The 57,671-nt window shown below is 39.3% G+C and carries 52 protein-coding genes (1 of these 52 cut by a window edge); 28 read left to right on the top strand and 24 right to left on the bottom strand.

From position 1 onward, the window contains the following. Both ODZ84_RS20875 and ODZ84_RS20870 read left to right on the top strand, forming a co-directional pair. Positions 1 to 246, top strand: partial view of a hypothetical protein gene (locus ODZ84_RS20875; RefSeq protein ID WP_266174348.1) — the 3' end only. 396 nt of this gene lie to the left of the window's left edge; only the last 246 of its 642 coding nucleotides appear in the window; its start codon lies off the left edge, out of view; the stop codon is at positions 244 to 246. Beyond that, positions 243 to 899: a hypothetical protein gene (locus tag ODZ84_RS20870; protein WP_266174347.1), complete on the top strand. Its 657-nt coding sequence runs from the start codon at positions 243 to 245 to the stop codon at positions 897 to 899. Before ODZ84_RS20875 ends, ODZ84_RS20870 begins: the two co-directional genes overlap by 4 nt. Before the next feature lie 54 nt (positions 900 to 953). On the opposite strand, the gene msrB is transcribed toward ODZ84_RS20870, so the two are convergent. From msrB to ODZ84_RS20850, 4 genes are all read right to left on the bottom strand, one after another. Continuing rightward, positions 954 to 2,060 carry a peptide-methionine (R)-S-oxide reductase MsrB gene (gene msrB, locus ODZ84_RS20865; protein WP_408612447.1) on the bottom strand — a complete coding sequence of 369 codons (1,107 nt, stop codon included), beginning with the start codon at positions 2,058 to 2,060 and terminating at the stop codon, positions 954 to 956. 10 nt (positions 2,061 to 2,070) lie between these two features. After that, positions 2,071 to 2,526 carry a DUF417 family protein gene (locus tag ODZ84_RS20860; protein WP_266174346.1) on the bottom strand — a complete coding sequence of 152 codons (456 nt, stop codon included), beginning with the start codon at positions 2,524 to 2,526 and terminating at the stop codon, positions 2,071 to 2,073. A gap of 80 nt (positions 2,527 to 2,606) precedes the next feature. Next, positions 2,607 to 2,879: a hypothetical protein gene (locus ODZ84_RS20855; protein ID WP_266174345.1), complete on the bottom strand. Its 273-nt coding sequence runs from the start codon at positions 2,877 to 2,879 to the stop codon at positions 2,607 to 2,609. 11 nt (positions 2,880 to 2,890) lie between these two features. Continuing rightward, positions 2,891 to 3,445, bottom strand: a complete 555-nt coding sequence (locus tag ODZ84_RS20850; RefSeq protein WP_266174344.1) for an RNA polymerase sigma factor — start codon at positions 3,443 to 3,445, stop codon at positions 2,891 to 2,893. Positions 3,446 to 3,809: 364 nt separating this feature from the next. Between ODZ84_RS20850 and alaS the strand changes: the two genes are divergently transcribed. From alaS to ODZ84_RS20830, 4 genes are all read left to right on the top strand, one after another. Further along, a complete protein-coding gene (gene alaS, locus ODZ84_RS20845) occupies positions 3,810 to 6,413 on the top strand; it encodes an alanine--tRNA ligase (protein ID WP_266177420.1) in 2,604 nt (867 codons plus the stop codon). Between the two features lie 177 nt (positions 6,414 to 6,590). Next, the gene (locus tag ODZ84_RS20840; protein WP_266174343.1) at positions 6,591 to 9,005 is read left to right on the top strand and encodes a hypothetical protein; all 2,415 of its coding nucleotides are present in this window, start codon (positions 6,591 to 6,593) and stop codon (positions 9,003 to 9,005) included. 22 nt (positions 9,006 to 9,027) lie between these two features. Further along, the gene (locus tag ODZ84_RS20835) at positions 9,028 to 9,264 is read left to right on the top strand and encodes a hypothetical protein (protein ID WP_266174342.1); all 237 of its coding nucleotides are present in this window, start codon (positions 9,028 to 9,030) and stop codon (positions 9,262 to 9,264) included. Positions 9,265 to 9,270: 6 nt separating this feature from the next. Further along, positions 9,271 to 10,740, top strand: coding sequence for a M20/M25/M40 family metallo-hydrolase (locus ODZ84_RS20830; protein ID WP_266174341.1), 1,470 nt, complete (start codon positions 9,271 to 9,273; stop codon positions 10,738 to 10,740). A 104-nt stretch (positions 10,741 to 10,844) separates the two neighbouring features. Here the strand turns inward: ODZ84_RS20830 and folP are convergent, their stop codons facing one another. Beyond that, positions 10,845 to 11,711, bottom strand: coding sequence for a dihydropteroate synthase (gene folP, locus ODZ84_RS20825; RefSeq protein ID WP_323136798.1), 867 nt, complete (start codon positions 11,709 to 11,711; stop codon positions 10,845 to 10,847). Positions 11,712 to 11,921: 210 nt separating this feature from the next. Here folP and ODZ84_RS20820 point away from each other — a divergent pair, with 210 nt between their 5' ends. The 6 genes from ODZ84_RS20820 (at position 11,922) to tpiA (ending at position 17,341) form a co-directional block, all read left to right on the top strand. After that, positions 11,922 to 12,473: a DUF1599 domain-containing protein gene (locus ODZ84_RS20820; RefSeq protein ID WP_266174340.1), complete on the top strand. Its 552-nt coding sequence runs from the start codon at positions 11,922 to 11,924 to the stop codon at positions 12,471 to 12,473. A gap of 5 nt (positions 12,474 to 12,478) precedes the next feature. Beyond that, complete coding sequence (locus ODZ84_RS20815; protein WP_266174339.1) at positions 12,479 to 13,591, top strand: BT_3928 family protein; 1,113 nt, start codon at positions 12,479 to 12,481, stop codon at positions 13,589 to 13,591. Positions 13,592 to 13,654: 63 nt separating this feature from the next. After that, a complete protein-coding gene (locus tag ODZ84_RS20810) occupies positions 13,655 to 14,005 on the top strand; it encodes a tellurite resistance TerB family protein (RefSeq protein WP_266174338.1) in 351 nt (116 codons plus the stop codon). Between the two features lie 23 nt (positions 14,006 to 14,028). Continuing rightward, on the top strand, positions 14,029 to 16,155 hold the full coding sequence (locus ODZ84_RS20805; RefSeq protein WP_266174337.1) for a S9 family peptidase: 2,127 nt from the start codon (positions 14,029 to 14,031) through the stop codon (positions 16,153 to 16,155). Positions 16,156 to 16,158: 3 nt separating this feature from the next. Continuing rightward, entirely contained in the window at positions 16,159 to 16,563 is a 405-nt protein-coding gene (locus ODZ84_RS20800; protein WP_266174336.1) for a hypothetical protein, read from the top strand. Positions 16,564 to 16,579: 16 nt separating this feature from the next. After that, the gene (gene tpiA, locus ODZ84_RS20795) at positions 16,580 to 17,341 is read left to right on the top strand and encodes a triose-phosphate isomerase (protein WP_266174335.1); all 762 of its coding nucleotides are present in this window, start codon (positions 16,580 to 16,582) and stop codon (positions 17,339 to 17,341) included. Positions 17,342 to 17,655: 314 nt separating this feature from the next. Here the strand turns inward: tpiA and ODZ84_RS20790 are convergent, their stop codons facing one another. The 6 genes from ODZ84_RS20790 to ODZ84_RS20765 all read right to left on the bottom strand — a co-directional run bounded on the left by ODZ84_RS20790 (position 17,656) and on the right by ODZ84_RS20765 (position 24,979). Then, positions 17,656 to 18,918 (bottom strand): esterase-like activity of phytase family protein, encoded by a 1,263-nt coding sequence (locus ODZ84_RS20790; RefSeq protein ID WP_266174333.1) that lies wholly within the window; start codon positions 18,916 to 18,918, stop codon positions 17,656 to 17,658. Positions 18,919 to 19,155: 237 nt separating this feature from the next. Further along, positions 19,156 to 19,845: an ATP-dependent Clp endopeptidase proteolytic subunit ClpP gene (clpP, locus tag ODZ84_RS20785; protein ID WP_266174332.1), complete on the bottom strand. Its 690-nt coding sequence runs from the start codon at positions 19,843 to 19,845 to the stop codon at positions 19,156 to 19,158. A 54-nt stretch (positions 19,846 to 19,899) separates the two neighbouring features. Next, positions 19,900 to 21,882: a DNA primase gene (gene dnaG, locus ODZ84_RS20780; RefSeq protein ID WP_266174330.1), complete on the bottom strand. Its 1,983-nt coding sequence runs from the start codon at positions 21,880 to 21,882 to the stop codon at positions 19,900 to 19,902. Positions 21,883 to 22,331: 449 nt separating this feature from the next. Next, positions 22,332 to 23,405, bottom strand: a complete 1,074-nt coding sequence (locus ODZ84_RS20775; RefSeq protein ID WP_266174329.1) for a formylglycine-generating enzyme family protein — start codon at positions 23,403 to 23,405, stop codon at positions 22,332 to 22,334. A 270-nt stretch (positions 23,406 to 23,675) separates the two neighbouring features. Next, positions 23,676 to 24,317 carry a hypothetical protein gene (locus ODZ84_RS20770; RefSeq protein WP_266174327.1) on the bottom strand — a complete coding sequence of 214 codons (642 nt, stop codon included), beginning with the start codon at positions 24,315 to 24,317 and terminating at the stop codon, positions 23,676 to 23,678. Positions 24,318 to 24,355: 38 nt separating this feature from the next. Then, positions 24,356 to 24,979: a hypothetical protein gene (locus ODZ84_RS20765; RefSeq protein WP_266174326.1), complete on the bottom strand. Its 624-nt coding sequence runs from the start codon at positions 24,977 to 24,979 to the stop codon at positions 24,356 to 24,358. A 749-nt stretch (positions 24,980 to 25,728) separates the two neighbouring features. On the opposite strand from ODZ84_RS20765, the gene tsaE reads away from it, so the two are divergent. The 7 genes from tsaE (at position 25,729) to ODZ84_RS20730 (ending at position 33,055) form a co-directional block, all read left to right on the top strand. Next, positions 25,729 to 26,136: a tRNA (adenosine(37)-N6)-threonylcarbamoyltransferase complex ATPase subunit type 1 TsaE gene (gene tsaE, locus ODZ84_RS20760; protein ID WP_266174325.1), complete on the top strand. Its 408-nt coding sequence runs from the start codon at positions 25,729 to 25,731 to the stop codon at positions 26,134 to 26,136. A 67-nt stretch (positions 26,137 to 26,203) separates the two neighbouring features. Continuing rightward, positions 26,204 to 27,397, top strand: a complete 1,194-nt coding sequence (locus ODZ84_RS20755) for an alanine dehydrogenase (protein WP_266174324.1) — start codon at positions 26,204 to 26,206, stop codon at positions 27,395 to 27,397. Beyond that, on the top strand, positions 27,397 to 27,768 hold the full coding sequence (locus tag ODZ84_RS20750; protein WP_266174323.1) for a hypothetical protein: 372 nt from the start codon (positions 27,397 to 27,399) through the stop codon (positions 27,766 to 27,768). The genes ODZ84_RS20755 and ODZ84_RS20750 overlap by 1 nt, the downstream gene beginning before the upstream one ends. A gap of 180 nt (positions 27,769 to 27,948) precedes the next feature. Further along, positions 27,949 to 28,719 (top strand): sensor histidine kinase, encoded by a 771-nt coding sequence (locus tag ODZ84_RS20745; RefSeq protein ID WP_266174322.1) that lies wholly within the window; start codon positions 27,949 to 27,951, stop codon positions 28,717 to 28,719. Beyond that, complete coding sequence (locus tag ODZ84_RS20740; RefSeq protein WP_266174321.1) at positions 28,697 to 29,407, top strand: LytR/AlgR family response regulator transcription factor; 711 nt, start codon at positions 28,697 to 28,699, stop codon at positions 29,405 to 29,407. Before ODZ84_RS20745 ends, ODZ84_RS20740 begins: the two co-directional genes overlap by 23 nt. A gap of 264 nt (positions 29,408 to 29,671) precedes the next feature. Continuing rightward, the gene (locus ODZ84_RS20735; protein ID WP_266174319.1) at positions 29,672 to 31,960 is read left to right on the top strand and encodes a cation:proton antiporter; all 2,289 of its coding nucleotides are present in this window, start codon (positions 29,672 to 29,674) and stop codon (positions 31,958 to 31,960) included. Positions 31,961 to 32,209: 249 nt separating this feature from the next. Beyond that, a complete protein-coding gene (locus ODZ84_RS20730) occupies positions 32,210 to 33,055 on the top strand; it encodes a prephenate dehydrogenase (protein ID WP_266174318.1) in 846 nt (281 codons plus the stop codon). A gap of 111 nt (positions 33,056 to 33,166) precedes the next feature. Here ODZ84_RS20730 and ODZ84_RS20725 read toward each other — a convergent pair whose 3' ends face one another. From ODZ84_RS20725 to ODZ84_RS20695, 7 genes are all read right to left on the bottom strand, one after another. After that, positions 33,167 to 34,585, bottom strand: coding sequence for an L-serine ammonia-lyase (locus ODZ84_RS20725; protein WP_266174316.1), 1,419 nt, complete (start codon positions 34,583 to 34,585; stop codon positions 33,167 to 33,169). 166 nt (positions 34,586 to 34,751) lie between these two features. Beyond that, entirely contained in the window at positions 34,752 to 36,098 is a 1,347-nt protein-coding gene (locus tag ODZ84_RS20720) for an ammonium transporter (protein WP_266174315.1), read from the bottom strand. Between the two features lie 106 nt (positions 36,099 to 36,204). Continuing rightward, complete coding sequence (locus ODZ84_RS20715) at positions 36,205 to 36,846, bottom strand: alpha/beta hydrolase (RefSeq protein ID WP_266174313.1); 642 nt, start codon at positions 36,844 to 36,846, stop codon at positions 36,205 to 36,207. Between the two features lie 218 nt (positions 36,847 to 37,064). Further along, the gene (locus ODZ84_RS20710) at positions 37,065 to 37,691 is read right to left on the bottom strand and encodes a YceI family protein (RefSeq protein ID WP_266174312.1); all 627 of its coding nucleotides are present in this window, start codon (positions 37,689 to 37,691) and stop codon (positions 37,065 to 37,067) included. Positions 37,692 to 37,769: 78 nt separating this feature from the next. Further along, the gene (locus tag ODZ84_RS20705) at positions 37,770 to 38,336 is read right to left on the bottom strand and encodes a YceI family protein (protein ID WP_266174311.1); all 567 of its coding nucleotides are present in this window, start codon (positions 38,334 to 38,336) and stop codon (positions 37,770 to 37,772) included. A 145-nt stretch (positions 38,337 to 38,481) separates the two neighbouring features. After that, entirely contained in the window at positions 38,482 to 39,531 is a 1,050-nt protein-coding gene (locus ODZ84_RS20700; RefSeq protein WP_266174310.1) for a glucokinase, read from the bottom strand. A gap of 114 nt (positions 39,532 to 39,645) precedes the next feature. Next, positions 39,646 to 40,209, bottom strand: a complete 564-nt coding sequence (locus ODZ84_RS20695) for a hypothetical protein (protein WP_266174309.1) — start codon at positions 40,207 to 40,209, stop codon at positions 39,646 to 39,648. A gap of 286 nt (positions 40,210 to 40,495) precedes the next feature. On the opposite strand from ODZ84_RS20695, the gene ODZ84_RS20690 reads away from it, so the two are divergent. Continuing rightward, positions 40,496 to 41,875: a DUF1800 domain-containing protein gene (locus ODZ84_RS20690; protein ID WP_266174308.1), complete on the top strand. Its 1,380-nt coding sequence runs from the start codon at positions 40,496 to 40,498 to the stop codon at positions 41,873 to 41,875. A 40-nt stretch (positions 41,876 to 41,915) separates the two neighbouring features. After that, positions 41,916 to 43,100, top strand: a complete 1,185-nt coding sequence (locus ODZ84_RS20685) for a DUF1501 domain-containing protein (protein WP_266174307.1) — start codon at positions 41,916 to 41,918, stop codon at positions 43,098 to 43,100. A 128-nt stretch (positions 43,101 to 43,228) separates the two neighbouring features. Here ODZ84_RS20685 and ODZ84_RS20680 read toward each other — a convergent pair whose 3' ends face one another. The 3 genes from ODZ84_RS20680 to ODZ84_RS20670 form a co-directional block, all read right to left on the bottom strand. Then, a complete protein-coding gene (locus ODZ84_RS20680; protein ID WP_266174306.1) occupies positions 43,229 to 43,360 on the bottom strand; it encodes a hypothetical protein in 132 nt (43 codons plus the stop codon). 234 nt (positions 43,361 to 43,594) lie between these two features. After that, positions 43,595 to 44,614: a helix-turn-helix transcriptional regulator gene (locus ODZ84_RS20675; protein ID WP_266174305.1), complete on the bottom strand. Its 1,020-nt coding sequence runs from the start codon at positions 44,612 to 44,614 to the stop codon at positions 43,595 to 43,597. A 171-nt stretch (positions 44,615 to 44,785) separates the two neighbouring features. Beyond that, the gene (locus tag ODZ84_RS20670; RefSeq protein WP_266174303.1) at positions 44,786 to 45,118 is read right to left on the bottom strand and encodes a HopJ type III effector protein; all 333 of its coding nucleotides are present in this window, start codon (positions 45,116 to 45,118) and stop codon (positions 44,786 to 44,788) included. Positions 45,119 to 45,218: 100 nt separating this feature from the next. On the opposite strand from ODZ84_RS20670, the gene ODZ84_RS20665 reads away from it, so the two are divergent. Together ODZ84_RS20665 and ODZ84_RS20660 are read left to right on the top strand one after the other, a co-directional pair. Next, the gene (locus ODZ84_RS20665; RefSeq protein WP_266174302.1) at positions 45,219 to 46,601 is read left to right on the top strand and encodes an RtcB family protein; all 1,383 of its coding nucleotides are present in this window, start codon (positions 45,219 to 45,221) and stop codon (positions 46,599 to 46,601) included. Between the two features lie 235 nt (positions 46,602 to 46,836). Further along, a complete protein-coding gene (locus ODZ84_RS20660) occupies positions 46,837 to 48,045 on the top strand; it encodes a hypothetical protein (RefSeq protein ID WP_266174301.1) in 1,209 nt (402 codons plus the stop codon). A gap of 109 nt (positions 48,046 to 48,154) precedes the next feature. Here the strand turns inward: ODZ84_RS20660 and cobC are convergent, their stop codons facing one another. The 3 genes from cobC to cobT are packed head-to-tail and all read right to left on the bottom strand — an operon-like array spanning position 48,155 to position 50,478. Next, complete coding sequence (gene cobC, locus ODZ84_RS20655) at positions 48,155 to 48,706, bottom strand: alpha-ribazole phosphatase family protein (protein ID WP_266174300.1); 552 nt, start codon at positions 48,704 to 48,706, stop codon at positions 48,155 to 48,157. Beyond that, complete coding sequence (locus ODZ84_RS20650; protein ID WP_266174299.1) at positions 48,691 to 49,473, bottom strand: adenosylcobinamide-GDP ribazoletransferase; 783 nt, start codon at positions 49,471 to 49,473, stop codon at positions 48,691 to 48,693. The genes cobC and ODZ84_RS20650 overlap by 16 nt, the downstream gene beginning before the upstream one ends. Beyond that, complete coding sequence (gene cobT / locus ODZ84_RS20645) at positions 49,474 to 50,478, bottom strand: nicotinate-nucleotide--dimethylbenzimidazole phosphoribosyltransferase (RefSeq protein WP_266174298.1); 1,005 nt, start codon at positions 50,476 to 50,478, stop codon at positions 49,474 to 49,476. It abuts the gene before it with no gap. Positions 50,479 to 51,391: 913 nt separating this feature from the next. Between cobT and ODZ84_RS20640 the strand changes: the two genes are divergently transcribed. From ODZ84_RS20640 to ODZ84_RS20620, 5 genes are all read left to right on the top strand, one after another. Further along, on the top strand, positions 51,392 to 52,147 hold the full coding sequence (locus ODZ84_RS20640; RefSeq protein WP_266174296.1) for a nucleotidyltransferase domain-containing protein: 756 nt from the start codon (positions 51,392 to 51,394) through the stop codon (positions 52,145 to 52,147). Then, the gene (locus ODZ84_RS20635; RefSeq protein WP_266174295.1) at positions 52,144 to 52,980 is read left to right on the top strand and encodes an SIR2 family NAD-dependent protein deacylase; all 837 of its coding nucleotides are present in this window, start codon (positions 52,144 to 52,146) and stop codon (positions 52,978 to 52,980) included. Before ODZ84_RS20640 ends, ODZ84_RS20635 begins: the two co-directional genes overlap by 4 nt. A gap of 124 nt (positions 52,981 to 53,104) precedes the next feature. Further along, complete coding sequence (locus ODZ84_RS20630) at positions 53,105 to 54,172, top strand: nucleotidyltransferase domain-containing protein (RefSeq protein WP_266174294.1); 1,068 nt, start codon at positions 53,105 to 53,107, stop codon at positions 54,170 to 54,172. 155 nt (positions 54,173 to 54,327) lie between these two features. Beyond that, positions 54,328 to 56,037: a WG repeat-containing protein gene (locus tag ODZ84_RS20625; RefSeq protein WP_266174293.1), complete on the top strand. Its 1,710-nt coding sequence runs from the start codon at positions 54,328 to 54,330 to the stop codon at positions 56,035 to 56,037. A 3-nt stretch (positions 56,038 to 56,040) separates the two neighbouring features. Then, the gene (locus ODZ84_RS20620) at positions 56,041 to 57,585 is read left to right on the top strand and encodes a toxin-antitoxin system YwqK family antitoxin (RefSeq protein ID WP_266174292.1); all 1,545 of its coding nucleotides are present in this window, start codon (positions 56,041 to 56,043) and stop codon (positions 57,583 to 57,585) included. The last annotated feature ends 86 nt before the right edge of the window (positions 57,586 to 57,671 follow it).

Genomic DNA, 57,671 nt, shown 5'->3' with positions numbered 1-57,671 from the left:
CATATTTTTGCCGTTCATTTTTATAAAGACCCCAATATAGCTGAACCTGGCCATGGTTCCATCAGGGGGTGTATAGTCTATATTGATGATTTAAAAAAAGCTGCTTTAAATTTTTTTAAACCTGAAACCTATATTAATCATGTTCCTAAGCAGACCTACTACATCATTTTCGGGTTTTTGATATTTTTACATATTTCCATGTTCAGCATCAAAGAAAATCTGCAGTTAAAAAAAACATTTAAATGAAAAAAATATATTATTTCCCGGGGTTAGCGAGTGCTTTGGTTATTCCTGTGCTGTTCTGGTATTACATCAATCCTTATGTTGATATAACAAAGTACAATATTATGGATATGGGACTTCCCGCAAAATTAGAAAGAGGAGCGGTACATTCGATATATTCTTTCGAACCTTACAGAAATTGGGATTACATGAAGATTAAAGTGGTACCTGCCAAAGCAAAAGAAAACTCAGCATTTTATGTTTCCGAACTTAAAAAGCTTAATCAGAGAAACGAAAAAAATACCGGAATCGAATTTATTCTGGACAACAATAATACCTATGGAGATCTCGCATCCCTGCTCAATGACATGGCTATTGCCAGACACGAGACTTATGGTTTAGATATAGGGGAAACCGGACATCTGTTTGCGGGTGTAAATTATATCGACCCCAATGCCAGGGAAGAAGAATTTAAATGCCTGCTTTGTAATGATACGATAGTTTATGAGGATACATCTGTCAGAGCATCAGTTTTAGATTTTATCAGGAGGGATTCTTACAGGACTTTTTTTGAAAATATTTCTAAACTTCCGAAAGCTGCTTATTATATTGTTTTCGGTTTTCTGCTTTTCGTGAATATGTCGATGCTAAGTATTAAAGAACGATTTGCACTATAAAAAAAGACTGCCTTTCAGCAGCCCTTCAATCACCTTTTCACTTAAATATCACTTTTATTTTTTTTCCAGAAGAGAAATATATTCTCCGTATCCTTTTTTATCCATTTCTGCTTTGGGGATAAACTTCAGAGAAGCAGAATTGATGCAGTAGCGGAGTCCGCCTTTGTCCTCCGGTCCGTCATTGAAGACGTGTCCCAAATGGGCATCTCCGGTTTTACTTCTTACTTCCACTCGGGTCATTCCTGCTGACCGGTCTAATTTTTCATCAACCAGTTTTTTGGTAATTGGTTTCGAAAAACTTGGCCATCCGCAGCCGGACTCAAACTTATCCGTTGAAATAAATAAAGGCTCCCCGGTGGTAATATCCACGTATATTCCTTCCCGGGTTTCATCCCAATATTCATTTTGGAAAGGCATTTCGGTACCGTTTTCCTGCGTAACTTTATATTGTTCTGCTGTTAATTCTTTCTTAAGAGCCGCTTTATCCTGTTTCTTATATTTCATTTTATTTGTCTCTTTTTTGGGTAGTGGATTGGCATTTTTGGCCATTTCAAAAAGTTCCGGCTCGATGTGGCAGTATCCTCCCGGATTTTTATCCAGATAATCCTGGTGATAATCTTCTGCTTTGTAGAAATTCTTCAGAGGAATGGTTTCAACAACAAGCGGCTTACTATAGTTTTTTGCCAATTTTTCAACTTCAGCTTTTACAATCGCTTCCGTTTCTTTATCTGTGGAATAAATTCCTGTTCTGTATTGATCTCCACGGTCATTTCCCTGTTTATTAAGGCTTGTAGGATCAATTGTTTTAAAATACAGATCAATCAGGAGTTTCAGATCTACCTGCTCGGGATCATATTTCACTTTTACCGTTTCCGCAAAACCTGTTGTGTGACTAATTACCTCTTCATAAGTAGGATTCGTTTTATTTCCGTTGGCATAGCCTACTTCCGTACCTACAACGCCCCTAATCTGTTGGAAAAAATGTTCCGTGCCCCAGAAGCACCCTCCTGCAAAATATACCTCCTTTACATTTTTATTATTCATAATCGTCTCGTTTTCTTTATTCGTTTCTGCTGTCCTCATCGTTTTTGAATCTCCGCAACTCGCAGCAAACACGGCGATTCCCAGAAACGTTCCCAGTAATACCAATAGGTTCTTCATTTTTATCTTTTTATTTGTATCCATTTTTTTCATTTAAAATCATTAAGCCAAATCCTAAAAACATCAGGTCTTTCAGAATAAAAAAGTCCGTTACCGGAACACCATCCACGATTTTCCATATTCCCGGAGTGGTCACTAAATAGCTCAGGGTGGTCAGGAAAATCACAATCATTCCGAGGGCCGCATAGGTTCTGAGTGATGCAAATTTCACACTAAACAGTAAAAGTAATGCAATGATAATTTCTATCACTCCGATAGCATTTGACACGGTCTGAACACTTATAATATCATATACGAAAAAAGTCAGAAAATGGTTTTCTACTAGTGGTTTTATGGCATTCGCTTCTGTAGTCGTAAACTTAAAAGCTCCGATCCACAGCAGAATAAGTGAGGTGGAGAAGAGAGAAAGGTAGTATCCGATCCTGCCCATACGGTTTTTCTTAGTCTGTAATGTTCTTCCGTTCATTCTGATCATCTATTTAAATAAATAATTATTTCTTAAAAAATATAGTCGGAAGAACTTCGAAATCAGGACAATATTTCTTTTTAAATATTCAAATTTTTAATAATCTTATCTTTAAGTAACTGAATATCATATTGATTAATATTAGTTTTTCCATCCTGAAAGAGTTTTCTTTTCAGGATTCCATCTAAAATTTCCAGTTTTTCCTGGTATATTCTGCACCATTTACACATTCTGATATGCAGACTGAGCCTGAAGTTTTCTTTTGGAGAAATGTCTTCGGCACAGCGTTTTTCCATAAGCAAAGTGGCTTCACAACATGACAGAAACATGATGTTTATAAATTTTTTCAGCATTTTTTATTCCTTTATAGTTTGATAAACCAGTTAAATTCCAGACATTCGCGCAGCTGCATCCGGCTTCGTTGTAAAATCTTCCAGAGATTAGTCCTGGAAATATTCAGTTCCTGACTCACTTCAGGTGCTTTTTTCTCTTCGAGGTAGTACATTTTCATCGGAATTTTCCATCTGACCGGCAAATCTTCGATACAATCTTCCATGGTTTTACTGAAATCTGTATTGTCCAGGAGTTCAGCTTCTGCGTTCGAAACATTCCAGGCATTGAGGACATCATTATTTTTCCAAAAACCGCTTTCATCAAAAAAATGGTCTAATTTTATGCTGGGTTCAGTTTTATACTTTTTCCGGTAAAAATCGGCCACTTTTCTATTTAAAATAGCCATAAGCCAGGTGAGCGGCTTACTTTTCCCATCAAAGGAATCATATGAGGAAAATGCGGCAACAAAAACTTCCTGAACGATATCTTCTGCTTCTGTTTTATCTGACAGCAGATATGCAGCTCTTCTCAAAAGCGGTCCGGAATATTGTTCTACCCAATTTTTCAGTGTTGTGTTTTTCATCATGTATGCTTTTTCTTTCAGATCATAACGAATATAATAAGTTAAATGGTAAACTGCAAAAAATATTCAGTATAAGCACTTTACTCCTTAAAGGTGGAGAAAATCCGATCATTTTTAGCCTGGTGTTATTTAACAGTATCCTTCCCCTAGCCCCGATTGTAATGAAAATCCCGCAGTGAAGCGGCGGAACGAAGTGGAGCCGCGCCACGAGGAATTGCAATGAAAAGCGGGAAAAAGCTCCGGAAAACACATCCGATTGCAGACAGATATCTTTTCAAAATGTCAAATATTTGATATTAAATCACCCAAAAACATTAAATTTGCATCTTATCAAAATTTGTAAAAAAGCAAAGCAATATAGATCATGATGACATCACAAGAGATCCGTCAGAAATTTTTAGATTATTTTAAAAGTAAAGACCACCTTATCGTTCCTTCGGCTCCTATCGTTCTGAAAGACGATCCCACACTCATGTTTTCCAACTCGGGAATGACGCAGTTCAAAGATTTTTTCTTAGGATACAAGACACCCACTGCCCCAAGAATTGCCGACACCCAGAAGTGCCTGAGGGTTTCAGGGAAGCATAATGATCTGGATGATGTGGGGAGAGATACGTATCATCATACCATGTTTGAGATGTTGGGGAACTGGTCTTTCGGTAATTATTTTAAAAAAGAGGCTATTGCTTTTGCCTGGGAATTGCTGACTGAAGTATATGGAATTCCAAAGGAAAACCTGTACGTAACGATATTTGAAGGAGATGCTTCCGAGAATCTTGCCAGGGATCAGGATGCTTATGATTTCTGGAGATCTCACATTTCTGAAGACAGGATTATCAACGGGAATAAGAAAGATAATTTCTGGGAAATGGGGGCAAGCGGACCTTGCGGACCCTGTTCTGAAATACATGTGGATTTAAGAACTGCTGAAGAAAAAGCTGAAGTTTCCGGACTTGAACTGGTGAATAACGATCACCCCCAGGTCGTGGAAGTCTGGAATCTTGTTTTTATGGAATTCAACAGAAAAGCAGATGGTTCCCTGGAAAAACTTCCTGCTCAGCATGTGGATACCGGAATGGGTTTCGAACGTCTTTGTATGGCGCTTCAGGGGAAATCTTCCAACTATGATACCGACGTATTTACCCCTTTAATTGCTAAAGTGGAGGAGCTTTCCGGCAAAAAATACACCGGGATTTTAGATAATGAAAAAGATATTGCCATTCGAGTTGTAGTAGACCACATCAGAGCGGTTTCCTTTGCAATCGCAGACGGACAGCTGCCTTCAAACGGAGGAGCGGGTTACGTGATCAGGAGGATTTTAAGAAGGGGGATTTCTTATTCTTACCGATTTTTAGAGATGAAAGAACCGTTCCTTTATCAACTGGTTGCTGTTTTACAGGAACAGATGGGAGCTTTCTTCCCGGAGTTGGAAAAACAGGGAACTTTGGTAACCGAAGTTATTAAAAGTGAGGAGGAATCTTTCTTAAAAACGATTGAAACCGGATTGATCAGGGTTGAAAAATTAATTCAGCAGACAATCGGAAGCCAGTCGAAGGTTTTACCAAGCGAAGAGGTTTTCGAATTATATGATACGTATGGTTTCCCGGATGATTTAACAAGAATTATCGCAGAGGAAAAAGGACTTACCATCGATGAAGCAGGCTTTAAAGCCGAAATGGAGAAACAGAAACTCCGTTCAAAAGCTGACTCTGCCCAGAAAGTATACGACTGGGTGACCTTAGAGGAAAAACCCGAAAACTTTGTGGGCTATGACCAGACCGAGGCCGAAACCTATATTACAAGATACAGAAAAGTAGAAAATAAAGACGGAGAATTTTATCAGGTTGTGCTGAGCAATTCCCCTTTCTATCCTGAAGGTGGTGGACAGGTCGGTGATAAAGGCGTTCTTGAAAATGCCGTAGAAAGCTTAGAAGTTCTGGAAACAAAAAAGGAAAACGGACTGATTATTTCTTTAATCAACGGTCTCCCGAAAGATGCCGGTGCACTGTTCTACGCTAAAGTGAACGCTGCAGAAAGAAAGAACTCTCAGGCAAACCACTCGGTAACTCACCTGCTGCATGAGGCTCTAAGAGAGGTTTTAGGCACTCATGTTGAGCAGAAGGGTTCTTATGTAGGTCCCGACTATCTTCGTTTCGACTTCTCTCATTTCAGCAAAATGACGGAGGAGGAACTGGCGCTGATTGAAGAAAAAGTAAATGCAAAAATCAAAGAAAATATTGCATTGCAGGAATTCAGAAACATCCCGATCCAGGAAGCGATTGACAAAGGAGCAATGGCTCTGTTCGGGGAAAAGTACGGGGACAGCGTGAGAATGATCCAGTTTGGAAGCTCCAAAGAACTTTGCGGAGGCACGCATGTAAAAAACACCAGTGAGATCGGTCATTTTAAAATTAATTCTGAAAGTTCCGCAGCTGCAGGAATCAGAAGAATCGAGGCAATTTCAGGAGATAAATCGGAAGAATATTTCAAAAACCTGGAACAGCAGGTTACTGAGCTCTCCCATTTGTTAAGATCTAAAGATATGGTACGCGCTGTCGAAAAACTGATCGAGGAAAATACAGCACTAAAATCTGAAGTTGATGCTTTGAAAAGAGAAAAAGCCAAAGGTGAAATCGGCGACTGGAAAAACGCTTACGAACAGAAGGGTGACAAACAGCTTTTAGTGAAAAAGACTTCTCTGGACGCAGGTTCTGTAAAAGATATCGTATTCCAGCTGAAGAAAGAAATTCCGACTTCGGTGACCATCATTCTTTCTGATGCAGACGGAAAACCGATGATCACTGTGGGGGTTTCGGATGATTTGGCAGCCCGTTATCAGGCGGGTGCTCTCGTGAAAGATTTAGCGAAAGAAATCCAGGGCGGAGGAGGCGGAAATCCGGGCTTCGCAACGGCCGGAGGAAAAAATCTCGAAGGTCTTGAAAGTGCCTATCAGAAAGCGCTGAACATTTAATGGCTTGAGGTTTAAAACAGGTTTTACATTAAAATTTTATATAAAGAAACGTCCGGAAATTCCGGACGTTTTTCTATTACTGTTCAGGATAATCCTAAAGGTGGATACCATTAATATCCATTAACAAAACTTTTCCAACACAATAAATATTAGTACTTTTGACGGAGTATTTTTTAAATGAAAAGGGTTTTACTGTTTATATTTTTCTTAATCTCTGTTTTTGGTTTTTCACAATCGAAAATCAGGGTTGCAGATGAAAGCAATGATGTTCCCATTTCCGGCGCCAGGGTCCTTTGCAACGGTAAAATACTGGGACATACAGACCGGCAGGGATATCTGGAGTTTAAGTCCAAATGCAAAAATATCCGCATTGAAGCCGAAAACTATCAGAAAGAAACGGTTACTGCAGAAGAAAATATGAATGTTTCCCTGCTTCGTACCGATTCTAAAACAACTTCTATAGAAATGGTTGTCCTGGAAGACAAGAGTGATCCCAGGGCATTGGAAATTCTAAAAAAGGTTAATCAGCTATTCAGGGAGAATTCTCCTAAAACGCTTCATTCTTATTCTTATAAATCGTACGAAAAAATATCTTTGGACATTGATGAAGACAGCATCTCACAGTTTGCGCAGTTTTTTGAAGACAAAACCCTATTTAAAAAGAAAAGGGAAAAAGATTCTTTAAATAATATCTCTGCGCGAAAGATATTTTCCCGAAGCAAGCTGTTCTTATGGGAACGGGCTCAGGAATTTCTGTACTCAAAGAAATATGGCGAAAAGATTACGATCCTCGACAACAGAATCTCGGGTCTTAAACAGCCGATCTATGAGATGATCGCCATGCAGCAAAGCAACAGGGATAAGCTTCCCAACCAGCTGAAGCAGGAAAACAGGGGATTGTACCGGTTTTTTCTGACTGATACGATTGAAATGGACGGGAGAAAAAATTTCGTCATTCGCTTCAGGGAAGTCAATTACCGGAAACAGGATAAAAAAAGAAAATACAACGGAACGATTTACATCGATACGGAAACGTACGGGATCAAGAAAATCGAAAACTTCAGCAAAGTAAAAAACGACGGCATCATCGCCAGTACCTGGATTTTTTACAACAACAAGTGGTTTCTTTCCAATGAAACCGTAAAACTTAGAATGAGCAGAATGGCGATGGAAGAAGAACCGAAAGAAAATGCTGAAAACGAAGATTATAGAAAAGACAAAAAAAGCTTCGGAACTTATGCTTTTCTGACATCAAAATATTTCGATTTCCGGTCGCCGGTTGAAGAAAATCGCAATGACTTTAAAGGGTATACTTTTTCGGTAAAAAATGCTGACGGAAAGACACTCGACCGATACAGGACCGATCCGCTTACCGAAAGGGAAAGAAATACCTACACCACGATCGACAGCCTCGGAAAAATCTATAATATCGATAATAAAGCGCGTGTACTCACAGGGTTAATCAACGGACAGATCCGGACAGGCGTGGTAGATTTTGCCGTAGACGAAATCGTAAACTTCAACTCATATGAAGGTTTCAGAGTCGGTTTAAAGGCAAAGCTCAATGAGACATTCAATCCTTATTTTTCACCGGATTATTATTTTGCTTATGGATTTAAGGACGACCAATGGAAATACGGAATCGGACTGGACATTAAAACCAGTCTCGACAAAAATTCATTTTTCAGAGTGGATTATTACGATGATGTATTAGCGTCCGGAGAATTCTACCGAAGACTGTGGAACTTTAAAATGAAAATGGCCAACTACGGGAACAACATCAATAATGACAGATATTACCACATCAGAGGTGCTTCTGTCTCCTATCTGAATGATGTTACGAACGGGCTGACACTGGTTTTCGCGGCAAGAAGAAACTTTGAGGAAGCCCTTTTTGATTATCAGTTCAGAGAGAGGGGTGCTGCATTTGATAATTTTAATACGCTTTTCACCCTGAAATACTCTCCGAATTCCACGAACATCATGACCCCCCAGGGAAAATCTCTGATCGACCAGAAATATCCTGAGCTCTATTTTAACTATGAACAGAGCTATAAAATTTTGGGCGGAGACTTTAACTATACCCGTTTTGATGCTCTTTTTGTTCACAATTTTAAAACAAGGATCGGAACTACAGGATTCCGGTTATACGGAGGCATGGTGTTCGGTGATGCTCCTATCTGGAAAAACTTTACCATGAACGGACTTGCTTCGCCAAGCAAAGATTTTAATTTCAACCTTACCTCATTCCTCGGTTTTGCAACACTGGAAGGAGGTAAATATTACAATAATAAATTCATCGCTTATTACTTCACTCATAAGCTTCCTTTCTACTTCAAGAGCTTCGGAAAAAATGTTTCGAGTTTCGATTTTGTGCTGAGGGGAACCATCGGAGACATGAAACATCCGGAATACCACCAGTTCAGGTATCGGAAGCTGGATCACCTTTATCAGGAAGTAGGCCTGGAATGGAGTAACTTTCTTTCTACCTATTTTAATTTAGGATTATTTTACAGGGTTGGATATTATACCACTCCAAATTTTAAGCAGAATTTTGCCATCCAGTTTAAGCTGAAACTATTGGAGTTTTAATCTGATTATAAAATATTACATCATGAAATCAATACAAATACAGGCAGAACAGTTTTTTGAGCTTTTAAAACTAAAAGATACTTCGATGTGGGAAATTTTCGCACAGATGATCGACGGAGAAGAAAAGGAAATAGTTTTTTTAGATCAGGAAGACAAAATTCTTTTCAATTATATATTACCTTCAAATCAGGAAAAACTGGAAGAGGACCGAAAAGAGTTTTCAAAACAGTTTGCTGATAAACTGGCTAACCTTAATTAAATTTAAATGAGAAAGAGATGTATTGCAGTTCTTGCCGGGCTATTTATTTTCGCGACCGGACATGCACAGTCCTATCCGAAACCACTGGTTTCCGCGATCAAAGAAACTGATCTCCGAAAAGATATGTTTGAAATGGCAGCAGACCAGTTTTGGGGTCGTGAAGCCGGAACGCTGGATGAACTGAAAGTATCGATGTGGCTGGCCGATAAAGCCAAAGAAGCCGGGATGGCACCTGCAGGAGACAACGGGACTTTCTTCCAGTATTTTAATATGTACAGGCACCAGGTCCTTCCGCAGACGACACTAAAAATCGGAAACCAGCCGCTGACCCTATGGAAAGATTTTCTGGTCGCCGAACCTGTTAACTCGAATCTGGTTGCTGATGTTCTCTATGCGGGAAATGCTGAACCTGAAGAACTTTCTAAATTGAATATCAAAGGAAAAATACTTGCCGTACATGCTTCTGATAAAAATATCGACCGTGACATGACTCTTTTCGTCAGACGATATCCCGGATTTATCAGAACAAAATATTACACCAAAGCGCTGGAACTCGGAGCAAAGGGAATTATTTTTATTACCGATGACACTGCGGATAAAAGCTGGGCTGAGGTACTTCCGCAAATGACAAGAGGAAGTTATGGTGTCGAAGGATTGCGAGAAAAAGTAACGGATCATATTCCGGTGTTATGGATCAAAAGGGAAAATGCAGCCTGGGTAAAAAATAACCCTTCTGCTTCTCTTCACCTCATTACTGAAACCTACAAATATCCATCTGTAAATGTTATCGGAAAAATAGAAGGTACCGATCCTGAACTGAAGAACGAATACGTATTGCTAAGCGGCCATCAGGATCATGACGGAATCAGGCATCCTGTAAAAAACGACACTATCTACAACGGTGCCGATGATAATGCCAGCACGTGTGTCGCAATGCTGGCCATGGCAAGAGCCTATAAAAAGCAACCCGGCAAAAGAAGCATTCTGTTTGTTTTCCACGGTGCTGAAGAGCGGGGATTGTTAGGCTCAAGATGGCATGCCGCTCATCCTGTAGTTCCGAAAGAAAATATTGTTGCCGTCTTAAACGGAGATATGATCGGAAGGAATGATAATAATGAAGCTGCCCTTTTAGGAGGCAATGCACCTCATAAAAACTCTGAAGAGCTGGTGAAAATGGCTGAAAAAGCCAATGACGAAAGTGCGAAATTCAAATATCTGAAGGACTGGGATTCTCCGAAACACGCGGAATATTTCTATTTCCGAAGCGACCATCTTCCATATGCGAAAGCCGGAATTCCAGCGATATTCTTCACCAGTGTCCTGCACGATCAGTATCATACGCCGCAGGATGAATCTGAAAACATTAATTATAAAAAACTCTTTAAAATGACTGAATGGATGTATCGGACTTCCTGGAAAGTAGCCAATGAAGACGTGCGTCCCAAGGTCCTCTCTGACTTTACCCTGGAACGGTAGTCAAAGTGCGTGTTCATTATCACTGATATAGTAAAGCTGGGTATCTTACTCAGCTTTACTATTTCAAATGCTCAGGACATCGTGAAATAATGTATATTTTAAGCTTATGAAAGCCTTAAAAACTGATTAAGCGTTTCCTTTGCGGCTTTCACATCATGTACCCGCAGAATCCGGGCGCCCTGTTTAAGAACTTTCATATGCAGCTTTTGCGTTTCTTCATTGATGTCCAGAGCAGATTTGCCCAAAGGTTTATAAATAAAAGATTTCCTTGAAATCCCAATTAATAAAGGAAATTTTCCGAAACCAAGGTATCCGACCTCATCGATCATTTTCATCTGGTCTTCCACTGTCTTCCCGAAGCCAAAACCTGGATCAATAATGATATCGACAATTCCTTTTTCTAAAAGTTCATTTGTTTTTTCAGAAAAATAACGGTTCACGGAAAGAGTGATATCCTCAAAATGTATTTTGTTGTGCATGGTTTCATATGACGGATTCACATGCATTAAAATATATGGAAGTCCTGTCTCAGCTGAGGAAGCCAACATCTGTTCATCATACTGTCCGCCGGAAATATCGTTAATGATATCAATTCCTTCGCTGTAGCCGAATTTTACGGTTTCTGCATAAAAAGTATCCAGCGAAATCAATGTTTCCGGAAATTCTTTTTTAATGCCTGCGATCACAGATCCGATTCTTCTTATTTCTTCAGCAGCAGTCAGAAACTCAGCATTCGGACGGGTAGACTGTGCACCGATATCAATAATTTCCGCACCCTCTCTGATAAGTTTTTCGGCGTGGTTCAAAGCTGCTGTTTCATTATTAAACCTTCCTCCGTCAGAAAATGAATCGGGGGTAAGATTCAGGATGCCCATGATTTTCGGCGCTGATAAATCGACCAGTCCTCCATTACAGTTAATTGTATGGGTGCGAGGGTTACCATTCGGAACCAACGGATTTGTTGCGGACATTAGAAAAGAATTTAATTTCCGGCAAAATTAAACTAAAAGTTTAAGATTGATTAAGTAATTCCCGTTGATCATGAAAACTTTTATTCATTCAGAATCATGCGAAACATTAACTTGTCAGTCCAGGATTCTCTGCCATTATCGCCCAAAACTCCTCTTCTGAAACCTGAAAACTGAAACCTATTTTGTATATTTGAAAGTTTAAGAGAATTTATGTCAGAAACATCAGTACAGTTCGGGAAAGTGATCGGTGAATGCCGGGAATTATTCAGCAAAAAGCTGCAGGATTACGGTCCGGCGTGGCGGGTTTTAAGGCCAAGCTCCATCACGGATCAGATTTACATTAAAGTTAACAGGATCCGTACCTTACAGATGACTGATAAAAAGATGGTAGATGAGAGTGAAGAAAGTGAATTCATTGCCGTGGTGAACTACTCTATTATAGGACTTATTCAGCTGGAGAAAGGTTTTTCAAATGATTTTAATGAAAATAAGGAAGAAATCATGAAACTTTATGATCACTACTCGCATGAAGCCAGAGCCCTGATGGAAAGAAAGAACCATGACTACGGAGAAGCGTGGCGGGATATGAGAATTTCTTCGATTACCGATCTTATTTACCAGAAAGTATTACGAACCAAACAGATAGAAGATAACCAGGGGCTTACCATTGTATCGGAGGGTCTGGATGCCAATTATTTTGATATGCTTAATTATGCTGTTTTCTGCCTGATAAAATTCTCGGAAAAAGAACCCCAAAACTAATTCATATGATCAAAGGTTTATTACGTTTCGTTATTGCTGTTATATTTATCCTTTCAGGGTTTGTAAAAGCAGTGGATCTGGTAGGTTTTTCTTTCAAAATGGAAGAGTATTTTTCTCCTCCGGTTTTCAATATGCCGTTCCTGGAAAAATTTGCACTCCTTTTTTCAATCATTGTGGTGGTTTTGGAACTTCTGTTAGGATGTATGCTTTTGATAAAGCTGAAACTTAAGTTTACCCTTTCAGCATTAATTGCGCTCTGTATATTCTTTGGATTCCTGACGTTTTATTCAGCTTATTACAATGTAGTCACAGACTGCGGCTGTTTTGGCGATGCCATTAAGTTTACACCCTGGCAGAGCTTTGTGAAAGATGTGGTGCTTCTGATCGGGTTAATTGCCGTATTTATCCTTCACAGAAAAGATTTTAAGAAGAAAGATGCTTATACTTTTGACCGCAGAAAAAAGGCTTCCGATACATTTAAGTACTGGATACTGGGACTGTTTTCCCTGATAATGATCTATATTATGGCTCAGGGCATTATGCATGAACCGATGATTGATTTCCGGGATTATAAAACAGGAACCGATTTAAAAGCCGAAAAGGGTAAAATCAATAAAAATCCATCTGAATATAAAACCTTTTACTCTCTTAAAAACCAGAAGACGGGAGAAGTAAAGAAAGTAAATCAGGACGATTATATTAAGAAAACAGAATACTGGGCAGAAGGCTCTCCTTGGAAAATCGAAGACGGAAAAAATGAATCTGTTCTGGTAAAGGAAGGCTATAAGTCTGAAATCGTAAAATTTAAAATCGAAGATCCTACGGGGCTGGACGTTACCGATCAGGTGATTAATGCTCCGAAAGCGGTATTGGTATTTTCGTATCATCCGAAAGAGGTCTCGCCCGAATTGCTTCAGAAGCTTGAGGCTAAAGTAAAAGCGGAAAAAGCTGATGTGCTCTACGGTGTTTCTACGGATCCGAATACTTTTAAGACCATCAAAAATATGATGATGGACGGGACGGCCATAAAAACCATTGCCAGAAGCAATCCTTTTGTTTTAATTTTACAGAACGGAAAAATTACAGATAAGCAGCCTGCAAAAGATTACGTAAAATAATACGTTGCTTGCTCAGTCTTATCCCTAAACTTGAAATAAAATTTTTAAACTAAACATTCAACAATGCAAAAATCAAATAAATCAATCGCCGGATACCACTTATTAATGATCCTTTCTTCTGTAGACGGAGATTTCGCTCCTGAAGAAGGAATGGTGATCCAACAGTACCTTGCAGATGAATTCCCTTTCAGAATAGATCTTGATGACGAACTGGATACCCTTGCGATGCTGCAGCCAGACGAGTGGAAAAATCACTTTGAATTTCATGCCGGTTGTTTCAAGGATGATTCGACAGAGGAAGAACGTAAAAAGTTTGCTCAGTTTGCCAAAACATTAATAAAGGCGGACAACCAGGTAACCGATGAAGAGCATAGCTTCTATAAACATTTAAAAAGTCTCTGGAACCTGGATTAAACTGATAAAAAAAATATATAACGATGAAAAAAATTTATTTATCCCTATTCGTAATGAGTACAGTTACCTTTCAGTCACAAAAGTTCCCGGACCTTAAATCTCCGACAGCTGAGAAGCAGGAACATATCAGAGAAATCCATGGAGATAGAGTGAATGATCCCTATTATTGGATGATCGATTATTTTAAAAAAGGAAAAGATTCGACCAAGGTCGTCGATTACCTAAAGGCTGAAAACAATTACTGGACCGGTATGATGAAAGATACAGAACCTTTCAGAGCACAGCTTTTCAAAGAAATGAAAGCCCGGATTAAAGAAAAAGACGAATCTGTACCAAGCTTTAAAAACGGATATTATTATTATACCCGCACCGAAGAAGGAAAGCAGTATTTTAAATATTGCCGGAAAAAAGGAAATCTTAATGCTCCTGAAGAAGTCCTTCTGGATGTTGACCAGCTTGCCGAAGGACATGCTTATTTCTCAGCATCCGGCTTCAGCATCAGTCCCGATAATACAAAATTGATTTATGGTGTGGATGATGTGTCCAGAAGGCAATACAAATTAATTTTAAAAGATTTATCAACTGGAAAAACAACAGATCTTGGTATCAGAAACACCACGGGAACTGCGGTTTGGGCCAATGATAACAAAACCATTTTCTACACCGGAAAAAATCCTGAAACGCTTTTAACTGAGAAAATTTTCAGACATACGCTGGGAACGGCTTCTTCCGCAGACGCGATGGTATATGAGGAGAAAGACAAATCGAATTATATAGGGGTCGGAAAATCGAAGAATGAAAAATTCATTATGATCTACTCCGGAGCCACTACCTCATCGGAGACAAGATATCTGGATGCTGCTCAACCCAACGGAACATTTAAAGTTTTCCAGCCGAGAATAAAAGATGTACTGTATGATGTCACAGCTTTGGAAGATAAATTCCTCATCACAACCAATAAAGATGCTTTAAATTTCAAGGTGATGGAAACACCTTTGGATAAGACCGGTATAGATCACTGGAAAGATTTTATTCCGCACAGAAAAGAGGTGCTGATGGAAGGAATCAGTGAGTTTAAGAATTTCCTGGTGTTCAGCGAAAGACAGAACGGATTGTCACAACTGGCGATTTATGACAGAAAAACAGGTAAAAAAGAATTCCTGAAGTTTGACGAGCCTACGTATACTGTTTATCCGTCAGGCAATCCTGAGTACAATACCGATAATTTCCGTTTCGGTTATACTTCCATGATCACACCCAGTTCTCAGTTTGAGCAGGATCTGAAAACAGGAAAGAGAACATTATTAAAACAACAGGAAGTTCTCGGGGGTTACAATAAGGAAAATTACATCACCGAAAGACTTTTTGCCACGGCAAAAGACGGAACAAGAATTCCGGTCTCCATTGTCTATAAAAAAGGATATCAGAAGAATGGAAACAGTCCTCTTCTACTCTATGCTTACGGTTCTTACGGAAACTCGATGGATGCAAGTTTCAGCAGTACGAGACTGAGCCTTCTGGACAGAGGTTTTGCCTTTGCGATTGCTCATATCCGGGGAGGCCAGGAAATGGGGAGGCAATGGTATGAGGATGGCAAAATGATGAAAAAGAAGAATACGTTTACCGATTTCATCAGTGTCGGTGAGTATCTGGTTAAAGAAAAATATACGTCTCCAAAACATTTGTATGCCCAGGGCGGAAGCGCGGGAGGGTTGCTGATGGGTGCCGTAGTTAATATGAGTCCCGATTTATGGAATGGTGTTATCTCACAGGTTCCGTTCGTAGATGTGGTGAATACCATGCTGGATGAAAGCATTTCTTTGACGACCAATGAATATGATGAGTGGGGAAATCCCAACAATAAGGAAGCCTATTTTTACATGAAATCCTACTCTCCCTATGAAAATGTAGAAAAGAAAAAATATCCGAATATTCTGGTAACCACAGGCCTGCATGATTCCCAGGTTCAGTATTTCGAGCCTGCTAAGTGGGTTGCCAAATTAAGAGATATGAAAACAGATAAAAATGTACTTCTGCTAAAAACAGACATGGATTACGGTCATGGCGGAGCTTCGGGAAGATTCGATTATCTTAAGGACCTCGCATTGGTGTATGCATTTATGTTTAAACTGGAAGGAATTACCAAATAAATTATGAAACAGCTTTTTATGATATCTCTCCTGATGATAGGTACAGGGATAACCGCTCAAAAAAAAGAGTACGACAAAAAAATGATGGGTTGCTACAAAGGCTCTGAACACAATAAGCAGATTGACGGAATGTCTAAATACTGGATCTCGTGCCGGTTGGAAAAAGGAAAAAGTATTCTGATGTACGTGGCTATTGATAGAGAAGGCAATGTGCAACAGAGAACTGAAAACGGCAAATGGTGGACCAACAACGGTAAGTACTATGAACTCCACAACGTAGATAACGTTACGGATGAATATACGTACGAAGTTTTGGGGAATGGTGATGTCAGGTTTCAGTCAGTAAATATATTAGGTCAAAAAGACGATACCTATACCTTTATTGATACTAAAATAGAAGAAGATTAAATAAATCAAAAAAATTATGAGAAGAAAAATCGTTGCAGGAAACTGGAAAATGAACAAAAATGTAATTGATGCTCAGCAGTTGATGATTCAGTTACTCAGTTATAAAAATAGCAATACAACCAACTGCGAGGTTTGGATCGCACCGCCGTCTCTATACCTGATGATGGCCAAAGATATCTTTGAAAAAGACGAAATCGGAGTATTCTCACAGGATATGAGCGAGCACGAAAGCGGAGCCTATACCGGTGAACTTTCTGCGGATATGCTGGAATCGATCGATGCAACCGGTTCTCTTATCGGACATTCTGAAAGAAGACAGTATCACGGCGAAACAGATTCCCACTGCAACAGAAAAGTGAAACTGGCTTTAGATAAAGGATTAATTCCTGTGTACTGTAACGGTGAGACCTTAGAGCAAAGAAAAGCAGGTGAGCACTTTGATGTGGTAAAAAACCAGACTGAAGTTGCCCTTTGCACTCTTTCAGCAGAAGAAATTAAAAAAGTGGTCATCGCTTATGAACCGGTTTGGGCTATCGGAACCGGCGAAACGGCCACTCCGGAACAGGCTCAGGAAATTCATGCACATATCAGAAGCACCATTGCAGCAAAATACGGACAGGAAGTTGCCGATGAGGTTTCGATCCTGTATGGAGGTTCTGTAAAACCTGATAATGCCAAGGAAATTTTTTCCCAGCCTGACATCGATGGAGGTCTGATCGGCGGAGCAGCTCTGAAGCTGGAAGATTTCTCAAAAATTATCGAAGGTTTTAACTCATAAAACTTATTCATAACCATATATAACGTGCTTGCCGGCACGTTATTTTTATTTGCAGACTAAACTGCTGTATCTGTTATGGAGCACTCTTATTGATGATCCTTCACACAATCATAATTTCAGGGCAGAGAAGCAGTAATTGAGTTGAACATTAATTTCATACGGCATTGATTATGTGTGGACCCTGTTTTATTAGTGTCTTCTTGATGTAAGTTACAGGATCATAGAATTACTGTATGGTAACCATTTTTACCCGGGTAAGAACAAAAGTAAATCCGGCGGCATCTTTGATGCCGCCGGATTCTTTAAAAATCTAATTATTGAATATCGACTACATACATCGTTCCTTTATCCTGTTTTCCTGTTTTAGGAAGAATTTTTGTTTTAGGATTTCCGTTTCCGTCATCAGCTACTCCGAAATCATCATCATTAAAAACGGCCAGTTTATTATTGCCCAGGTAGACAATTCCCTCAAATTTGTCATGTTCATAACCCAGTTTTGCAACAAGGTCTACCGCTAAAGTTTTTGTAACAGGCTTATATCCCGCTGCGGTAATTTCATTCCATGTAGACTGCTCAAAAGTTTTACCGTTGATTTTCAACCCGTCAACTGCAGACAGGTCTGATCCTGAAATATCAGAAGCTCCCGAAAGGCTGATCCTGTAGACTTTTTTAAGTCCACCCAGAGAACCGAAGGTCCCGTCTCTTTCGATCACTAAAAATTCGGTGTTGCTGACAGGAGTTATGTCACATACAGAATCCGAAGCGCCTCCATCCTGCTTGTATAAATATTGTTTTGTCTGCCCTGTAACCAGATCAAAAGTTACAATTCTGGTTAATGTCGTATTAGTAGCCAGCGCTTTTGTAGGAACATACATGGTCGACTGCATCGTTCCCACAAGCATTTTTCCGTCTGGCGTCATACACATGCCTTCCATTCCACGGTTTGGCCTTCTCTTTGCAAAAACAGCAGGCAGCTTTCTTGCTCCTGTATTTACTCCGATCGGGCTTATTCTTTCCAGTTCAACTCCATCGGCACTGTAATGCACAATGTGTGGACCATATTCATCAGAAACCCAAAAAGTTCCGTCTGCAGCCGCCACAATACTCTCACTGTCCAGTCCGTAATTATCGGTTCCTAAGATGGTTCCGTCTGCTGCATATGCTGTTTCTCCCGTACTTCCCATTCCTGCAGGATTCGGAAGACCGGTGATTGGCTGACCGGAAGGGTTTTTAAGCTTAATAAATCTGATAACCTCAATATTTCCTTCAGTATTGATCTTAAAATGCAGAATCGTCGGGGTAAAATCCGGAACAAGAATTTTAATTCCATTCTGGTAGGCTACGTTAGGACCGCGATCGGTGATGGCATAAAATTCCTCCTTTTGAGTAGGATGCGCAGTAGCCCCGGAACCAAATCCTCCATTAATGACATTTACTCCGTTCAGAGTTATTAAGGTAGAAAAAGGAAATTCCTGAGGAAGCTTAGAATAACTAATCTCCTGATTATTTATATTATCATCATTATTACAGGCAGTCAGAGCCATGAAAGCAAGTATCGGTAATAAGATTTTTTTCATATTCACTTATATGGCTGCGAAAGTAGATATTGAATATAAACTGATCTTAAATAGAATATTAATTTTAAAATAATTCGGAAAAACAGCAGCCACGAGGCTGATTTTTAATAAATTAAAATTCCGGCATCTGACGGAAATAGCAGTCAGAAAGCGACAAGACAAGAAGTTTGTCGACCATTGCCAACAAAAAAACGCGCCAAAACTGGCACGTTTCAATTATTTATCTTTTAAGAGATCTTATTTTTTGTCTTTTACCGATCTCTGAAGTACTTCATCTACCATCCCGAAATCTTTAGCTTCAGTGGAAGTCATCCAGTAATCTCTGTCCGATGCTTTCTCTACCCATTCGTAGGTCTGCCCTGAATGTTCAGAAATAATGTCATACAACTCCTTTTTAAGCTTCAGCATTTCTCTTAAATTGATTTCCATATCCGAAGCCACTCCCTGCGCTCCTCCTGAAGGCTGGTGAATCATTACTCTGGAATGCTTAAGCGCGGAACGTTTTCCTTTTTCTCCGGCTACAAGCAATACAGCACCCATTGAGGCAGCAATACCGGTACAGATGGTTGCTACATCCGGCTTAATAATCTGCATGGTATCATAAATTCCCAACCCTGCATACACACTTCCGCCCGGAGAGTTGATATAGATCTGAATGTCTTTTGAAGGATCGGCGCTTTCTAAAAATAAAAGCTGTGCTGTTACAATATTAGCTACCTGGTCATCGATTCCTGTTCCCAGAAAAATAATCCGGTCCATCATCAAACGGGAAAAAACATCCATTTGAGCAACGTTCAACCTTCTTTCTTCCATGATGTACGGGGTGAGATTTGTCGGACCATACATTCCCATATACTGATCGGTTGCTAAACCGCTATTTCCTAAATGCTTTACAGAGAAATCTCTGAATTCTTTTTTTATGTCCATATTTCTGTTGTGTATTATTTAATTTTTACAAAGTTTAAATTACAACTTTTATTCCTAAAATTTTATAGGACTTTTTGTCACAGGTGACCAGCCCAGTTTTTCGATCAGTTGTATAGAAAACTGATTCAGCATCATTATTTTCTTAATCGATTCAAAATATTTTTCGGGATTCGTATCACGGTATTCTTCAAGCTCTGCCGTCACCTGTTTAATCATAAAATGAACGTAATAATACTTATGGATCAGAATATTAGACTCTACTTCTTCATCGATATGATCACCCAGGATCGGCGGATAAATATTCCGGCTGGCCCAGTTGCTGAGTTCATCAGGAATCATAAGTGCATCGGCCACTTTCGACGTTATATCCTGATCCATCAAAGTAATAAAAAAATTTCCGGCACGCAGCTCGTCGTTTTCTATTCCTTCTTTAATATCATGAATAATTTTTTTATTGGTTTCTACCTGAAATTCATACTGTTCGTCTTCGAAATGGTGGAGAATTTCCTCAATGACAGTGATTTCGTACGCTTCATTATTGTCATTTTTTCTTTGCAGAACCATATCGCCGAACATCAGCATGGTATCGATCAGTTTATTTTCCTGGTGAAGAATATTGAACTGTACAGAATCGATCTGCAGTTCGGGTGCATTCGGAACAATTTCTAATTTGGCCGGTTTATTATTTTCTTTCTGCTGATGGGTATGCTGATTCTGGTTTTGGGTTATCTGTTTCTGAACTTCCAGCTCATTAAAGAGACTCTGCTCAGAGAGTCCGAATTTATTTGAGACTTCTTTTAAGTACACCTCTTTCTTCAGAGCATTTTGCACAAAGCCAACAGATTTTACAATATCCCTTATTGCTTCAGCCTTTTTTATCGGATCATTTCCGACCTCTTTAAGGAGAATTTCTGCTTTAAAATCGATAAAATCCATTGCTTCATTTTCAATGAATTTTTCTACATAATCCTGCGGATGTTTTCTGGCGAAAGAATCAGGGTCATCACCATCCGGGAACAGCATCACCCGAATGTTCATTCCCTCTGCCAATAACATATCAATACTTCGGAAACTGGCTTTGATCCCTGCATTATCTCCGTCAAAAAGGATGGTTACATTTTCAGTAAGTCTTTTGATAAGCTTGATCTGTTCGGTAGTGAGGGAGGTCCCTGAACTCGCCACGACGTTTTCGATTCCGGACATGTGAAGGGAAATGACATCCATATAACCTTCCACCAACAGACAGATATTTTTTCTGGAAATTGCCTGCTTACTCTGGTTTAATCCATAAAGAACGTTGGATTTGTGATAAATCTCTGTTTCCGGAGAATTCAGATATTTGGCAGTCTTTATATTATTCCTTAGAATTCTTGCTCCAAATCCCAAGACCCTGCCCGAAAAACTGTGAATCGGAAAAATAACTCTTTCGCGAAAACGGTCGATTCCGTTCGGGGCATTTTCAGGAAAAATGGATAGTCCCGATTTTTCCAGAATTTCTTTAGAATATCCTTTATCAAACGCAAATTCCGTAAAAGCATTTTTTTTCTCCGGGGCATATCCTAACTGGAACTTCTTGATAATATCATCCCGAAGTTCGCGCTCTTTAAAATAAGATAAACCGATAGATCTTCCTTCTTCCGCCTCCCAGAGAAAATTCTGAAAATAGTCATTTGCAATTTCATGAATTTTGTATAACAGTTCTTTTTCTGACTGTGCATTTCTAGCTTCTTCTGAAAACTCACGCTGATCTTCCTCTATCTCAATTCCATATTTTTTGGCTGCATGTCGAAGTGCTTCCGGATACGTAAAGTTTTCGATCTCCATTAAAAAAGAAATCGCAGTCCCGCCTTTTCCGGTTGAGAAATCCTTCCAGATCTGTTTGCTGGGTGAAACTACAAAACTGGGAGATTTCTCCTCGTGAAACGGGCTTAGCCCTTTAAAGTTAGATCCGGCCCTCTTCAGCTGTACATATTCCCCCACAATCTCTTCTACCCGAATGGTTGAAAAGATTTTATCGATCGTCTGTTTGGATATCATGGTGTAAAATTAAGAAATCGCTTTTATTATAGGAAACAGAATCATTAAAAATAAAACAGATCCGCTCAAGTCATTCACAGTCATAAAAATAGCCGGTCTTACGACCGACTTGAAAATAAATGAATATTTTGGTTAGATAAAAGTATAAAGAGAAAAAAGTGTAAATGCTGTTTGACAGTATACCATACTCCCATTGGATATTTGTATGACAGAAAGGCGGTTCTGCAGGATAATAGCCTGTCACCTTAATTAGGAAACGTTTCGCCAAAGTTCCGGGCTCCCATGGAATACTGCCCAGGACATACATAGTCCTCCTGGCATGATGCAACTGAAGGTTGTCGTGTTAATAGAAAAAGTAAACTTCTGTATTCAGGATCTATTGCTCTTAAGAAAACCGACTCATTTGCATTCTTACTGAACTACCGCTTTTCTACTAGTTTTGTGCAATGTTATTGATATTTTGTTTCACTTTTCGCACATCGGAAACCTATATGCTGCATTCCTGTAGTGTAAGGTGTTCCACGACGGGCAGTGGGCCGATAACTATCACAATACACTGATTTACAGAGAAAAGATCCGCCTTTGATGACCCTTCGAAGTTCGCCGGATAAATTGTGTACCGTATTTTGTATGCCACTGGCTGTATGGCAGGTAACTTCTTTTCGGATCTGCCTGTTTTCGGTATACACATCTGCAGTCCAGTTCCATACATTGCCTGCCATATCGTATAAACCATATCCGTTTGCCGGAAAGGACTTTATGGGAGCAAGAAGTTTAAAGCCGTCTTCCCCTGTATTGTTGTATGGGAAATCTCCGGTAAAGGTATTTACCATAAATTTACCATTCTTCTTAAAATCATTGCCCCAATAATAGCGGGTACTTTCGGCGCCGCCCCGGGCCGCATATTCCCATTCCGCCTCAGTCGGAAGACGTTTCCCTGCCCATTCAGCATAAGCATTTGCATCGTCCCAAGAAACCTGCACCACAGGATAATTTTCTTTACCGTCAACACTATCATCCGGTCCTTCAGGATGTTTCCACGATGCTCCTTTTGTCCATGTCCACCAGGCAGACATATTGTTTAAATTTACAGCCCCGGAAGGCGGGGTAAAAACCAATGATCCCGGCATCAGCAGGTAATCTTCAGGTTTCTGGGTATTTTTCGGAAGCAGCTTTCGTAACTCATCCCAGTCAACAGACTTTTCAGCAGTAGTAATATAGCCGGTGGCTTTAATAAAACGCTGAAATTCTGCATTGGTTACCGGATGTTCATCCATCCAGAAACCTTCTATTGTAAAACTTTCTGCAGGCCGTTCATTCACAAAACTTTTAGGATCGTCTGTACCCATATGAAATTTCCCGGGCGGAATCCAAATCATCTTTCCGGTTTCCAGATCCGATGAAGCGTGATTTGATGCCGGTGCCTTTCCTTCCTCACTTTTTGTATTGATACAGGATGTGATCAATAAGATCTGCATTCCGAATACTAAATTAAAAAATAGGGAAGTAAATATTCTGTTCATTTGTATTTGTTCAAAGGTGAGGTTCTATTACCGTTATAGTGGTTTTAAGATGGGTGTGTTTCTTGTTCAGGCCTGAAAAATTGTGGTTTTGCGAATTTGTTAAACCCTATTATTTGTATTTTATCAGTGGCCGGAATACTAAAATCCATAAATTTTAACGGTAGCAGTTCAGCAGCAGTCTGCATAAATACTACCGTAAGTTTTAATATGACCAATAGGTGTTATTTGTTATATTTAAATCAGAATACAGATCTAGAGAGTCTCTATCTGTTATTTTTTTTGCGGTTCGCTAAAAATTCCATTTTTCTCCATATCTTTTTTTATCGTATCAAGCGTTGCATACACCGTTTTATCAAAGCCTGTACCTTTAAATGAAGAAGTGAGCGCAGAGTATACCAGACCTTTTTCCTTTATAGAATAAACATTGGTTTCCAATGTATACTCGGTATATTCCTGAAAACTTCCCGGAGCGTAAGCCGCTCCCCAGGTATTATTCAGATATAAACCGTAATCTCTGTAATAAACAGGAAGAGAGCTGTAATAGGTAGCCGGATAATAAGCTCCCGGGGTATACTCTATACTTTTATCCACATTAGCAAGACGTATGGTAATAACTTGTGTAAAACCGTTGTCTTTAATGAAATTGGTCAGTTTATCCACACTGTCTCCCGCCTTTACAAAATTATACGAAGACTGAACATTGGGAACCAGCGTTGTCAATTTTGATTTCAGATCATCTTCTACAGAACGGCGGGCAGTTTCATCTTTAGTAAGAGCTACCAGAAGTATTTTTTCAGCAGGATCCTGTTTAAAATTATAATTTTGTTTCGACCAGCTTTTTACCAGTGAAACACTTCCGCACGAAGTCAGAAAAAGAAAACTGCATAATAGGAGTAATAGATTGTTTTTCATTGTCTTAATTTTATTTATGTTTTAATTGCCTTATGATTTTATTTAAAAAGACCCGATTTCTTCATATCATTTTTTACTTTAGAAAGTGTGGCATTAAGGGTTTTGTCGAATCCTGTTCCTCCATGGGATGAAGTCAGCGCAGAGTAAACTAATCCTTTATCCTTTAAGGAATAAACATTGGTTTCTACCGCATATTCTATACGCTCGCCGCCTGCTGCTGCCTCATAAGCGGTTCCCCAGGTCTTATCAAGATATACACCGTAATCTCTGTAATATTCCGGAAATGAACTGTAATAATCGGTCTTTGTAGCGGATTTTAATTTTATTTCCTTTTGTACCCCGGCAAGATGCATGGTAATAATGTGGGTAAAATTATTTTCCCGGATAAAATTCAATAATTTATCGGTGCTTTCCCCTTTTTTAATAATATCATAAGAAGTCTGTACCTCCGGAATTTTTTTTACCAATTTAGATTTCATCGTGTTTTCGACATTTCTCCGATTGGCGTCATCTCCTGTAAGAGCTATAAGAAGAACTTTTTCAGCAGGATCCTGCGTAAAGCTGTAATCATCCTTTGCAAGACTGGAAACCATGGATACATTTCCACAGGAAACGAGAAGAAGCAAGCATAATAAAAAGAGTAGTTGTGATGGTTTTGTCATTTTGTTATATTTATTTGGTTTTATGCAGTATGTGCATTTAATTTCAGGCGAGACTATATCTGTGGTTATACTTAGAAGGAACAGATGTGTTGTTTATTCTCAACATAAATCCGGTCAGCAGAATTTTGATAATGAAAAACAGAAAATCTTCTCTATATATTCAGTCATGCATCATTCGTTAAAAATAAGATTTGAAAAAATATTTTAAAAATACCTTCATTTCCGGAAAACATCCATTAATGAACCAGAACCCGCAGAGAGATCAGAGGGCTTCATCTGAAGGATATTTAACATATTTGTATTGTATTATAAACCGATCGTCTGTTTAAACTTAATGACGCTGAATGGAATAAGTTGAGCGGATGTAAGGAACATACAGTCAAAGTCATTTTTTTTCATTTTTAATTGTTTCTTTACTAATTTTGTGTGTACTAAAAATATTTATCAATCCCTAGCTAAGCTCTTTCAGATACTTTATATACTCCAGTATTGTTATTGCACGTAACCACAAGTTAGAGAATAGATAGCAGGAACGTGGCTCCCGGAATTCCGGTGAATGGCTATCGCTTCTGAAATACAGCTGCTTGATTTTGGGAACATCATCATGAGAATCAATAAATTTTATACAAAATTATAAATTTTGCATCTAAAATTCAAATTCAAGTGAAATATTCAAACATCTGACTTTTATTTTCAGGCTTATTTATTTATTTTTGGAGAAAATTAAGTGTAAATTATTCATTTCAATAATGGAAATAACCATCAATAAATTAGAAGACTGGGAGAAAATTGCATCGGAGATCATTCCTATGCTGCAACATCCTATTTTGTTATTAAAAGGTAATTTGGGAGCCGGAAAAACGACATTCACGCAGTTCTTACTTCACCAGCTTGGAAGTGAGGATGAAGTAAGTTCTCCTACCTATTCTATTGTCAATGAATATTATACTCCTAAGGGAAAAATTTATCATTTTGATCTTTACCGTCTGAAAAATCTGGAAGAAGTTTACGATATCGGAATTGAAGAATATCTTGATAATGCCTATCTGTGTATTATCGAGTGGCCTGAAGTGTATGAAGACGAGCTGTACGGTCTTGAATATCACACCATGAGCATTAATAATACCGGAGAAAGCAGAGAAATTTTATTCGACTAAATATTATGTATCTTTGCTGATGAATTCAATTGTAAAATAATTATCTGTAAGACATAATTTAATAAGGATGAGCACTACAAATATTTTTACTCCTTTTACCGAAGAAGAATTAATGCCGAAAGAAGAAAAGCTGGAAGTAATAAGAAAAGGAAAACAGTTCAGTATAGGCGTTCCTAGAGAAACCTGCCTGAACGAAAGGAGAACCTGTATAACACCTGATGCCGTTCAGGTCCTTGTGCAGCACGGCCATGAGATCATCATAGAAGCCGGAGCAGGGCAAGGTTCTTTTTTTACAGATTTACAATATTCGGAATCCGGAGCCAGAATTACCAAAGATCCTAAAGAAGCTTTCGGTCAGGATCTGATCTTAAAAATCAATCCTCCTACAGAGGAAGAAATTGAATTTATAAAGCCAAACAGTTATTTGGTTTCAGCACTTCAGATCAATTTAAGGGATAAAGATTATTTCCTGAAACTGGCGGAGAAGAAAGTTAATGCTATTGCGTTTGAATTTATTGTAGATCAATACAAACAATTGGCTTTAGTAAGGCTTGTCGGGGAAATTGCCGGCACCGTTTCTATATTATATGCTTCCGAGCTGTTGGCCCTGTCAAATGGCTTAATGCTGGGAGGAATTACGGGAGTAAGACCTGCGGAAGTAGTCGTTTTAGGCGCAGGCATCGTTGGAGAGTTTGCCACCAAAGCAGCCATCGGTCTGGGGGCCAGCGTCAGAGTATTTGACAATTCCCTTTCTAAATTAAGAAGACTTCATACCCTTGTGGACAGCAGGGTGCCCACTTCCATTATTGATCCCAAAGAATTAAGCAAAGCTTTGAGGCGCGCCGATGTAGTGATCGGAGCACTTCCAAGATTAAATATGACTCCCATTGTGACTGAAGACATGGTGATGAAAATGAAAAAAGGAAGTGTTATTATCGATATCACCATCGACAACGGGAAAGTAATTGAGACATCGGAACTGACAACCATGGAAGATCCTTACGTCATTAAACACGGTGTTATCCATTGCGGTCTTCCGAATCTTACTTCAAGAATGCCGAGAACCACCACAAAGGCAATCTCCAATTTCTTTCTTTCCTATATTTTAAATTATGATGAAGAAGGCGGTTTCGAAAACATGCTGGTTCGCAAAAACGATATGAAGCAGAGTCTTTATATGTATAAAGGCAGACATACAAAAAAAAGCATCTGCGACCGTTTCGGACTTACTTATCATGATATCAATCTTTTAATTTTCTAATGAAAAAACTGAAATTCTTTTTTATCGGTCTCATTCCGGGACTGGCTATCGTATTTTTTGTGTTGAATAAGAAAGGGGCAAGCTGCAGTGGCTACCTTCCCAACAGCCGTGTCATTGCTGAAACACTTTCTAAAGATTTCAGATATTCTGAACAATTTAAGGGCGAAATGGCAACGCTGAAGATCGATGAAAAATTCGTCAGAGACAGTATCATTACAAATGGAGAGGTCAATTTCGATAAAAGTCATGCTCAGAAAAAGCCTTGTCCTGATTATTTTCTTTCATATCCTAAAAAAAATCCTGTATACGAAATTACTTTCGAAAAATGTGAGGAAACCACAACTTTGAATTCTCTGAAAAAGTTGAAATAAATAAAGCTTTTTAAATACGAAAAAAGGTTACGATTTAAATAAGGACCTATCTTATTTATTTCCTTTTTTTTCACGATCTTAAATGTTATTTATGGCTAATCATAAACAGATAGAGGGTTTTTAAAATTTCAGTATAACATTTATCAGATACTGAACGTTTAAAAAATAAAATTAAAGACAATGGAAGGCAATTACTACATGATTTATGATTACCTGATATTCATTGGGGTGTTTGCCATTTTCTTTTTTGTTACGGTAAGTATTTATTTATTCAGTCAGAATCAGAAATTTAAAATCCGGAACGCCCAACTCTCAGAGGCCAATAAAATCATTGAACAGAGACTAAATGAGGTCCAGCTGGAGCACATCGGGACAAAACTGAATCCCCATTTATTTAAAAATATTTTAAACTCCGTCCAGTCACATGCCTACCAGACTTATATGTCACTGGATAAGCTGGCGAATGTTTTAGACTATATTTTATACGAAAGCAACAATAAATTCGTAAGTCCGAAAGAAGAATTAAACTTCGCATTAAGCCTTATCGAAATCAATAAAATCAAAATCAATCCCCTTTTTGATTTCAGAATCAAATCGAAGATTGATAAATCTGATGCAGTATACGAAGAGAAAGTCTTTGCCCCTTTGATTTCCGTTGATTTGATAGAAAATGCCTTTAAACATACTGATTTTTTGGCTCAGGATTCATTTATTGCGATTCATATGGATCTTGAAGATGGTGTTTTCAGGATGAAAGTCAGCAATAAAGCTTCTCTGAAAAATGCCCTGGAAAAAGAAAAAAGCGGTTTCGGGAGCCAGTCCTTAGACCAACGGCTGAAAATGATTTACAACAATTATTATTCGCTTCAAAAAAACTCAAAAAACGGTATTTTCACCGCAGAACTAACAATCAACTTAGGAGAATTTTATGATAAAGTGCGTTATTCTTGATGATGAATTGCTGGCCATCAGTTATTTAAAACTTCTGTGTGAGCAGATTGACGAAGTAGAAGTCGTAAAAGCATTTAATGATCCCAAAATATTTTTAAATGAAATCGGCACCCTTGACTGCAATCTCTGTATCCTGGATATTGAAATGCCGGGAATGAACGGACTGCAGGTTGCAGAAATGATTTCAGATTCGAAAAAAATTATTTTCACCACTGCTTACAAAGAGTATGCAGCCGAAGCTTTTGACCTCAATGTCGTGGACTATGTGAGAAAACCGATTAAAAAAGAAAGACTCATCCAGGCATTCGAAAAAGCCAAACAACTGGTGCAGACTGCACAAAAAAAAGATCTTATCGAATGGAATACCAATATCGGAAAAACCATCATCTTTACAGAGCAGATTGCCTATATAAAAACATCTGAGATCGACAGTCGTGACAAAGAGATTATTCTCATTGACGGAACGACCATTGTCCTAAAAAACCTGAGTTTCAGAAACCTTCTGGAAATGCTTCCTGCAAAAGATTTCGCACAGGTTAATAAGAAAGAAATCATTGCGTTATCTTCCATCAAAGCTTTTTCAACAAACGAGATTATCACTACAATTTCAACTGAAGCCGAGCACTTTTTAAAGCTACAGATCGGAGAGACTTATAAAAATACACTGATGGAAATGTTCGGAAAATAGTTTCTCAGACTATTCAGTTTCATTATAAAATTTAATACCTGTATTACATCGCGTTTTATCATATCGCGGAGGCTTGCTTTTGCTTTTAAACACCCTTTACAAGGTTGAAAAATGATCTCAGAACGGGATCAGAAACATGGGATTGGCACTGTAAGTTTTCACGGGCAGGTTTTCATTACATTATTTGTGATGCTTATTACATTTTAAAAAGAAAGGTATTTATCTTAATTATATTCTTATCAACTTTACAAAAATTTTGGAATCATGAATTTGGCGAAATATAAAAATATTATTTTTTACGTCTGTACCATTGCCTTTTTTTCCTTTCTGATGTATTGGTTTTTTATCGAAGGAAAAACATTGGAAACCGGAGAAAATATTGCCCCGGATAAAGCAACAGGAGCTACGATGTGGGAGAACTTTACAGATTCATTCCTGACGAATCTCCATCATCCGCTTGCTCTTCTTCTGGCCCAGATTGTGACCATTATCATGGTGGCAAAACTTTTCGGATGGATCTGTGTTAAACTTAAGCAGCCTTCTGTAATTGGTGAAATGATCGCGGGGATCGTTTTGGGCCCTTCCCTTTTCGGATTATATTTTCCGGAACTTTCAGCATTTATTTTCCCGAAAGAATCACTGGGAAATCTGCAGTTTCTGAGCCAGATCGGTTTAATTCTGTTCATGTATATCGTAGGAATGGAACTTGACCTTAGTGTTCTGAGGAAAAAAGCCCACGATGCAGTGGTTATCAGCCATGCAAGTATCATTTTTCCATTTGCACTGGGCGTAGGACTCTCCTATTTTATTTACAAAGAATTTGCTCCCGAAGGCGTCCGGTTCAGTTCATTTGCTTTATTTATTGCCATAGCCATGAGTATTACCGCTTTTCCGGTTCTGGCGAGAATTGTCCAGGAGCGGAACCTTCATAAAACAAAAATAGGTACTGTTGTGATCACCTGTGCCGCTGCTGATGATATTACCGCATGGTGTATTCTGGCAGCCGTGATTGCCATTGTGAAAGCAGGATCTTTCTCAGGCTCCATCTTTGTGATTGTCATGGCGATATTATATGTTTTTATTATGATAAAAGCGGTGAGACCATTTCTTCAGAGGATCGCCGAATCACAAAAAGGAAAAGGCTTTATCAGCAAAGCCCTGGTAGCCGTATTTTTCCTGATTCTGATCATCTCTTCCTATGCGACGGAAGTTATTGGGATTCATGCTTTATTCGGAGCCTTTATGGCAGGTGCCGTCATGCCTGAAAATGTGAAATTCAGAAACCTGTTTGTAGAAAAAGTAGAAGATGTGGCACTGGTTCTTCTGCTTCCGCTTTTCTTTGTATTTACAGGATTGCGGACGCAGATCGGATTGCTGAATGATCCTCATCTCTGGAAAATAGGAGGCTTCATTATTCTTACTGCCGTCATCGGAAAGTTTGTAGGAAGCGCACTAACGGCAAAATTCCTTAAAATAAGCTGGAAAGACAGTCTTACCATCGGCGCACTAATGAATACCCGAGGGCTTACTGAACTTATCGTCCTGAATATCGGGTATGACCTTGGAGTTTTAGGTCCGGAGCTGTTTGCCATGCTGGTTATCATGGCATTATTCACCACCTTTATGACAGGTCCTTCTCTTGATCTTATTAATTATCTTTTCAAAGGAAAAAAATCAATGCTGGAAGATGAGGAGAATGATGAGCACGATGCAAAATACAGGGTTCTTTTATCCTTTGAAACTCCTAAGGCCGGAAGTACATTGCTGAAACTGGCTGACAACCTTACCCGTAAAATGAACGGGAATAAAAGTGTGACGGCGATGAACATTGCCCCGGTAGATGAGCTGCATGCTTTTGATATTGATACTTTTGAAAAAGAGCAGTTCAGGGAGGTGATCGAAACGTCAAACGAGCTGAACCTGGAAGTGACCACACTCTTCAAGGCTTCTACGGACGCTGAAAACGATCTTACCAATATCACGAACAAAGGAAATTATGATCTGCTTCTGATCATGCTTGGAAAATCTATGTATGAAGGAAGCTTACTCGGAAGGCTGTTAGGATTTACAACAAAGATCATTAATCCTGAAAAATTACTGAATACAGTTAAGGGAAAGGGAAATATCTTTAACAGCTCTCCTTTTGATGACATTACGCTGCAGGTGCTGGGCAAAGCAACCATTCCTGTGGGTATCCTGGTTGATAAAGAATTTCAGACAGCAGACCGGGTTTTTGTTCCCATCTTTAATTTAAGTGATTTCTATCTGCTAGAATATGCTAAAAGACTGATTAACAATAATAATTCTCAGATCATTATTCTCGACGTGGCAGGGCAGATCAGAAATAATATTGAAGTAAAGGAACTCATCAGAAGTATCGAGCAGGTGGCACCCAACCACATTACCTTATATAACGAGAAGAAAATCGAAAAGGACTTCCTGAATGCTCAGGACCTGATGTTAATCAGCAGTAAAAGCTGGAAAAGTCTTATTGATACCAAAAGTCTCTGGCTTTCGGATATCCCGTCTACCCTGATTATCTCAAATCCTTAGATTTAAAAAATGCAAATGGGTGGATATTGCAGTGCCTATCGATAGTTAAGTTTTCCTGACCTGCACGGCAATATTCACCATTTCTGTTCATTCAGATTAAAAAATATTTCTTACCTTCGTATGGTGATTATCATTAAAGAAACATATTATTATAGAATTTTAGCCTCAGATTTGGGATAGAGATTCTTATGTACATACATTCAACCTCGTCCTTGGACGGGGTTTTTTCATTTAAAAAAGTTACAGATTATGAAAATAAGTATCATCGGGGTAGGTTTAATCGGGGGCTCCATGGCCTTAAAGTTGAGAGAAAGCGGAATTGTAGATTTTATTTACGGAATTGATCACAGCGATAAGCACCTTAATGAAGCACTGGAACGTAAAATTATTGATGCAAAAGTAGATCTGGAATACGGAATCAAAAATTCAGATCTGGTTATTCTTGCCATTCCGGTAGATTCTGCAAGAAAATTATTACCTGACATTATGGATTGGGTATCTGAAAATCAAACGGTAATGGATGCGGGATCCACGAAAGCAGGAATTGTAAAAGCTGTTGAACATCATCCGAAACGCTCACGGTTTGTAGCCTTCCACCCGATGTGGGGAACTGAAAACAACGGTCCCCAATCTGCTGTTTCAGAAAGTTTTTCGGGGAAAGCAGGAGTGATTTGCAATAAAGAGGAATCTGCACCGGACGCCCTGCAATTGGCGGAAAAAATTATTGAAATCCTGGGAATGCATTTAATTTATATGAATGCTGAAGATCATGATGTCCATACGGCTTATATTTCCCATATTTCCCACATTACCTCTTATGCTTTGGCCAATACGGTTCTGGAGAAAGAACGAGAAGAGGAAACTATTTTTCAGCTGGCGAGTTCAGGCTTTTCCAGCACCGTTCGCCTTGCAAAATCCCATCCTGAAATGTGGGTTCCGATTTTCCGGCAGAATAAGGAAAATGTGCTGGATGTGCTGAATGAGCATATCTCCCAGTTAAGAAAATTTAAAGTAGCTTTAGAAAAAGAAAATTTTGAATATCTGCAAGAACTGATCTCCAATGCGAATAAAATCAGAGGAATTTTGGATAAATAAAATTATTAAACACGCTCAGCATGATGCCGTTAACCAGTAATTGATATCATCGTTGTCATGCTGAGCCTGTCGAGGCATTTATTTTCAATAATTAAGATTATTACGGACATTCTAACATTCCGGAACATTCACGGCAATGGCCAGTCCTCCTTCAGAAGTTTCCTTGAAGCGGTCGTTCATTGAAAGTGCAGTTTCCCACATGGTCTGGATTACCTCATCCAATGTTACTTTTGCTTTGGCAGGATCACTTTCCAGCGCAATATTGGCAGCCGTAATAGCTTTAATAGCACCCATCGTATTTCTTTCGATACAGGGAATCTGTACCAGCCCTCTTATCGGATCACAGGTTAAGCCTAAATGATGCTCCATGGCGATTTCAGCAGCCATTAGAACCTGACCTACACTTCCACCAAGAATTTCGGTAAGACCGGCAGCCGCCATGGCTGATGAAACTCCTACTTCCGCCTGGCATCCTCCCATCGCAGCCGAAATGGTAGCGTTCTTTTTAAACAGCGTCCCGATTTCTCCGGCAACCAATAAAAATCTCACAATATCATCCTCACTGGTAAAATCGGTAAAGGCCTGGGAATACATTAATACCGCAGGGATCACCCCGCTTGCCCCATTGGTAGGCGCAGTGATAATTCTTCCGAAGCTTGCATTTTCTTCGTTCACGGCCAACGCAAAACAGGCAATCCATTTATTGATATTGGTGAAATTTTCTTCAGCATTCACTACCTGCTTAAACCATTCTTCTTTATTTCTGTAAATCTGGTCGCCTAAAAGTTTGCGGTTCATTCCGGCAGCTCTCCGGGTAACATTAAGACCACCGGGCAGGATGCCTTCTTTATTGACGCCTTTATAAATACATTCTTTGATCTGTTGCCATATGTAGAGGGCTTCCTGTCTTGTCTCTTCCTGGGTTCTCCAGCTTTCTTCATTAATCAGTATTAAATCCGACATTTTTTCGAACCCCAGTTTTTCACAGTATCTGGCAATGTCGGATGATTTGTGACAGGGATATAAGGTACGCACACATTGCTTTTCAATAGAATTTTTCTCCTGGCTTTTGATAAAACCTCCTCCTACCGAATAAAAATCCTGAACAAGCTCGGTGCCATCTTCAAAAACCGCTTTAAAGATCATTCCGTTGGGGTGAAAATCCAGCGACTTTTTCATATTCAGTACCAAATGGTGACCGTAAATAAAAGGAATTTCTTTTTCACCCCCCAGATTAAGAATCTGCGTGCTTTTTATTTTTTCTATTTTTTCGTCAATCTTTGTGGTGTCGATGGTTTTAAAATCCTCACCATTCAGGCCCAGCATTCCGGCAATATCCGTTCCGTGACCTATTCCCGTTTTGGCAAGTGAGCCAAAGAATTCAAGAAAAACCTCCTTCACATCAGCGATTGATCTTTCTCTTTTTATAATTCTGATAAATGCAGAAGCTGCATTCCACGGCCCCATCGTATGCGAACTGGAAGGACCTATTCCTACTTTAATAATCTCAAAAACCGATATTGATTCCATATAATGATTAATCACATTTCCATTAACAAAGATACATGATAAATCTAATACATTCAGGATGAGTTTCAGACCTGATTACTAATTTTCAGTAAATACGCATGACAGGAAATCCCATCCGGTAAAATTAAAACGGAACACAGAATCTGACACGATCTGATTTAAGATATCACCATTTCAGGCTTTCACCATGCTGAGACAGATCAAGACCTTCGTTTTCGGAATCTTCAGAGACCCTTAAGGTAATGATAGAGTCTGTGATTTTGTACAGTAGCAGCGAACCGAAAAAGGCGAATAAAGATACCAGGATCAAAGCAACCATATGGTGGGCAAACACTTCAATTCCTCCGTGAAGCAGACTTGCATTTTCTCCATGGGCAAAAATAGCGGTTAAAATCATTCCCATAATTCCTCCTACTCCATGACATGCAAATACATCCAGGGTATCATCTATTCTCTTTAAAGCTTTCCAGTTGACCATTGCGTTAGACACTATTGCGGAAATAAAACCTATAAAAAGGCTCTCCGAGATCGATACAAAACCACAGCCCGGCGTGATGGCTACCAGTCCTACCACAGCACCGATACAGGCTCCCAGCGCAGAAACCTTTCGCTTATTGATCCGGTCGAAAAATATGTAAGTCATCATGGCCGAAGCAGAAGCAATAGTCGTCGTTCCGAAAGCTGTCGCGGCCGTAGCATTGGCACTTAAAGCAGAGCCCGCATTAAAGCCGAACCATCCGAACCATAACATTCCTGTTCCTAAAAGAACATACGGAATATTGGAAGGCTCATGATGAGGATTTTTCCGGTCTCCCAATACGAGAGCTCCGGCCAGAGCTGCAAAACCGGCACTCATATGAACAACAGTACCGCCTGCAAAATCCTTTACGCCAAAATATTTATTTAAAAGTCCGTCCGGATGCCACACCATGTGGCAAAGCGGTGTATAAATACAAAGACTGAAAAGCACCATAAACAGAAGATAGGATATGAATCGGACCCGCTCTGCGAACGAACCGGTAATTAATGCCGGTGTGATAACCGCAAATTTCATCTGAAATAAGGCAAAAAGAATAAAAGGAATGGTAGAAGCCATCGCTTTATGAGGCAGTACGCTTACCCTGCTGAAAAACGGATAGCTTAACGGGTTCCCGATAATGCCGTAATGCTCGCCATCGATGGTAAAACCGATAGAATCACCAAAAGATAAGGAAAACCCGACTACTACCCATAAAATGGAGATGACGCCCAATGCAATGAAACTTTGCAACATGGTTGAAATAACATTTTTTTTACCCACCATTCCCCCATAAAAGAATGATAAGCCCGGAGTCATTAAAAGTACTAATCCGGCTGCTGCCAATATCCAGGCTACGTCAGCCCCTACGATTTTATCTTCCGGCAAAAAGTCACCGGTATTCGGAAAATCTGCAATCGGACTCCAAAAAAGTCCGCCAACCGCCACGAGTGCAATGATAACAAACGAAACGATCCATTTTAAACCAACAGTCATATAAATAATGTTTAACCCCGTCAAAATTAAACATAAATTTTATAAAAACAGACATTTTTAAGTTTTAACCCTAAAAATATTAGGGGCTGTATTTGAAAAAAACTATTTAATCAAATATTTCTTTTAATATTTTAGATACTTCTTTATATTTCATGGCAGGAAAAAGATGAGTACCCCCTTTGATAATATAATCGGGTTTTGAATTTTTGATCGGAAAAACAATATCCCGGTCTCCCAGAATCTGAATCACCCCGGGTGTTTCTTCACACTTCCAGTCAGATATTTTTTCGATAGACCATTTTAAATAATAAGGATCTCTCACTCTGAAGTACTGTAAAACCCTGGGATTCCGCGGATCAAAAAATTTCCTCAGTACTGAATAAGCACTCGTGGTTCTGTCATTAAAAAAGCTTACCGGCAGAAGTTTAGGAATTCCCGTGATTTTTCCGGCACGGATAAGCCGTGATTTTTCCCGATCTGATTTAATACTTCCCAGAATAACCACTTTCTTGGCAGGTTTTAATTTGTTGATCTCCTGAACCATGATCCCTCCGAATGAATAGCCTAAAAGGTAAAAAGGCTCAGATGCATCTACCTTTTCTGCCATTCTTTTAACATAATCCGGAAAACTTTCATTCTGTTCGGGAATCAGCCAGTCGATAAACACAACCTCATGAGCCGCCGGGAATTCCAGTCTTTCCAGTACCTTAAAGTCTGCTCCCAGGCCGCTTACAACATAAATTTTCATAAGACTAAAATAAGAAAAAGCCAAGTTCCGTCAAAGCTAAAAAAGCGATGCTTAATTTATCATTATAATTGGTCTAATTTGAAGCCTGACATAACAGTCTGCTTCCAGACCGTCAGATAATACAGAAGATGGTATTCTGAATTGACTCCTTAAAAAAATACATAAAAAAATGAGCAACAGTCGTGTTACTCATTTCTATATTCCTAAAATCTGTAAGATTATTTTTTCTTTACCGGGGTTCTGTTTTCATTATCCAGTTTCTCTGTGGAAACTTTGAATTGGAAATCCATTTCATTTTTAATAAAATAGTCTTTTAGAGAAGACTGGTAAAATACTTTGAAATCTCTTCTGTTTAAAGAAAATTTAGCAGATTCTATAACAACGGTAAACTGGGTGATGTATACGTTTGCCGGGAAAGAAATTGTTTTTCTTGTTCCTTTAATCGTGATATCACCGTAAATCGTAGAGTTGTACTCACTGTTTGCCAGAGGGATAATTTTCGTTAAATGAAATTTCGCCAAAGGGAATTTTTTCACTTCAAAGAAGTTGGTGCTTTTGAGATCATTCGTTAATTTCAGTTGATCTTCGTCAGAAACATCTCCAGCCAGTATCGTTTTCATATCGATCACGAATTCACCGTCTACCAGAACCGTTTTATCAAAAGTAAATTTTCCGCTTTTCAGTTTTACTGTTCCGGAATGTGATGATGCTACGGTTTTTACCACTTTATATCCCCACCATCTGATGTCTGATGAAGTTACCTTTACCACCTTATCTCCTTTCTTCTGAGCAAAAACAAATGATATGCTTACACACATCATAGCAAACAATAGTAATCTTTTCATTCTTTTTTATTTACAATTCAACAAAAATAAAAAAAAGTGTAGAACTTCTACACTTTTAACAATCTTTTTTTGATTAAATTATTTCGCAGTTACTTTTACAAGCATATCGATATCATCTTTCACAAAAACATCCTGCATTGTAGATTTGTAGGCTACATCAAATTTCTGTCTGTCGAAAGAGAATTTATTGGACACTAAACTTACTACCCCTTTGCTGTAAGAAATCTTGGCCGGGAAAGAAATGGTGTTGGTTTTTCCTTTTACAGTAAGGTTTCCTGTAACAAGGCTGTTATAAACTTTATCATTATTTTTCTTTACTGAAGTAATTTTAAAGCTGGCCGTAGGAAATTTTTCAACTTCGAAGAAATCTCCGTTTTTCAGGTGACCGTTCAGTTTCCCCTGGTATTCTCCCGATAAGTCGGTAGCGTTAATGCTTGTCATATCTAAAACAAAAGAACCCCCAACCAATTGGTTTCCTTTCATGATCATATCTCCTGACTTTACTTTTACCGTTCCGTCATGAGAACTCGCCTCAGACTTTGCTACTTTGTATCCCCACCAGTGAACGTCAGAGGCTACTACTTTTTTTGACTGACCGAAAGCTAAACCGCTAGCTAAAACTGCTAGTAAAAATATTTTTTTCATTGTATAAAGTTATTTACTTGTTATTTAACGGTGCAAATGTAGCCAACTTATGCGATAGATTTCATTGATGTATATCAATAAATATAATAATTTTCATGAATAATATCATCCAATAAAAAACTCCGAATTACTTCGGAGTTTTTATTTATTCTTGATAATAAGCGGTATAGAGTGATACACCGTTTAAGGCCGTCTGACTTTCTTTGATCAGGTAGATCGGAATGTTTCTCAACATTTCCTCCATCTTATCACTGATCTTATATTTTTCGTAGAACTTATCCTTATTAATATAATCGCTGATCATTTGCGGGATATCTCCTGAAATAAGAAGTCCTCCCGTAGCTTTCAGTTTCAGCGTTAAGTTATTGGCTTCTCTTGCCAGGAACTCAAGGAAGGTATCGAGTGCAATTTTGCAGATGAGTACGTCATCTTCCACTGCTGCTTTATAGATCACCTCAACAAAGTTTCCGTCGGCTAATTTTTCCGCCAGCCATTCCGGCTCAGGATGTCTCTTGACATCTCTCAAAAATCTGTAAATATTAAACAGACCTGTTTTAGAAAGTACATTTTCCCAACTCACAATTCCGTAGATATTGTTCAGGAACTGGTAAAATTCAACCTCTACATTCGTTCTCGGAGAGAATTCCGAATGACCTCCTTCCGTAGCAAACGGGCGCAGATATTTTCCGTCAAAGAAGTATCCTGCTTCTCCCAATCCGTGTCCCGGCGCCAGAATAGCTACATTTCCTTTTTCCAGATGACCGCTCGTATAAATAGGGTCAAGATCGGAATCTTCAAGAAGTGCCATCCCGTAAGCAGAAGCTTCAAGGTCATTAAGCATTTCTACCTTTTCGAATCCGAATTCAGTAGTGAATGCTTGTACGTCAAAATTCCAGCCTATTCTTGCAGGGTTACTTTTTCCGTTAATGACAGGACCGGGAACTGCTATTCCCAATCTTTTTACATTGTCCAAACCGTTATCGTGGATAAACTTCTTCAGGATTTCTGAAAAAGAAGCATATTCTTTCGTAGGATAATTGTTCTGGATCTTTATGTCAAGGCCTTCGTTACTGGAAATAAAATAACCTAAGGTTGTAATATCCTCGCGAAGGTTTGCCCCAATGATAGATATATTATCATTATTACTGTTTTTTACTCCCGGCAAATAAAGCGGAAATTTTGGATTCAATATCATAACCTCAAATTTTATCAAATATAATAATACTTTTCGTAAATTCTACAGGGAAGAAAAAAACCTTTCCGATTTTCTGAAAAGGTTTGGCAAATAATTGCTTATATTTAAATCTAACTACTTTCCTAATGGAATATTGTAGGAGAATCCTACCCCGAGGTTACCTACATTATAGTCCTGGTTTGGCAAATCTCCGTTATCTCCTACGAATACCTTCTGATATTGTACAAAGAAATTCCAGTCTCTGTTGTGATATCCGATTTCAGGCTTGATATAGAAACCCCCGTTCGGTCTGTCAAGAGTAGAATTTGAAGCTACTTTGTCGTCTCCTACCAGGAAACCGTATCCTAAGTCAGTTCCGAAATAGAAACCGGTTTGTTTCGGATAGATTCTGATTAATGCTGCTACAGGTACTACGCCTACATCATTGTTATCATATCCGTTGTTGCTTTTTCCGAAGTAGTGGGTATATCCTGTCGCAACACCCAATCCAAATCCCGGAGTGATAAGGTTCTGATAAGCTACATCTACTCCAACTGCAGCAGAAGTATTATCTGAAGGGACTGCTAATCCAACATTAGCCCCTACCTTAATCATATTATTCATTTGTGAGTCCTGAGCACTTAGTACACCTGCCGTCATCATACCAGCAAGCAGTATTGTCTGTTTTAACATTTTCATAACTCTAATTTTAAATTTTACTATTCATAGACATGTAAAAATCGTGCCAACAAAGCCTTTTGTCATCATGTTAATACTCAAAAAGCATTCAAATAAATGTGAATCAGCTGATTAAATTTCAGTAAAAACTAAATGCACGTTTAAGTAAAAAATCACCTTACTGCTGTTAAATAGTAATGGGGTTCAAGTAAAAACTTCCGGAACTTCTTTCAGGTAATATTAATAAATCTTAACCGTTATCATTTTAACCTTTTTTCACCAATACCATCAAAATTAAAATATTCTTATGGCAGGTCCCTCTTTACTTCATAACAAGCATCTTCTCTGGCGCGCGGGCTTCGGCGCAGGCATTAATCAGATGAAAAACCTTGATAAAACAGACCCTTCCGTTTTAATAAAAGATCTGTTTACCGAAGAAAATTTCACGGAGGTGGATTACGAGACGCCTGATCTTGATATCGCAGATTTGATGAGCGATCAATCCCCAGCTGAAAAGAAAAAAGAAATGCAGAGGATCAACCGACAGCAAAATGAGGAGCTGAATCTTAATTTTCTTAATAAAATGGTTAACAGCAAAGAGCAGTTACGAGAAAAAATGGCCTTTTTCTGGCACGGACATTTCGCGTCGAGAGTACAGAACCCCAAATTCAACAGACACCTTTTGAATGTGATGCGGAAAAATGCACTGGGAAATTTCAGAGATCTTTTATTTGAAGTCAGCCAGGCTCCTGCTATGTTGAATTTTCTGAACAACCAGCAAAATAAAAAGGATCATCCTAATGAAAATTTCGCCCGCGAAGTGATGGAGTTATTTACGATGGGAAGGGGAAATTATACCGAAAGAGATATCAGAGAAGGCGCAAGAGCGTTTACAGGATGGGGCTATGATAAGGAAGGAAATTTTACTGAACGAAAAAAACTTCATGATGAAGGATCAAAAGACTTTCTGGGCAAAACCGGTAATTTCACCGGAACCGATGCTTTGAACATTATTCTTGATAAAAAGGCTACAGCTCATTTTATTACCACTAAGATTTATAAATTCTTCGTCAACGAAAATGGCGATGCAGCCATTATCAATAAGCTGAGCGAACAATTTTACCATTCCGGTTATGATATCCGGAAGCTGATGACCGACCTGTTTTCCGGTTCGTGGTTTTACGATCAGAAAAATATCGGAAACAGAATCAAATCGCCTGTAGAACTGATGGCGGGAATGATGAGAACGCTTCCCATGAATATTCAGAACCCTGAAAACCTTATTGTTTATCAGAAGCTTTTGGGTCAGATGCTTTTATATCCTCCGAATGTAGCGGGATGGCCCAGCGGGAAATCATGGATTGACAGTTCCACGCTGATGCTGCGGCTACAGATTCCCCAGATCTGGTCAGGATTACGTCCGCTCGATTATCGGCCTAAAGAAGATGATGACCTGGATATGGGATTGAAAAATAAGACCGATACGCTTACCAAAAGCTTCAAAAACCCCAACATCACCATTGACTGGTCCAGGATAGAAAATATTTTTCACGGAAAAAAAGTTGAAGACTATCTGATTCAGAACAGTTCTTCACTGGATATGACCTCTGTAAAAAACTTCTCGGACAACAGCATTAAAATGAATGTTATAAATTTAATGTCGACTCCGGAATACCAGCTGATGTAATGTAAATGTGAGATGCCGTTTTAACCTCAAAAACTAAATTATGTTAATCAAAAGAAGAGAATTCCTAAAAATAAGTTCACTGGCTACAGCCTCTTTCATGATGCCCAATTTTTTAAAAGCCATGGCTTTCGATGAAGCTCTGGAGCCCGACCGGAAAATTTTGGTGGTACTGCAGTTTACAGGGGGAAATGACGGGCTTAATACAATTATTCCCGTAAAGAACGACATTTATTTCAGAGAAAGAAATAAGATTGCCATTACAGATTCTCTTCCCCTGACTGATGAAGCGGGAATCAACCCGGCACTATCCTATTTCAGAGAACTGTATGACAACGGAGAACTTTCCGTCATGAATAATGTAGGTTATCCCAATCCGGATAAATCACACTTCCGGAGTATGGATATCTGGCATTCGGCGAGTAAAAGCGATGAATATCTGGAAACGGGCTGGCTGGGACGTTTTTTAGATGAGGAATGTTACCGTTGTGAGCATCCTACGCAGGCATTGGAAGTAGATGACATGCTGAGCTTAGCCTTAAAAGGTAACCATAATAAAGCATTTGCTTTTAAAGATCCCAAAAGGCTGTATCAGACCAGCCAGGAAAAATATTTCAAATCTTTGTATGACCATCATCACGATGACGAAACCGTATCCTATCTATACCAGACCTTAGGTTCTACCATTAATAATGCAGATTACATTTTTGAGAAAAGCAAAGCCAAAAAGACCGGCGAGAGCTATCCGAACTCCCAGCTGGGAAAAGACTTTAAAACCGTATCTTCATTAATAAAATCTGACATTAACACGCGTGTTTATTACCTTTCTGTGGGAAGTTTTGACACCCACATCAACCAAAATGAAAGGCAGCAGAAATTATTCGGAGACATCAATGAGGCCGTAAAATCCTTTGTGGCAGATATGAAAGCCCATGGACTTTTTGAAAATATTCTGCTTATGACCTTTTCAGAATTTGGCCGCAGGGTGGCCCAGAATGCCAGCAACGGCACGGATCACGGAACTGCCAACCAAATGTTTTTCATCAGTGGCGGCCTGAAAAAGAAGGGAATCTTAAATGCACTTCCTGATTTAACCCATCTGAATGAAGGAGACCTGATTTATTCTGAAGATTTCCGGAAAGTCTATGCAACGATTCTCAGAAACTGGCTCAAAGCAGATTCTTCAAAAGTGCTGGGATGGAAAAATGGGGTGTATGATTTTGTGTGATCACCGTGTCTTAGCAGCTATGCCGTACCATTATTTCAAAATTTTGCAGGAAGTCAATCATTGAAAAATAAAAAGAGAATGCTTAAAAAAAAACACTCTCTTTTTCTATAATTTCGAACTAACTACTTTTACATCGGCGCCGGCAGCTGCTTATCTCCATCCACCTTTTTGTCAAGCTGTTCAGATATTTTTCTGACTACAAACTCAATAACTAAAGGGGCTACAAGGGCTACGACTGCTTTTAATATTCTGGATTTCATAATGTTTATTTTTCTTAATAATTACAATTTTCAAGCCATAATATTAAGCCGTCTGATTTATTTCTGTCATTTTTTTCACATATGATCATAACAATAGATATCTCAATCAGAATAATTACTGATGTATAAACGTTTTATACGCGGTGTTGAATAACTGTTCCGGATAAAAACCGATACGGTATCAAATTGAAAACTCAATATAAATTTCTCCTGCTGCTACCTGAACCGTTAACTTTAACCCTCGTCTTCTATAACGAGCTGCTCATAATTCCTGAAACCTGCCTTAAATTTTTCCTGCAGCCTTAATCTGAGTTTTCTCGGCTTGTGCACAATCAGACATTCTCCGAAACCTAAAAGCAGCCTTTCCAACTCATAATTCAGCTGAACACAAATCCTGAATACGGTGCCTTCTTCTGTTTCACTCACAATTTCCTGACTTTTGTGAAGAGGTTTGGTTTTTACATACGGCGCATTGGAAGAATCCACAAAGAATACAACGTTTCTTGGTGCCATGGTACGTGAAACCGTCACCCCGACAATATCCTTAAAATATTCGTCACCATCGAGATTCAGGTCAACGTAATCTATTTTTTCTTCAATCCTGATGCTTTCCATTCGGTCCAAAGCCAGATTATAGATATTATGTTTATTGGAACAGATTAAAAACCAACGGTTATTGAATTCTTTCAGCAATTGAGGATGAACAACATAAGAGTCCGAGATTCGGGCTTTGAAACTTCTGTAGCCAATCGTTAAAACTCTTTTATGCAAAATCGCATCATATAAAATATCGATATGTTCCAGCCCCTTCAGCTGCTCATTTTTATCCAGATGAATAATCGATTTCTGATGGGTTGCATGGATTGAATCTTCCAGCTTTTGAATCACCCCGTTCATCTCTTTGAACATCGAGAAATCTTTAAACTGCTTTAAGATCTGTACTGCATTATTCATCGCTTTCAGATCACTCTCGTTCACCGAAATATTATGAATGCTGTAATCGGGATCACTGTAACGGTAATATTTTCTTTCGTAGACCTCAATCGGAGCTTCATAGCCAAATTTTTCACTGCGCATATTCTGGAGATCGAGCTGTACGGTACGTTTGCTCACAAATGATTCTTTTCCCTCAAATTCGAACAGTGCTTCCGAACATTCGTCGATGAGATCTTCTAAAGTATATTTCCGGTACTTGTTCTTCAGACATTTATCTAATGTCTTGTAGCGGATCAGGGCGTTTTTATTAGATGACATGATTTTTTTATTTGTATTGGGCGTGTCCCTTCGTTTTCCGGCACCTGACCTTTCGTCACTCCGGGCCGGGCTGCTGCAGGCTTCACTTCGTTCCGGTCCCGTCTTACAACGGGACTCTTCCTTTCAGTCGGACCTTCCGCATCCCTCACGCGGACGCGGTGCACAGAAACATTACTTTTCCGTTAAAGCCTCCCCTTCAAAAGAAATTCCGTTCCATCCGTATTCCATGAAGTTTCTGATATTCTGGTGGTCTGTTCCTTCAGGATTTTTTAATACTTCTTCTCTGTAAAAATCACCGAACAGACTTAGAGTATCTTCCTTAGACAACCCTTTCTTTTTTGCAAAACTGAATACTTTACAGGAACCGTTATTCTGATCTGCTTCATTCACGGTATTTCCGTTGGAGAATTTTGTAGGGGTAAAGCTGTAATTTTCATCTATGTGAGCGATCACGTCTTTGAATTGAATTGTTTGCGGTGCGTTTTTCAGCTGTTCTAATACCATATTTTCAAAATTTTCACCAAAAATAATTAAAATAATCCTATCTACGCAAAAACACTGCACACTTGTACCGTTACTTTGCATCAACAAAATGAAAGAACATATGGAATTTACAGGAGATCATTTAATAGAATTAGGATACAGACCGGCAAAATGGTTCAGGGAAGCCATTGCCCATATTAACGAAAATACATGGGACGAAACCCAGATCAGTGAATATTTAGAACAGTTCAGACAGCCAGAACTCGTTCCGCTTCATGAAACAGCTAAAGACTTTATCATCAACATCCGTGCTGAACACGAAAGCGAAAACGATAATGTGGAAAAAGTTATTAATACCATGAAAGTACTGATGAAAACCCCTACATTGGTGGAAGGTGCCATCATGCCGGATGCCTGCCCTACAGGTCCTGAAGGCCAGATTCCGGTGGGTGGGGTCGTGGTGGCCAGAAATGCGATTCACCCCGGATTTCACAGTGCAGATATCTGCTGTTCGGTGATGCTGACCGATATGGGAAAAGCAGATCCTAAAGAAGTTCTTGATGCCGCCCATTCGATCACGCATTTCGGATACGGAGGAAGACCGAGAGGTGAGCAAATGGAGATGTCCCGGGAACTGATGGAAGCTTTCAGAAAAAACGATTTCCTGAATGATGAAAAATTAATCAGCATCGCCCGTTCTCATATGGGAACGCAGGGTGACGGAAATCATTTTTTATTTGTAGGCGTTTCAAAAAATACCGGAAATACCATGTTGGTGACTCATCACGGATCAAGAGCTCCCGGAGCGGCTTTGTACGATAAAGGGATGAAGGTAGCCAACAGGTTCCGACTGGAAATTTCTCCTGAAACACTGAGAGAAAATGCCTGGATTCCCTATGAAACCGAAGAAGGAAAATCGTATTGGGAGGCCCTGCAGTTAATAAGAGCATGGACCAAGGAAAACCACACTTCGATTCACGATGCCGTGGTAAACAAAATGGAAACCGAGAAACTGGACCGGTACTGGAATGAGCATAATTTTGTTTTCAGGGACGGGGATTTATTTTACCACGCAAAAGGTGCAACACCGCTGGATGATAAATTCATGCCTGATATCACGGGTCCCCGACTGATCCCGCTGAATATGGCAGAGCCTGTTCTGATCGTTCAGGGAAAAACGAATGCGCGGAATCTTGGTTTTGCTCCTCACGGGGCAGGAAGAAATTTCAGCAGGACGCAGCATAAAAAATCTTTGGCTCATAAAACGATTGCAGAAGTTTTTGAAGAAGAGACAAAAGGGCTGGATATCCGTTTTTTCTCTAATGAGATTGATATTTCCGAGCTTCCCACAGCCTATAAAAGTGCCAAAAATGTGCGGGCGCAGATAGAAGAATACGGACTTTGTGAAGTTCTGGATGAGGTGCTGCCCTACGGATGTATTATGGCGGGAGACGTTCAGAAAAACGCACCGTGGAAGAAAAAGAAAAAATTCAGAAAAGCGTAATTGACAATTTTCAAAAACTGCCATTTTATACCCTTATCGTACAGATAAAAATTAGAATCAGCCTTGCAGGACCACGCCACGCAAGGCTGATTTATGAAAAATAATGAGTAATCCTGTTTTTTTGAGGTTCCTGTTTTTCAAAAGATTGAGACAGCATATCATCTTTTTACCTATATTTGCAGCCGCTTAATTTTAGATAAGCGTACTCATTAAAAAAATAAAACTATTAATCTCTATGAAAAAATTATTATTTCTTTTACTCGCCGTATTTACCATATCTTCATGCTCTTCGGGCAGCGACAGTGGCAGCGATTACAATCCGGGCGGTCAGTCGAATGTAAGTGCAAAAGTCGTTACTTCAGCGCCCACCTTTACTCAGGGCGAAATCAAGTTTAACGGAAATGTGGTATCTACCGGATCCGGATATTACTCCAGAGGATTCTGCTGGGGGCTGAATATCAACCCTACCCTCAATAACGGACAGTCCGTATCTGAAAGTACGAATACCGTCGGCAGTTATTTCCTGACAAAAACATTCTCATATGATTTCTCAACCTCTACCACGTATTATGTAAGAGCATATGTCGTGATGGGCAACGGAGAAGTTGCTTATGGGGATAATGTAACTTTTACAACTCCCGAAAAACTGATGCTGAATCCAAAAACAACAAAAGCGATTTACACGACTTCGGCTACCCTGAATGCAGAGATTGCCGTGTATTATCTGGATTCTATCACACCGGATGAAAAGGGATTCTGTTACAGAACCAGTGCGGGGGTAAATATTACGAATGGTCAGAAAGTATTGAATACTGTTCCCAACTATTATACTCCTAATTTAGAATTGGAAGTAACCTCTCTGCTTCCTAATACTACCTATTATGTAAAAGCGTATACCAAAGAAGGTTCCAAAGTATACTACTCTGCTGAATATACGTTTAAAACAGCCGGAGCAACGGGTGCTTCCGGGGGAGTGATATTTTACGATAAGGGAGAGTTTACAGACGGATGGAGATATATGGAAGCTGCACCCGCTAACCTGATCTATAACGGTTCCAACAAAATCAGATGGGGATGCACCGGCAGCATGGTCAACCAGACGCAATCTGTCATGGGATCAGGTTCAGCCAATACAACGAGAATTATGTCTCAGTGTACAGAAGCCAACTGTGCGGCAAGACTGTGTAAAAATTATACCATTAACGGCCTGAATGACTGGTTCCTGCCATCAGAAGAAGAATTGATGGCGTTTTATAAAAGTTCTAAAAACGTTTATAATATTGCTACCAATCCGTGGAATGATGTGTCTGATAAATATTTCTGGAGTTCTACAGAAGCACAGAACTCCAGTGATGCCAGAATTCTGGACGGCTATGCCGGTTATATGTGGGGCTATACCAAGAGCTACAATATGGTAAGGGTAAGACCATTCAGAAGATTCTAATATTCCAACATATTTTATACAAACCGCTAATTGCTAGCGGTTTTTTTATTTTGTCCCTCTCCGGTCAGAATGATTCGCGAATCCATATAGCATGCATACAGGATACCGTTTATCTGTTTAGACTTTTTACTGACGTCAGGCCGTCCTTTACGACAATCACCGTTCTTCTGCCATAACCGGTTTCGATTCGGAACATATTTTCCAGAGGAAATTGTAAGACCGACTGAAGCACAAGACGGATCACACCGGCATGGGTTACGATTAATATTTTATTAAGATTCTCTTTGGAAACCAGTTCGTTCCAGAATGCTGAAACGCGGGTTTTCATATCCATAAGACTTTCGCCGTCCGGTGCTTTTACATGAATAAAATCCTCATACCACAGCTGGATTTCTTTTTCCGGAATATCCGTCCATTTTTTCAGTTCCCAGTTTCCGAAATTCATTTCCCTGATTCTTTCGTCAGTTTCATAATTCAGCTGAAAATGCTTTGCCAGCAACTGACAGCGCTGGGACGGGCTTGAAATAACGAGATCAAAATCCTTATCCAGAGAAATTGAATTAAGATCATCGGGATTATTCCTCAGCGGTATTTCTGCGAATCCGTAACATACATTATCCGGATTTTCTACGGCAGTATGCCGAATCAGATGAATTTCCATACGATGATCGTTCCTAAATAAAATAACACTTCACAAACCTGCTGAACGGTGCCGAGGCAGTCTCCGGTATATCCTCCGATATGCTTCTTAAAATACCATCCCAGGTATATTTTCCCGAGATAGGCTATCATCAAGGCAAAGATCAGCCGCCAGTCAGGAATCAACGAAAAAGCAACTATAACAGCCATAAAACTTATGAACAGAGAAATCCTGTCCAACGGTTGATGAGCCAGTGGTTTCGACTTGCTGACGTCTATATCCGTCACGTACTTATGCGTATAAATCATCGTTCCTGCCATAAACCGGCTTGAGGTATGCGCCAGAATGATAATGGCCAATATTCTGATGACATCTGCAGTGGCCAGTTCTTTTATGCTGAAAAATTTCAGTGCAAACAATAAAATAATTCCGATTGTTCCATAGGCGCCGACACGGCTGTCTTTCATGATCGTCATGATCTTTTCTTTACCGTAGCCGCCACCGAAGCTATCGCAGACATCTGTAAAACCGTCTTCGTGAAAAGCACCCGTCAGCAGTACATTGGAAATCATCATTACAACAATAGCGATTTCCAGATTGAAAAGCTTCAGAGAGATATAAAAAACCGCCGCATTGATCAAACCTACCAACAGTCCTACCCACGAAAAATATTTCTGGGATTTATTCATGATGTCACTGGAATACGGAACTTTGAACGGAACCGGAATCCTTGTAAAAAACATCAGAGCCGTTGCAAAATAGATCAGTTCATTCTTCAGACTCTTCATTTATTCTTTATTTGAAACGTTGGCATCTCCAAAACTGGACATCTCATTCAGGAAATTAACCGCACTTTGAACGATCGGATATGCCAATGCGCAGCCTGTTCCCTCTCCTACCCTTAAATCAAGATGTAGCAGCGCCTTCTGTCCCAGTAATTCCAGTAATCTGAGGTGTGCATATTCACCACTGACATGACAGAAGATACAGTTATTTAAAATTTCAGGACTCTTTTTCCACGCTGCCGACACTGCTACGGTTGCAATAAATCCGTCCACTAAGATCAGCATATTCTGCCGGTAAGCTTCTTCGATGGCACCGATCATCTGGACAATCTCCAGCCCGCCGAAGGTTTGTGCAATTTCATCAGCCATTTTAAGATCAGGATATTTTTCAGCAGCCTCTGTCAGGATGCTGATTTTATTCCGGAGCTGGGTATCATTAAGACCGGTTCCACGGCCCACGCAGTCTTTGATAGGGATAGTAAATAACCTGCTCATCATCAGTGAAGATGCTGAGGTATTTCCAATGCCCATTTCACCAAAACCGATGATATTAGAGCCTGTTTCTGCAATTTCTTCAACAACAGATTGACCGTTTTCCAGCGCCTGCTGATATTCCTCAAGAGTCATTGCCGGCTCCTCCAAAATATTACGGCTTGATTTCCTGACTTTTTTATCGATCAGCTCCAGGCCTTCGGGAAAATCAAAATTAACTCCTGCATCTACAATTTTAAGATCAATTCCGTTCTGCCTGCAAAATACATTGATCGCTGCTCCGCCTCCCAGGAAATTCATCACCATCTGATAGGTTACTTCCTGCGGATAAGCACTGACTCCCGCTGCGGCAATGCCATGATCGGCTGCGAAAACAATCAGGTGAGGTTTTACTAATTCCGGCGAGGTGGTCTGCTGAACCATTCCTATTTTATGAGCCAACTGCTCCAGCGATCCTAAAGCCCCCAGGGGTTTTGTTTTAAAATCAATTTTGTGTTGTAATTCGTCTGCAAACATTGATGTCTAATATGTTTTTGCAAATTACTAAAATCTATGTAATTCTACAGAAATTTAATTTTTACAGGCTATTTTTTCATGCCTTCATACAGAAAAGGCTACCTCACTGCTACCGCACGAATCCTTTCACTGCTACCGCACGAATCCCTTCGTGTGGTTGTCTGTAGTAAACCACAAAGGAGATCCGAAAGATTTCTAAACACTTAAGTTAATTAAAGTAATATACTTTACGCAAAAGAAGTACACGTAAGTTTTTTGAAAATCTTTGATTCACCTCATGTGAACTTAATTCTGCGGTACTTTTTTCAAACTTTCTAGAGTGTACTTAAGTGTGAGACAGTAAATACCACACACTGCTACCTCACTGCTACCGCACGAATCCTTTCACTGCTACCGCACGAATCCCTTCGTGTGGTTGTCTGTAGCAAGCCACAAAGGAGATCCAAAAGATTTCTAAACACTTAAGTTAATTAAAGTAATATGCTTTACGCAAAAGAAGTACACTGAAGTCTTGTTAAAAATCTTCTGATTTTCTTCTGAAGCACACTTAATTCTCTTCCCGAAATAGTCCTTCGAAAGTTTCCACCACTGACAACCGGTTTTCAGCCGTTTATAATGATCTGAATTATTTTTACCAAGTCAAACTTCGTAGAAAATTCTCTTTTCCCTCTGCTTAAATGGTAAAATCCATTTCTCTATTTTATCTTTGCTGATGAGTTGCAGATTGTTAGTCTTTTACATTGCAATCTAAAATTGCTAATTTTCTCGGAACTCTTTTTCCTGAATAAGTTTAACAACCTCAGAATGAGAAAGTGGAAAATTATAATGATATCTTATAAAACTTCCCATTAAAAAGTACGACGCAAAAAGATTACGCAGTTCCTGTATTACTTTGTCCTATAAAATTAAAACAATGACACCCGAAATACTGAAAAAGCTGAAAGAAGTTGAGGAAAAAAGGGGGATAGAAATACTTCTTGCCGTAGAGTCCGGAAGCCGCGCCTGGGGTTTTGCTTCTCCTGACAGCGACTATGACATCCGGTTTATCTACCGGCACGAAAAAAACTGGTATCTTTCGCCCTGGGATAAGGATGAAACGATAGAATTTATGACAGAAGATGATCTCGACGGTTCCGGATGGGATCTGCGGAAAACTTTTCATCTTCTGCACAAATCGAATGCTGCCTTGCTGAGTTGGTTTTACTCACCGATCATATACATAAAAAACGATCGGTTTTTTGAGCTTTTTAAACCTCTTGCTGACGAATGCTTTTCCCCGATAGCGGTTTCTTACCATTATCTGAGCATGAGCAAAAAATACCTGGAAGCCTGCAGAAGTGATGAAGTAAAACTAAAATCCTACTTTTACTGTCTCCGAACTGCTTTAACCGGAAAATGGATTCTGGAAAAAGGAACGGTTCCACCGGTTTTGTTCAGCGAATTGCTGGTTTTGGTAAATGCTTCCACCAAAATGAAAATAGAAAATTTAATCGCATTAAAGGCTACTAAAGATGAATCGTATTACCATCCGAATGACTGGGAGCTGTTTGGGTTTTTGGAAGAGATGGTAAAGATTAATGAGGAAGGAGCCAGACTTCTGAAAGGGGGGAACGCGGATAAAAATGAGATGGAGAGGGTTTTTCGGGAGATACTAAATTTAAAAAAATGAAACCAACATTACAAACACTTATACAGGAGAATTTACAAAAAAAGAAAAAGAATTTATTTTCGTTTCTTACAGGTGCAGGAATTTCCTCAGAGAGCGGACTGCCTACTTACCGTGGAATCGATGGTATTTGGATCAAAGGAACACAGTATCACAAACCAGAAGAATTTGGGACATTTAAATATTTTAGTAAAAACCAGGAAGAAGTCTGGCAGTACAATTTATTCTGGAAAAAGCTGATCGAGGAAGCTGAACCCAATCAGGGGCATTTTACCCTTTCTGAAATAGAAAATCTGCTGGATAAAAAATTTCAATTGATTACCCAAAATGTAGACGGACTTCATCAAAAAGCAGGCAGTAAAAACGTGTTTGAAATTCACGGAAATAAGCAAACGATACGGTGCGCCTCAGAATGCAGCAGTATCATGTTGATGCCTGCAGAGTTAAAATCCAAAGAACTGACCGAAGATCTTACAGAAAAAGACATAGAACTTTTGCATTGTCAGAACTGCGGAGACTGGCTTCGTCCCAATACATTATGGTTTGATGAATCGTATAATGAAAAACTGTATTTTCTAAACTCTACGTTAAGGGCTGCAAAAAAGACAGGGATTCTCTTTATAATCGGAACTTCTGGAGCAACTACATTACCTCAAATGATTGCAGAAACAGTTTTACAGTACGGAGGGTATCTGATTGAAATTAATACCGAAGAAGACAGTTATTTCTTTGAACGCTTTTCTGGGACAAAAAAATATATGTTGATCAAAGAAAGAGCAAGTGATGCTTTGATGAAGATAAAAGACATGATAGAAAAACATGAAACTATTGTCTGAAAATACTATAGAGTTCGATGAAAGCGAAAAAAATACAGGATAGAAAATAACCTTAGCCAGATTGAAAACAGAAAGTAATCGAATGGAAAAATAGATTTTTTCATTCTAAAATAATAATCAAAATATGTTAGCTATAAAATCTCTGAAATCCCGCAACCTCATCCTCCTCGAGTCCATCTCAGGAAGCCGTTCCTTCGGGCTCGCTACAGAAAATTCCGATACCGATATCCGGGGCGTCTATTATCTGCCGAAAGAAGACTTTTTCGGTCTCCATTATATTCCGCAGATTTCCAATGAGACCAATGATATTACATATTATGAGATCGGGAGATTTGTAGAGTTGCTACAGAAAAACAATCCGAATATCCTTGAAGTCCTGGCAAGTCCGGAAGACTGTATCCAACATAAAAATCCATTGATGGAGTTGCTGAAGCCTGAAGACTTTCTTTCGAAACTGTGTAAAGATACGTTTGCCGGATATGCCATTTCACAGATCAGGAAGGCCAAAGGACTCAACAAAAAAATCCTGAATCCTATTGACAAAGAAAGAAAAACAATTCTCGATTTCTGTTATGTTCTGAAGAATCAAGGTTCTGTGTCTTTGAAGAAATGGCTGCGGGAGAGCGGGAAAGATCAGGAAAAATGTGGTTTGGTGAGCATAGACAATACCAAAGGAATGTTTGCGCTTTTTTACAGCGAAACGGGAGATCTGAATTATAAAGGAATTATTCAGAATGAAGAAGCCAATCAGGTTTCTGTCTCATCAGTTCCGAAAGATGAAAACCCGGTCGCTTATCTGTTCTGTAACCTGGATGCCTACTCTACTTACTGCAAAGATTACCGCGAATACTGGAAATGGGTTTCGGAGCGGAATGAAGACCGCTACAATGTCAATCAGACGCACGGGCAAAACTACGACAGCAAAAATATGATGCATACCATTCGCCTTCTACAGTCCTGCGAGCAGATTTTTAAAACCGGTTCCCTGAATATCCGTGTAGAAAACCGTGAGGAATTGCTGGAGATCAAAGCCGGAAACTGGTCTTATGAAGCTGTGATGGACAAAGCTGAAAGCCTGATTCAGTCGATTGAACATTATCATTCAAGATCGACTCTGCCCGAGTTTCCCGACCTCGATAAAACGACAAAGATTCTGGTGAACATCAGGGAAGAACTGTATCAGATATCCTGATAAGAAAGCGGGAAATAAGGAAGTTTTAAAAAGAACTTTCTCAGGGATCATTTAAGGTTATCAGTCGATGATAACCTTAATTTTACTGTTATCTTTATTTCCAGCCTATACCCTTTAAAACTTAAAAAATTACCTACTTTTGCAAAAACTATAGAATGAAATTTATATTCTCAAAGAAAACGGGTCTTTTACCTCTATTCTTTTTAAGTCTTAACCTTTCAGCTCAGGAAATTTATATTCCGTACCGGGACGGTAAATTATGGGGTGTTTCCAATGAGGCGGGAACAGAAATAATCGCTCCGAAATACGATTCCATCAGCTTCAATGTGCAGGATGATTATGACTTCAAGCTTTTTCATACGTATAAAAACGGAAAAAGAGGCGTTATTCTTGATGGAAAGGAAGCCCTTTTGCCTGAATACAAAGATGTTTTCGCTACCTACCGGGGGTATATCATCGGAGAAATGGATGATGAAAAAAAGCATCGCATGATCATCGATAAATCCGGGATAAAAATTACGGAACAACCTGTATTAAGTATTCTGAGATCCGAAAGTTTTGGCAAAGAGTATGCTGAAAATACGTACAGTACGCTTTTTCATCTGCTGAATGACAATATGAGAGAAGATCTCTTTGTATGGAATCCTAAAGAACAGAAAAGCACTTTCATCTATAAAGATTACTACTCCATTGCTTTAAGAGATGATAAAAAATCCAGACAGCTAAACCTCAGTTTCAGAAAAAATGAACCGGACCCTTTAACGGAAGTTACCTTAGTTTCCGATGGTAAAAGCCTGGTCCCGTATGTTACGAAAAATAACAGGGAAATGATCGTAAAACATATTCCGGAAAGATCTTCTTATTACGGAGGGTCCCAGGAAGGTGTAAAAGCACCTCATTATGCATCTCCGGACACCTATTCCGATAGCGTAAGCTACACGCCACCGCCTCCTCCGCCATCTACGGGAAGGGGAAGTTCTTCATCTGAAGTAAAGCCTGCCGGGACTTCTGCTGTGAGTGAAGCTGCGCCGAAAATGCCGTCTTATATCCAGGTGAGCTATTCGCTGGAAAACAACATTCCTAAAGCCGTGTACAGCTACGGTTATCAGAAGGATGCCAAAAAAGTGACAAAAAGACTGAAGCTGCCGCGCAAAATAAAAAACCTAGCGGTGGAAAGCTTTAAGGGCAGCCAGCCTCAGAGAAAAAGTGGGGATTCTGTGTATACATACAGCAATTATATCACATATACCACCAAAAATAAAAAAGCCATCCTGATCACCGGAGATAAAGCCACGGAATATGACAGCATAAAAATGCTGAATCCAAGCAGAGACTCGGGATACCAGGGGATTCTTTACCTGTTGGGCCAGAAGGATAGGAAAAACGGAAAGATGAAGTTTTCGTTCATGGACGGAAATCAGCGGCAGTTTTCTGAATTTGATGAGCTGATCGTGAACGATGTCTTCGGAAACTATGATTTCAGCTATTGGACCATTAAGAAAGACGGAAAGTATGGTGTAATCAATCCTCAGGGAGAACTGATCCTGCAGCCTGTTTATGATGAGATCGTTAATAAAAAGGTTGAAAACGGCTACGGAAATTACCTTCGTCTTAAAAAGGACGGAAAATATGGATTTTTAACGCCTACCAGAGAGAAACCGACTTCAGGGATTAACTTCCTGGAACCGGTGTTCCCGTACCGGATCCGAAACGTGTATATGCAGTATCCGTACTGGCAAAGTGTATTTTCCTCAACATCGGCAAGAAACGGCAAGAAAGGAAGCTTACTGATTGCCCTGGAAGACGAGAAAGGTGATTTATTAGGATACGCAGATAAAAACGGCCAGCTTTACTTTAAAAACTAAACTATGAAATTCAGATACTACAGCATCGCCCTTCTTTTGACCGGTATTTCAGTAACGGCACAATACCGCGGAAACAGTGATTATGACTCTGAAGTCTTAAATTACACCGTATTAAGCAAAGATAAATCGAAATTATATGAAGAGGCTTTCTTCAAAGAGATAGAATTCTCACCTGAAGAATTTTATACCGAAATTACAAAACTGGATAAAAATTACGATGTTCTGGCATCACTTCCGGCCAAAGGTAAAACTGCAGAACTCACAACCGTTATTTATGACGGCTTTACCACTACGACTCCATTTAAAAACAATGTTATTGACGGGGTCAAAAAAATCTATTATCCGGGAGGTATTACATTTCAGGAAATTCCTTATAAAAACGGAAAGATAGAAGGCCTTTACAAAGTCTACGATCAATCCGGAAAACTGCTGTCTGAAGTTCCGTACAGCAATAATCTTAAAAACGGGGTCAAAAAAGTTTATTTCAATGATCGGAAGGACCGGTATGATGAGAAAGAATACATCATCGAAGGCACGTATAAAAACGGAGGTCTCATTGGCCCGATAACGATCCTGAACGATAAGCTTAAAATCATTTATCCGGGTGATTTCAGGAAAGGAAAAGTAGAGCTTTCCTATGAAGGCATCCCACTGGTGGATTACAACATCATCGATCGGGATGTGAGAAACGGAGTCTATACGGCATACAGCATCACCAACGGTGACGGAAAAGATCCTAAGCAGCCCAAAAAGCGTATAAAAAGCTATTCGGCAACCTATTTCAATAATGAATTTAACGGTTATGTCGAAAAATACAGTAAAGACGGTGAGTTGCTTTCGAAGAACCTGTACCGTTACGGAAAACCCATCGGTACGCATAAAAGCTTTTACGCACCGGGAAAGATAAGATCGGAATCGTATTATGATCCGTCGGGAAATAAAACAGGGACCTGGAAAAATTACGGTACTGAAGGGGATGTTATCGGGATCATCACTTATAAGGATGATAAAAAGAACGGATTGAGTGAAGTCTACCAGAAAAATATTCTGAAACACCAGGAGCTTTACCAAAATGACAAAAAGATCTCCGGAAAAGTTTTCGACGAAGAAGGGAAGCTGCAGGCCGAAGATGTCTATGCAGACTATCAGTTTGTAAAATCCATCGCCTATTTTAAAAATGGTAAAACGCAGTATATCCAGCATTCGGACGGGGAGAAAACCTTTTATGACCAGAATGGTAACGTTATCCATTCGAATAAATACAGAAACCGCAAACCGGTAGGCATTCATAAAGCGATCAGTTATGAAAAAGATAACAGCTACAGAATTTATTCTGAAACGGAGTACGGCGATGCAGGCGAACGGATAAGAAATGTATGGTACGACGGAAAAGGCACTGCCAACGAATCCTACTACAAAAAGGATAAGATTCACGGAAGATCCACTAAAACGGCTCCGGACGGAACCAAAACGGTAAGTTATTATTTTGAAGGGAAACCCGTAAAGGAAGATGAATTCAAAAAACTGACAGAAGAAGCTAAAAAATAAAACTTTAAAACCATCGAAGAATCGGTGGTTTTCTTTTTGATGAAAGAACGGTAAACGCAATTTTAAAACTACACAAAAGGGGTATT

The organism is Chryseobacterium fluminis, from assembly GCF_026314945.1.
Lineage (GTDB): Bacteria > Bacteroidota > Bacteroidia > Flavobacteriales > Weeksellaceae > Chryseobacterium > Chryseobacterium fluminis.
The sequence above is the reverse complement of the archived record's forward strand: the minus strand, read 5'-3'. Positions and strand labels throughout refer to the sequence as shown.

What these genes read in the sequence shown, in the direction of transcription:
- ODZ84_RS20870 (WP_266174347.1), top strand. Translation starts at nt 243, where the DNA reads ATGAAAAAAATATATTATTTCCCGGGGTTAGCGAGTGCTTTGGTTATT.
- msrB (WP_408612447.1), bottom strand. Translation starts at nt 2,060, where the DNA reads ATGAAGAACCTATTGGTATTACTGGGAACGTTTCTGGGAATCGCCGTG.
- ODZ84_RS20860 (WP_266174346.1), bottom strand. Translation starts at nt 2,526, where the DNA reads ATGAACGGAAGAACATTACAGACTAAGAAAAACCGTATGGGCAGGATC.
- ODZ84_RS20855 (WP_266174345.1), bottom strand. Translation starts at nt 2,879, where the DNA reads ATGCTGAAAAAATTTATAAACATCATGTTTCTGTCATGTTGTGAAGCC.
- ODZ84_RS20850 (WP_266174344.1), bottom strand. Translation starts at nt 3,445, where the DNA reads ATGATGAAAAACACAACACTGAAAAATTGGGTAGAACAATATTCCGGA.
- alaS (WP_266177420.1), top strand. Translation starts at nt 3,810, where the DNA reads ATGACATCACAAGAGATCCGTCAGAAATTTTTAGATTATTTTAAAAGT.
- ODZ84_RS20840 (WP_266174343.1), top strand. Translation starts at nt 6,591, where the DNA reads ATGAAAAGGGTTTTACTGTTTATATTTTTCTTAATCTCTGTTTTTGGT.
- ODZ84_RS20835 (WP_266174342.1), top strand. Translation starts at nt 9,028, where the DNA reads ATGAAATCAATACAAATACAGGCAGAACAGTTTTTTGAGCTTTTAAAA.
- ODZ84_RS20830 (WP_266174341.1), top strand. Translation starts at nt 9,271, where the DNA reads ATGAGAAAGAGATGTATTGCAGTTCTTGCCGGGCTATTTATTTTCGCG.
- folP (WP_323136798.1), bottom strand. Translation starts at nt 11,711, where the DNA reads ATGTCCGCAACAAATCCGTTGGTTCCGAATGGTAACCCTCGCACCCAT.
- ODZ84_RS20820 (WP_266174340.1), top strand. Translation starts at nt 11,922, where the DNA reads ATGTCAGAAACATCAGTACAGTTCGGGAAAGTGATCGGTGAATGCCGG.
- ODZ84_RS20815 (WP_266174339.1), top strand. Translation starts at nt 12,479, where the DNA reads ATGATCAAAGGTTTATTACGTTTCGTTATTGCTGTTATATTTATCCTT.
- ODZ84_RS20810 (WP_266174338.1), top strand. Translation starts at nt 13,655, where the DNA reads ATGCAAAAATCAAATAAATCAATCGCCGGATACCACTTATTAATGATC.
- ODZ84_RS20805 (WP_266174337.1), top strand. Translation starts at nt 14,029, where the DNA reads ATGAAAAAAATTTATTTATCCCTATTCGTAATGAGTACAGTTACCTTT.
- ODZ84_RS20800 (WP_266174336.1), top strand. Translation starts at nt 16,159, where the DNA reads ATGAAACAGCTTTTTATGATATCTCTCCTGATGATAGGTACAGGGATA.
- tpiA (WP_266174335.1), top strand. Translation starts at nt 16,580, where the DNA reads ATGAGAAGAAAAATCGTTGCAGGAAACTGGAAAATGAACAAAAATGTA.
- ODZ84_RS20790 (WP_266174333.1), bottom strand. Translation starts at nt 18,918, where the DNA reads ATGAAAAAAATCTTATTACCGATACTTGCTTTCATGGCTCTGACTGCC.
- clpP (WP_266174332.1), bottom strand. Translation starts at nt 19,845, where the DNA reads ATGGACATAAAAAAAGAATTCAGAGATTTCTCTGTAAAGCATTTAGGA.
- dnaG (WP_266174330.1), bottom strand. Translation starts at nt 21,882, where the DNA reads ATGATATCCAAACAGACGATCGATAAAATCTTTTCAACCATTCGGGTA.
- ODZ84_RS20775 (WP_266174329.1), bottom strand. Translation starts at nt 23,405, where the DNA reads ATGAACAGAATATTTACTTCCCTATTTTTTAATTTAGTATTCGGAATG.
- ODZ84_RS20770 (WP_266174327.1), bottom strand. Translation starts at nt 24,317, where the DNA reads ATGAAAAACAATCTATTACTCCTATTATGCAGTTTTCTTTTTCTGACT.
- ODZ84_RS20765 (WP_266174326.1), bottom strand. Translation starts at nt 24,979, where the DNA reads ATGACAAAACCATCACAACTACTCTTTTTATTATGCTTGCTTCTTCTC.
- tsaE (WP_266174325.1), top strand. Translation starts at nt 25,729, where the DNA reads ATGGAAATAACCATCAATAAATTAGAAGACTGGGAGAAAATTGCATCG.
- ODZ84_RS20755 (WP_266174324.1), top strand. Translation starts at nt 26,204, where the DNA reads ATGAGCACTACAAATATTTTTACTCCTTTTACCGAAGAAGAATTAATG.
- ODZ84_RS20750 (WP_266174323.1), top strand. Translation starts at nt 27,397, where the DNA reads ATGAAAAAACTGAAATTCTTTTTTATCGGTCTCATTCCGGGACTGGCT.
- ODZ84_RS20745 (WP_266174322.1), top strand. Translation starts at nt 27,949, where the DNA reads ATGGAAGGCAATTACTACATGATTTATGATTACCTGATATTCATTGGG.
- ODZ84_RS20740 (WP_266174321.1), top strand. Translation starts at nt 28,697, where the DNA reads ATGATAAAGTGCGTTATTCTTGATGATGAATTGCTGGCCATCAGTTAT.
- ODZ84_RS20735 (WP_266174319.1), top strand. Translation starts at nt 29,672, where the DNA reads ATGAATTTGGCGAAATATAAAAATATTATTTTTTACGTCTGTACCATT.
- ODZ84_RS20730 (WP_266174318.1), top strand. Translation starts at nt 32,210, where the DNA reads ATGAAAATAAGTATCATCGGGGTAGGTTTAATCGGGGGCTCCATGGCC.
- ODZ84_RS20725 (WP_266174316.1), bottom strand. Translation starts at nt 34,585, where the DNA reads ATGGAATCAATATCGGTTTTTGAGATTATTAAAGTAGGAATAGGTCCT.
- ODZ84_RS20720 (WP_266174315.1), bottom strand. Translation starts at nt 36,098, where the DNA reads ATGACTGTTGGTTTAAAATGGATCGTTTCGTTTGTTATCATTGCACTC.
- ODZ84_RS20715 (WP_266174313.1), bottom strand. Translation starts at nt 36,846, where the DNA reads ATGAAAATTTATGTTGTAAGCGGCCTGGGAGCAGACTTTAAGGTACTG.
- ODZ84_RS20710 (WP_266174312.1), bottom strand. Translation starts at nt 37,691, where the DNA reads ATGAAAAGATTACTATTGTTTGCTATGATGTGTGTAAGCATATCATTT.
- ODZ84_RS20705 (WP_266174311.1), bottom strand. Translation starts at nt 38,336, where the DNA reads ATGAAAAAAATATTTTTACTAGCAGTTTTAGCTAGCGGTTTAGCTTTC.
- ODZ84_RS20700 (WP_266174310.1), bottom strand. Translation starts at nt 39,531, where the DNA reads ATGATATTGAATCCAAAATTTCCGCTTTATTTGCCGGGAGTAAAAAAC.
- ODZ84_RS20695 (WP_266174309.1), bottom strand. Translation starts at nt 40,209, where the DNA reads ATGAAAATGTTAAAACAGACAATACTGCTTGCTGGTATGATGACGGCA.
- ODZ84_RS20690 (WP_266174308.1), top strand. Translation starts at nt 40,496, where the DNA reads ATGGCAGGTCCCTCTTTACTTCATAACAAGCATCTTCTCTGGCGCGCG.
- ODZ84_RS20685 (WP_266174307.1), top strand. Translation starts at nt 41,916, where the DNA reads ATGTTAATCAAAAGAAGAGAATTCCTAAAAATAAGTTCACTGGCTACA.
- ODZ84_RS20680 (WP_266174306.1), bottom strand. Translation starts at nt 43,360, where the DNA reads ATGAAATCCAGAATATTAAAAGCAGTCGTAGCCCTTGTAGCCCCTTTA.
- ODZ84_RS20675 (WP_266174305.1), bottom strand. Translation starts at nt 44,614, where the DNA reads ATGTCATCTAATAAAAACGCCCTGATCCGCTACAAGACATTAGATAAA.
- ODZ84_RS20670 (WP_266174303.1), bottom strand. Translation starts at nt 45,118, where the DNA reads ATGGTATTAGAACAGCTGAAAAACGCACCGCAAACAATTCAATTCAAA.
- ODZ84_RS20665 (WP_266174302.1), top strand. Translation starts at nt 45,219, where the DNA reads ATGGAATTTACAGGAGATCATTTAATAGAATTAGGATACAGACCGGCA.
- ODZ84_RS20660 (WP_266174301.1), top strand. Translation starts at nt 46,837, where the DNA reads ATGAAAAAATTATTATTTCTTTTACTCGCCGTATTTACCATATCTTCA.
- cobC (WP_266174300.1), bottom strand. Translation starts at nt 48,706, where the DNA reads ATGGAAATTCATCTGATTCGGCATACTGCCGTAGAAAATCCGGATAAT.
- ODZ84_RS20650 (WP_266174299.1), bottom strand. Translation starts at nt 49,473, where the DNA reads ATGAAGAGTCTGAAGAATGAACTGATCTATTTTGCAACGGCTCTGATG.
- cobT (WP_266174298.1), bottom strand. Translation starts at nt 50,478, where the DNA reads ATGTTTGCAGACGAATTACAACACAAAATTGATTTTAAAACAAAACCC.
- ODZ84_RS20640 (WP_266174296.1), top strand. Translation starts at nt 51,392, where the DNA reads ATGACACCCGAAATACTGAAAAAGCTGAAAGAAGTTGAGGAAAAAAGG.
- ODZ84_RS20635 (WP_266174295.1), top strand. Translation starts at nt 52,144, where the DNA reads ATGAAACCAACATTACAAACACTTATACAGGAGAATTTACAAAAAAAG.
- ODZ84_RS20630 (WP_266174294.1), top strand. Translation starts at nt 53,105, where the DNA reads ATGTTAGCTATAAAATCTCTGAAATCCCGCAACCTCATCCTCCTCGAG.
- ODZ84_RS20625 (WP_266174293.1), top strand. Translation starts at nt 54,328, where the DNA reads ATGAAATTTATATTCTCAAAGAAAACGGGTCTTTTACCTCTATTCTTT.
- ODZ84_RS20620 (WP_266174292.1), top strand. Translation starts at nt 56,041, where the DNA reads ATGAAATTCAGATACTACAGCATCGCCCTTCTTTTGACCGGTATTTCA.